This is a genomic window from Pseudoalteromonas caenipelagi (assembly GCF_013140855.1).
GTDB classification, from domain to species: Bacteria; Pseudomonadota; Gammaproteobacteria; order Enterobacterales; family Alteromonadaceae; genus Pseudoalteromonas; species Pseudoalteromonas caenipelagi.
In genome coordinates this window covers 403701-461371 of the sequence record NZ_JABBPG010000002.1, presented here as the reverse complement: position 1 = coordinate 461371, position 57671 = coordinate 403701, and the positions used below count along the sequence as shown (strand labels likewise).

Genomic DNA, 57671 nt, shown 5'->3' with positions numbered 1-57671 from the left:
ATCACTTGATTTAACAGACCGCATTAGTGCAGCGCAAGTAGTCCACCACACATACGCCAGCATCTACAGCCAAATTGGCACCATGCTCAGCCAAATACATATGGAATTTGGCGAACATGTACAAGGCATAGACAACCTACCTCAGTTTGACGATGCCGAATGGCAGTACGTTGATACTGAGCGCGAGCGCCTTTTAGAAAGCTTTAAACTCGATTTAAACAAGGGGGATAAGTAATGCACCCAGCCGTTATTAAGTTTAATAACCTCACTGTTATTGAACAAAAAACCCAATGGCAAAGCGCAGGGGAAAAGGCCCGTAAAATTGCCAACTTACGCGCAACCATTGTTAAACAGCTTCTAACAAGCAGCGACTCTATAGACGTCGCATTGGCCCAACTTCAAAAAATGCTTGATACCGGTGCTATGTCACCCGCCTTAAGCCAAGCCATAACCACTATTGGTAAGTTTCCGTCTCGTGCTACTGCCTACAACTGGTGCAACAGTTATAAAAAGCAGGGTATTGAGGGGTTACTACCTAATCATAAAGGTCGTGTTGCACAAGCGCCTGTCTGGGCGGCACGAGCATTAGCGCTGTATCACACACCTAATTCACCGTCGTTTGCGTTAGTTGCTAAAGATTTACGCGATGAGGGGTTTAACGCGCAAGACTATCAAGTTCGCCGTTTTATAAAAACGATGCCCCACGAACTAGGCCCACAAAGCCCATACCGCATGGGCGCAAAGCTATACCGTGAAAAACACAAAGATTTTAAGCTGCGCACCACTGAAACCATACCAGCCGGCTTTTTGTATAACGCCGATGGCCATTGCATTGATGTGTATTTAGCGCACTTTGTAACGGGTAAAGCTGTGAGATATGAACTAACAGCATTTCAAGATGTGCGTAGCCGCAAGATTGTAGGATGGGACTTAAGCGAGGCAGAAAACTCCCTTGCTACATTACGTGCGCTTACTGACTCGCTTATCAAGTTTAACCACTGCCCAGCCATGTTATACGTTGATAACGGGTCAGGTTATAAATCTCACATGATGACCGACCAATGCTGTGGTGTATACACACAGCTAGACATAGAACCTATTTTTGCCATACCAGGTAATGCTCGTGCTAAATGGATAGAGCGATTTTTTAAACACATGGAAGAGCACGTAGGCAAACGTTTTGACACGTTTTGCGGCCGTGGTCACGACGAGCGCTACAAGCAACTAGTACTAAAAGAGGTAGAGCAGGGCAAACGTAAACTCCCCACGCTCGACGAGTGGATTGAAGAGTTCGAAGCATTTTTAGAAGATTACCACAACAGCGAGCACCCAGAAGAAAAGGGCAAAACCCGCAACCAAGTGTGGGATGAAAACTTTGTTCAAGACAAGCCCATATCACTAGAGTTTGACTACCTAACCAAAGCCAAAGTTAACGTGCGTCGTGGTCAAGTGGTTCTGCACAAGCGTACTTACACAGCCGACTTTTTACACCAGTTCAACGGCCAAGAGCTAATTGCTGGCTACAGCATGAAAAGCGATAAGGCCATAAAACTATACGAGCCTACGGGCGAGTACTTATTGACTGCACGGCTTAAAACCAAAGTGTCGGCAATACCTGAGTCACGCATTGAACAACGCTTGCAAGAGCGCACCCAAAACCGCCTTAAACGCTTGGCTAAACACCAACGCGAAATTGAAGCACAAGCGGCTGAGTCTCGCATTGTTGATGTTGAGGCTGTGCAAGCACTGGCTGCAGACACCAACGTGCTTACCCAAAAACAACCACAAACCTACGACATAGACATAAACGACTTTTCAGTTGACCTAGACGACTACCAACAAGAGCCAGTATTTGTTTTGGAGGACGAATAAATGAAATTTACACCACACTACAACGAGCTACAGCAAAAGCAGGTAGCAATTTTAAACGCCGAGATTGAACTGTTCGACATTAACCCAACGGAATACTGCTTGGGTTGGCCACTAGACCAAGTAAACACCATTTTAAAAGGCGAAAGCCCCATCAACCCTAAAAAGGTGTTGGATAAACTTTGGCAGCATTTTTTTGGCGACTTTGACGCCGAAAACTTTGGTACTGATTCAGCTATCAGCAATACATACTCAGAGGACGACAAACTGGTACTAGCGCGTATTAAAAAGCGCATGCAAGACAAAGAGTTTAGCGGCCAAGGTGTTACAAGCAGTACGTTGTCGAGTCGTTTGCGCAAAAGCCCAGGCATGATCAGCCAATTGTTAAACGGCAAGTACGCTGCCAACCCAAGTAAATATTTACACGAAGTATGGGCAATGCTGGAGCCTGCTGGGCTAGATGAACAAACTGAAGAGCCTAAACAAACCTCTGAAAAGAAACCAATAACAATACGTTATGGTGAAGTGCCATTTGTTCAAACCAGTGTACCTAACCTGATCAGAATGGCCTGTGAGCAAGCACGTGACCGCCGCCGTATTGCTGTTTTTGCGGGCCAAGCTGGGATTGGTAAGAGCAAAGGCATTGAGAGATACCGTGAAGATCACAACGATGTTTTGTCAATTGAAGGAGACGAAGAAACATCGTCAACTCAAATACTTGAAGAACTCGCGAAACAATTAGGTATACCTAAAACTGGCTCAAATTCAGTTCGCCTCAAAAAGATCATTACCGCACTTAAAGACTCTGAGCGTTTGATTATTTTAGATGAGGCCGACAAATGTCGCCCCAACGCCCTTGACCCACTGCGGACCATCTCAGACAGAGCATTTGTTGGTGTTGTGCTAGTTGGCAACATAAGACTGATTGACAAGCTACAAAGCGAAGAGCGCTACGAACTGATTTCAAGCCGCGTATGCTTTTGGCCTAGCACAGTTGGTGAATTGCCTGTCACTGACATTAAAACCCTGTTCTGTGAGTTAACACAAAATACCTTACCCATTGCCGAAGACAGCGACAAATGGTGGCAATGGCTACATAAGCGCGTGGAAGGTAACGCCCGCATGCTCGTTGAAGGGCTATTACCTCACTTACTTACCCATATACGTAAAAACCCAAGCAAGAAGGTGGACAGGCTTATGGTCAATTCCATCTTCGCAACAGTTCTAAACAAACCAACTATTTAAATTGAAACGGACAGGGGGTGCCAAATGGCCACACGGCATCAAGCGTTACACGCGACTTTTGATACACCTCGCTCAAAGAGCGAATTTGACCAGGATACGAATCCTCAACCTCTAACACCAAAGACTCAATTAACGGAGACAACAATGAAACAGCCTCAGACAGAACATGATAGCCGGCTAAGCGAATTTTTAACTGCGGATGAGTTAGCTCAGATAAGGAAGATGCAGAACTCACCACCTCTAGAAATGCATCTACCTCGTGACTGTTGTCAGTGCGCCATGCGCGAAAGTCACTCAAAGTCCAGCCTGCTAACTCAAGACTCAGAGCTTCAACGTCGTCTTCAGAAAAGCTTTGATCAATTGACTGCCGAGCTGCCAAAGCGAACTTCAAGTACTTCCGGTGGTTTGGATAAGTAGTCACTCGTTTACCTTTTAATTAAAAAGCCTTGCTGCAACAAGGCTGATCAACAGGAATACACAAAATGCCATATTCAATAGAAATTAACGAAGGCTTTTTTAGCGCCAAGTTCGTAATTAGCAACAACATTAACAACGCCAGAATGTTGAGCACACTGGGTAAGTACGACCCCAACGGCACAATCCTCGACAGCGTTAACGGTAACACTAAAGCTGCATTCGCAATACTGCTAGGCGCTAAGCTATACGAGTGCAAGCGGTTTGAAAAGGTTAATTCATCGGTAAGTTTTACCAGTGAATTTACCAAACGCTACAGCGATATAGCCGCACTCTACGAGTCTGACTGGAAAGAGTGGGACGCAAAAATTAAAAAGTTCAGCTTACTACCTGATTTTGTTATAGAAGAGGTGGCGTAATGAACTTAATTCAACAAATTAAAGCAGCTCAAAGCTACGCAAACATTAGTGACGACGCACACCGTCAAAACGTATTACAGGTAAGTCAATACAGAGTTTCTACCTGTACCAAACTAACAACTCAGCAGCAGGAACAGCTACTCACTCGCTATCGCCGTATGAACACTAACAAGCAAAAAGCAAAAGCCAAACTACCTGAAGCACTTCGCCACATTTACCGCCTGTGGGGTTTACTCGCTAAAAAGGGGCTGGTCAATGTTGATAGCAAGCAAGCCTGCGAAACGTTTTGCGCAAAATACACCAATGGCCAATCACTTTATAAAGCCCAAAAACATTGGCAAAGACTGATTGAAATACTCAAGAACTGGTTAGAGAGAGGACAGGTGAATGAGCATAATCAGCGAGTTTAATAAGTTTGCGATTAATCCGCATCGAGAGCGATACACCGAAAACGACGGCTACAGGCCCCCAACTAAAAAAGGGTTATACAACTACCAACGTCGCAAAGGTTTAGAAAGCAAACAGGATGAGCGCGCAATCGAACGTGCTCATAGTTTAGAGGGCCTATTCGATGACGACTGAGCCAATAATAGATTTACGCGCACTACCAGCGGGTATTCGGGAGTTTGTGAAGGTGTTGGGATTAGAAAAGACCATTGCTGTTTTAACCGAGCAACAGGGCCAAATGTTCTACATTCCGAAGCACCCTACACCCGAGTGCGAGTTTGTAAAAGTGTTTGGGTTAGATATGTGCAACGCACTTGAGCGCTACGCCGAGCAACAATATCAAATACCTATGTTGCATAAGGTACTGGTGCAAATACGTGACCAAATCATAGTGACTGAAGTAGCCAACGGCACAACAATCCAACAGTTAGTAAAGCGATTTAAACTCACCCGCCAGTGGATCACCAAAATCCTAAAAGAGCAGGGCGAATACAAAGAGCACCAATTGGAGTTTAAGTTATGAAATTAGCGGCAAAGCAATTGATTTATGTCGGTTTGGTAGCACTGGGCTATGTAATGGGTGCAATAGCCCAAAATGACGACAAAGTAAGTGCTATTAACGACTGCCCAGGACGTAATGGAGGGCTGTCTATACCACCAGATATGCCGCGCGATGCGGGGTGATAACTTTGTGTTACTTACCGCTTTGCAACTAAGCGGTGGTAACACACCCAAACCATGGATGTTTAAAACGGGTTTGAAGATTTTAAACAACCACATTAATCAACGAAAAAGCCTCGGCTTACCCTTGTTTGACCTTGAACAAGAGCTAGAAGAGGCTAAGAGAGAAATAGTATGAATACATTTGTAGTGCTGCTTTGGAAAGATGCACGAATTGCTACCAACGAACTGCATGGTGTAGTAGAAATTGACGAGCATGATATAGCTCGGCTTGTGGCTGAAAAATATGAAGATGAATCAGGTAAAAAGGTGAACCATTATGAGTTGAGAGGCATTGTTACAGAAGCTGACGAGCTTTATGCAAACTTACCTCGCTTAGAGTTAGGGTTGGAAAATTTATGACAGACAAAGCAGAAGTGACCAAATTCGATGTAGAAGCACGTTGCCCTCATTGTGACGAAGATTCGTCAGTGTATGAAGATGAGTACAAGGCTGGATATGTAACTTGCCAACATTGTGATGAAGAATTTGAAGTTTAAACCATGTTTAAACCCATTTTAAACGGCTGGTATTGCATACTAGCCGTTTTTAATTTAGCCTAATTTAATCGCCTCAATCCCACCTTTGCAAATTAGTTTACATATCCCTCAGCCTTAAAAACTTAGCCATTATTGCCTCATGAGCAAAGCAAAATCATTGCCTGTATGGGAATTGGCTCAGCGTATTGTTGCTGCAAAAACGCGAGAAGAAAAACAAGCGATTGCTGCGTTATGCGAGCCACGGTATTTACAGCTTTTGCGCAACGCCGTAAAAGCGCTGGTAGCCAAACAACGTGCTGCAAAGCCACCTAAACCTGTGCCTGATTGTTTTGTTCGTATCAAAACCAAACTAAAACAAGCTGCGCAGGTGAACCATGGAAAAACTAGAACAACAAATATATAAACACGAGGGGTACTTACTCACCGTATACGTTTGCACAAGTGGCAAGCAAACTATTGGCTTCGGGCGTAACCTAGAAGACAGAGGGATCTCCTTTGGCGAAGCACTGTATTTACTACGCAACGACTTAAGGTATTTTACAGAGCAAGTAGAAAGCAACATCAACACATCAAAGTGTAACCCAGCCCGCAAAGCAGTATTGGTCAATATGGCTTTCAATCTTGGCATTACTGGCCTACTGAAATTCAAAAACACAATTGCGGCCGTTGAGGCTGGCAAATGGGACACTGCTGCACTTGAAATGCTCAACTCGCGCTGGGCCGTGCAGGTAGGCAGTCGCGCCGACGAACTGGCCGAGCAAATGGCGACAGGGGAGTGGCAGCTATGAGTCCTGAGCAAGAGAATCTGTTGTTCCAATCTATAGGCCAAATTCAAGCAACACAAACCGCGATTTTAAAAGAAGTGACAACAATTAAAAACGACCTCACTAAACGGGTCGATGGTATAGAGCAACGTGTTGAAAAGGTAGAAACACAAGTCACTAAAAATCGAATTAAAATGGCTGGTATCGGCGGCGCAACAAGTCTAGCTGTCGCAATTGCTGTCGAAATTCTAAAAATAAAAACTGGGGGATAACATGGCCCACAGTTTAGATATTAAAAACGCCGTGCGTCATAGCTATGTAAACGAGCTATTGGCGTTATCTGTTGCAGCGATAAAACATAGTGTGGCTGATGGCACTGCAAGACGTTGGAAAGCTGAGGCCAAAGCCGACGGTGACGATTGGGATTTAGCCCGTGCTGCAGCGCGCAAATCTGTAGGGCCAGCAGGGGAATTTACGCAAGATTTCATCGAAGAATTTACCATCCAAATTAATGAAACGTTCAATCTACTCAAGCAACAAAGCGGCGAACTGACGTTAGAACAGCGCCTAAAAGCACTCAACTCATTAAATGACATGATGTATAAGGTGATGAAAAATAGCGGTGGTAACAAACGCTTAGAAAAACGCGCTATTGCGGCCGAGGTAATTAAAAAGCTTGCTCAGTTTGTATCGTCTCATCACCCTGAATTTGCAGAAGCGCTAGTGCAAATCCTACACGCATTCGGCCCACGTTTAGACAAAGAGCTAGACGACTAATGGCAGATATGAACTCCAAAGAGTTTTTACAAGAACTCGAAAACATAGCCGGCACGCTACGCCGTGATATCGAAGCCAAAGAGCGCAATATAGACCCAAGCCCAGAGGCTATTTTAGAGCGCCGAAAACGTGTACTAGGCGGTGATTTTGAGTTTTTTGTTTATACGTATTTTCCGCACCATATGTGGCTTGATGAAGGGCAAGAGGCCAGCGAGTTTCAAGCTTATTTTATGAAGTGGTTCCCTAAAGCGCTTGAACTCGATAATGGTTGGAAAAACTGGTTTGTTGCGCCACGTGGCGAAGGTAAAAGTACATTGGCGGCGAAAATTGCGCCAGTATATGTGTGTATTCAAGCCCTAAGACAAGATGTAGAGCTATGTGAAGAGCTTAACCTAATCCGTCCTAAAGAATTCATTGATAACGTCATTTTGTTTGGTGCTGAAGCAAAAATGCCAGCAAAAACGTTAGAGGTTGTGAAAACTGAATTACTCAACAATAACAACCTAGCATTAGATTTCCCTGAAGTGTGCACTACATCAAATACATGGAAAATTGGCGAGTTTGTTACAGCTCAAGGCGTTCGGTTTGAAAGCCGAGGTGCTGAACAGGGTGTAAGGGGGACATTCCACGGGGCTAGCCGTCCTAAGCTTTTGCTATCTGACGACATTATCACTGACAAAGAAGCTAAGTCACCTACCGAGAGAGACAATCGTTGGGGGTTTTTAGAGGCTGCGGTTCAATACCTTGGTCCACCTGATGGCTCCGTAAAGTTTCTCGGCATTAACACGGTACTTAACAATGATGACCCTATTTCTCGTGCTGAAAACGCGCCTGGTCACATCGTTCATAGATTTAAAGCTATCACGCAATATCCAGATAACATGGAGCTTTGGAAGGAGTGCCGAGAACTCATGCTCTATGAGGATAAAGAGTTTGAGAAACGCGCAGCAAAAAATGGTGAGGCAGTTAGCACCAAAGATAAACCTAGCTTTAAATTCTGGCTTAAGAACAAGCGCGCAATGAGTAAGGGAGCGAAAACAAGTTGGCCCAGCGTTCGCTCTTTATATAAAACAATGGAAATGTGGGCATCAAACAAGCGCGAATTTAACCGAGAAATGCAAGGCATTGCAAAATCGGATGAAGAACAAATTTTTTATCAGTTTGAGACGTGGGTTAACCGACTAAACCTATGGAAGCCATACGGCGCTTGTGACCCGTCAATGGGTAAAACCCAAAAAGCTGACCCTAGTGCACTGCTGGTTGGGTTTTATGCCCCAGAACTTGGCAAGCTTCATGTAGAAGCAGAAAGTCGAAAAGTACGCGGTACAAGTAAGTTATTGAACGACCTAATCAGATTTCAACGTGAGTTTAATTGCATCGTATGGGGCTTTGAAAACAATACCGCATTTGAATACATGCGTCATGACTACATAAAGCGCGGGCTAGACCAGCAAATCGCCTTGCCATTAAGAGGGGTCACTGCAACGGTTAGCCAAGAGGAACGCATAGAAGCACTTGAACCATACGTGACTAATGAACCTGCCCAAATCGCTTTTCACTCAAAATGCACATTGCTTATAGATGAGCTAGAGAACTGGCCCAGTAAACAAAGCACCCATCACTATGACCTAAGTAGTGCTCTATCTATCTTATGGATGATTGCCAGCACGGGCGCTGGCGGTATGCCCAAAGTACGCAGTAGAAAAGTTACAAAATCAATAGGGGGCTACCATGTCTAAGCCGCATTTAAGTTATAAGGGTTATCGCGCATTACAAAAGATGTTCAACATGAACCAAAGCGACCCAAATACATGGGCGATGATGCGCGAGCTACCAAACCCCGACCAGATTTTGCGTAAGGCGGGCAAATCAGCGCTTGTTTACGATGAGATTTCTCGTGATGCCCATGTGATTGGTGAGCTACGTTCACTGCGTTCGGGTATGTTTGCATTCAATGCCGAGCTGGTACCAGGTGGCGATGACGCTGCGAGCAAAAAAAGCTATGAACTCGCCAAGTCACTCATGGCTCGCAAACCCGCCATCAACACCGAATGGATGGATATTGATTGGCACAATTACAGCGCAATTTTACGCGGGTTCTCGGTTACGCACCTAGGCGCATTTGAAAAGTCAGACAACAGTTGGCTACCCAGCAAAATTGAAATGTGGCCATCAAAGCGGTTTGTGTTCACCCCTGATCACGAACTGTTATTACGCACTAAAGAAAACCCACAAGGCGAACCATTATCAGATCAGCGCTGGACGTGCGTTAGGCATATGCCAGAGGCCGATAACCCTTACGGTATTGCGCTATTGAGTAGCTGCTTTTGGCCTTGGATGTTTAAGCATGGCGGCTTTAAATTCTTCGTGCAATTGTGCGAGCGTTTTGGTGTTCCGTTTCCTGTCGGTAAATACCAAAAAGGCGCTACCGATAAAGAGATAAGTGAGCTGATTGAAGGCTTAGCCAAGCTGATCACTGATGGTATTGCGGTGATTGAGAACGATGCATCCATTGAGATCATTGAAAGCAAACTGAGCGGCGAGCCAGTACAAAAGCAGCTAATAGACCTTTGTAACGCCGAAATGAGTAAGGCTATCACCTCTCAAACATTGGCGACTGAGCAAAAGTCAGGTGGTGCACGCGCTGCAAGCGAAACCCACGCTAAACGTGCGGGTGAAAACCAACGTGCAGATAGGGCGCTTGTTTCAAGTTACCGAAACCAAATATTAGAAACCATTCACAACGTTAATTTTGAGGGTGGCGAGCCGCCCAAATACATCTGGCGTGACAAAAAAGACATCAATTTAGATACGGTAAGCTACATTCGTGAAGCTGGAAAGCTCATATCTGTCACCGAAGACTATGCCTATAAAACACTGGGTGTTCCAAAGCCTCAAGACGGCCAAAAATTACTGGAAATAAAAGACGACGGCGCTGGAATTGCCACCGCTGCAAAACAGGACTTTGTAGCTAAGGACCACAACCACACAGATGTAACCCACTTCGACGAATTTGACCAAGCAACACACACAGAAATTACCAAAATTTTTGAGTTTGCAAAAGGCTCAGAGTCGCTCGATGAACTAAAACAAAAAATCATTTCTGAATTCCCAAATATCAGCTCAAGCGCGCTGGCCGATGTGGCAAGCAAAGCTTTTGAGCTTGAGTTTTTGCAAGGGATGGATGAAGCCAACACTGCGGAGATAAACAATGACTGATATACCAGACGGTTACATGAAAGACGGCAAAGGTAACTTAGTTGCGCTTGAAAACATTAAACAAACCGACCTAATTAAGGATGAATTTGTTAGAAAAGCCGTGGTATTGGCTGAAAAGCAGCAAGCGGAACTGGCTGAGTTCAAACGTCAACAAATGGAAGAGGCTGATAATTTCATGGAGCTACTGGCTCAAGAGTATGATGTAAATCTAGGTGGCAAAAAGGGCAATGTCACGCTGCGTTCCTTCGATAATAAGCTGGCGGTAAAAATACAGTCGCAAGAGCGTATAGAACTTGGCCCAGAGCTGCAACTAGCCAAAGAACTTATAGACCAATGCTTAGACGAATGGACTGAGGGCGGTAATCAGAACATTCGAGCCATCGTAAATAAGGTGTTTTCCACAGACAAGCAAGGAACTATAAACCCGCAACGCATATTAAGCTTACGCAGGCTTGAAATCTCAGATGATACGGGCAAGTGGCAGCGAGCTATGGACATTCTTGCCGAGTCTGTAACAGCAATAGACAGTTGTCGTTTTATTCGCTTTTACAAACAAGATGAACACGGCAACGACAACGTCGTTTCTCTTGATATAGCAAAGCTGTGAGGTGATGTATGGACCCTATAACAATTGCACTTGGTATAGCGAAGCTCACAGGTTTAGACGACAAAATAGGTCGTTGGATTGGTGGCGACAATGGTGCTGCTGTCGCGTCTAAAGTCGTTGATATGGCGCAAACCCTAACTGGCCAAACTGACCCCGCGCAAGCATTAGATAGGATCAGCAAAAATGATGAGTTAAAAACCCAATTTAGACTTGCGGTATTAAATAAAGAAGAGAATTTAGCTGAGATTGCATTCAAGAATGTAGATAGTGCGAGAAAAATGCAAAGCAATGCACTTGATCAAGATGACAAAGTTGCAAAGCGCTTTGTGTATCAATATGCATGGTTTTTAACTGTATCGACTTTCATATATATAGGCTGTATTACCTTTATAGATATTGCACCGCCAGCAACACGTTATGCAGATACTGTTTTGGGCTTTTTACTTGGTACCACACTTGGCGCAATACTGCAGTTTTTCTATGGTTCAAGCCAAGGCTCAAAAGACAAAACCAATAGCTTGTTAAACAAGTTTAAGTAGGGCGCTTATGCCTAGTTTTTCTCCCCAGTATGGCCGACTCACTAAGTTTGATGAGGCCATTTCACACCTAAAGCAAAAAATCCAAATCCCAACAGAATCATACAAGGATCTACTGGGCCATATTCATGCTCGGGCGTTTACAGTAGCAGGTGCAACCAAAACACAGCTTTTAGATGACTTATATAAGTCAGTGGTAGCGTCTATTGAACAAGGCGAGACGCTCACGTCTTTTAGAAAACGCTTTGATGAAGTAGTAGCAAAGCATGGGTGGTCGTACAATGGTAAACGAGGTTGGCGCACTCAAGTTATCTATCAAAACAATAAAAATACAGCACGTGCAGCGGGCCGCTGGCAACAGCAAGAACGTATAAAGCACCGCAGGCCATATTTACTGTATTTAACAGCAGGTGATCAACGAGTAAGGCCAAAGCACCAACAGTGGCACTATATATTACTACCGTTGGATCATAAGTTTTGGGACTCACATTATCCGCCAAATGGCTGGATGTGCCGCTGTAAAGTAGTGAGCTTAAGCGATGCAGATATCGAGCGTATGGGCCTAACGGTTACACCTGATCACGTAGTCGAGCCATTGCTAAGACCATTCAAAGTTGCAGACCCTGAAACAGGCGAAGAATTAGAGAAGCTACCAGGCATTGACCTTGGTTGGAATTACAACCCAGGCAAAGCATGGTTAGGTGCCGACAAATCAACGGGGGAAATGTTAGGGCGCTTAGATAAGAATTTACGAGAAGTAGCAACCCCCATTTTTAACGAGATCATAAACCAAGGCGAAAGCTATTTTAAAGAGCAATTGGCAACGGCTGCTGCAAAACAAGCCCTAAGCAAAACAGATTCTGGTACCGTGTTTGTTTTAGGCCATATGCAAAGCGATGTATTCGAGAAAGTCATAGCTAAGTCTCCAAAAACAAAAAGCACGTTAATCGTCATAGAACACCACGCAATGATGAGCGCTATAAATGTATTAGGTTATGAAAAAGCAACCGAGCTAATGACCATTGTTCAAGCTGGTACATATGTATCGTTCAATACAAGCGTGGTTAAGCTAGAACTAAACGGTGTGGTCATCACCGTGCAAATACACGGTGATTTTAATCGTGTGGTAGCAATCCAAAAGATTTAAACCGTGTTTAATGTGCGTTTAAAGGCTATTTAAACTCAATTTAAAACGGCGAATTTCGATCTAATTCTTAACGTCAAATGAGCAGGAATGATCGCAGAATGAGTCAAAATGGGTAGGTTTTGTCTAAAAACAAACGTAATTTGATTTTGAGGATTTTTAAGGCTAGGATATTCGAAGTCCTTAGTTAATAGGGGCTTCAAAGCAATCAAATCTTAAAATTCTAATCTCACTCAAATCTAGAAATGAACAACCCCTTACAGTTACACACTATATAAAGCCACATCACAGAATGTAAAGCTTATTTAAGAACAAGAGGTCATTTTGAGTTCTCATCATATGAGTACAAGCATTTATGCCTCCCAACACAATTTAACATAACGTAAATTATGGGCCGTTGAATATCTTTATGTGTAGCAACCGCGATTTTAATACCCCAGTAACTTTAAAGTCCAATACTAGACAGTATCGGACTTTAAAGAAACGTTAAGCTTGACCATATTATTGCACATCCTATAATTATCATTATTCAGAATCTGCCTATGGATGTTTCTTGTTGTACAAAGCTGCTTCGTTATTGGTTTTCTACTGTTGTATGATAATGAGTACATTGAGTATGGCGTCATCTAATTCAGATGCTGAATATGAAATCTCTCGTGCACAGTATTTTATGCGTTCAGATCCCGAACAATCTTTAGCTATCCTCAATAAAATTCCTCACGTTGAAAAGCTACCTGATGAGCAGCAAGTCGCATTCTACATATTGAAATTACGAACTTCACTGACATTAAACTATCTTGATGACATCGATCCTATATTGGAGACCTTGTTTAAATTGGACGATAAACCTGCTTTTGCCAACAAAATAGTGACAATATTGAGTGGTACGGGTATCTGGCTGAGAAAGACTAACTATTTTGACGCCGCGCAGCATGTTTTTTCATGCGCTTTAAAACATGCAGATAAGTCGAGCCAACGGGTTTCCTTACTGATAAGTAGTGCTATCGTCGCCAGATATAAAAAAGACTATGCTCTTGCTAAGTCTATTTATATAGAGGCAGGCAACATTGCTATGAGACTTGATGACGTGCGGGCTATGGCAACAATTAAAAACAACCTTGGGACTATTGCAATGGACCAAGGCAATATAAAAGAAGCCGAAACACGCTTTCGAGAAGCATTGTCGGCATTTCAATTAGCAAACAATCACTCTGGGCATATAAACTCTGGTATGAATTTGCTGTTTACTTTTGTTTTGCTTAATAAAAATATTGATTTCTTACGATTACATCCACATATTTCTGAGCTTTCTAACGAATACCCTGACGAGTCTAAAAAAGCCTATTTGTTTTGGATCTATTCTGCGTATCAATATGCGCAGGGCATTAAACTGACTGAAAAGCAGAGTAAAGAATTACTTAGTGAGTTTGATAAGCTCGCGGGGCCCCAACTTAAAACGCTCATAAAAATTCACTTAGCATCGCTCATTGGTATCGATGTCCCCACTGTAGCGCATATTGCGACCAAAAAATTTGAAAATAAAAGTTGGTTTAACAAGGTACTAAGTTGTAATTGGTAACTCACCTCAGCAATAGAGAAGCTATTTTGCCAATAAATCAGTCAATACGATATTATTGTTATTGTCTCTGCTATTACGGATAATTTCATCATGGTTAAAGGTTAGGCCGGATTTCAGCAGCCTATCGTAAAGAACAACATTCACCGTAGCTGCTAGATTCATGCAGCCTTGAGTAGGTACATAAATAACATCTTGGCACAGCTTCAGAGTCTCCTTATCAAGGGAGCCGTCTTCTGGTCCAAACAAATAGAATGCACTTTTAGGATGCACATATTCGGTAAGTGGTTTTGCGCCCTCTATTAGCTCTATCGCTACAGGTGTAGCGCCTAATGGTATAACGTCTCCTAAAGACTTTGCACCTATAAGAGGTATATTTTGATAGACCTTTTTAGTGTCGGTAGTGAATTTTCTCGCATTTTCAAATCGCTTACCTGTATAAAACACAGAATTGACACCATAACACCCCGCTGCTCTCATTACTGCACCGACATTACTTGGGCTTTTAGGGTTAGTTAATCCAATACAGGCAAATCCACTATCAAACATCATTTTTCACTCTTTTATAAATGCCACGGGAATCTACAACAATAACGGCATTACGTCTATAGAGGTGCGCTTGTTTTACAAGCTATGGTAAGATCTCGCCTTATTAAAAATGAAAAGTTTTATAGATGAACATTGATACTTTCTGGCAAATCATTTCTACAGTGCGAAGCCAAGATGATGTAAACCTAGCATTGAGAACATCCCTATCTACGCTAGATAAGCATGAGATAGCTGAATTTGACGAGCTTTATACCCAACAACTACGTAAATTATGGCATTGGGATAATTGGGCATTTGCCTATGTCATGTGTGGTTGTAATAGCGAGTATGACTTCTTGGATTTTTGTAATTGGTTAATATTACAAGGGGATGAAATATTAGCACAAATATTGAGTAACCCAGATAGATTAGCCGATTATGAACATGTGCCGATGATTGATGACCTACCAGCCCCCTACTGTGACGAGCTCGACTTGGTTGCAGGTTTACTATATGAAGATGTTACGGGAGAAGAGCTCCCCTACCACAACGTTGTCAACTTTCAGCCGCAAGGCAAAAAGTTCAAAAATAAGCCTAAGTTACTGAAGGAACAATTTCCAAAATTATTTAGCAAATATTGGCAGCAAAAATAAAAGGCGCTTAATGCGCCTTTTATTTTTTATGTTCAGTCTAAGATAATTCGCAACATGCGGCGTAGCGGCTCTGCCGCGCCCCAAAGCAGTTGGTCCCCTACTGTAAACGCACTGATATATTCAGGACCCATACTGAGTTTTCTAATACGACCAACAGGAATATCAAGAGTTCCCGTTACATTTACTGGTGTAAGTTGCTGTGCAGTCATATCGCGATCATTTGGAATAACTTTAACCCAGTCATTATGAGAGGCCAAAATACGTTCGATTTCATCGACAGGTAAATCTTTTCTCAGTTTGATGGTCATTGCTTGCGAGTGGCAACGCATCGCACCAATTCGTACACATAAGCCATCAATAGGGATCGGAGATTTAGAAGAGCCTAAAATTTTATTAGCCTCAACTTGCGCCTTCCACTCCTCTTTTGACTGTCCAGACTCCATAGGAACATCAATCCAAGGAATTAAACTGCCAGCTAATGGCACGCCAAACTGATCTGTAGGCAAATCATCTGACTTAATTTTATCCGCGACTAGTTTATCGATTTCTAAAATAGCAGAACCAGGGTCGTTCAATAACTCGGCGACTGATGCATGAATATCGCCCATTTGTGTAATTAATTCGCGCATATTACGTGCGCCAGCACCCGATGCGGCTTGATATGTCATGGGGCTTACCCATTCAACTAAGTCTTTTTCAAATAGACCACCAAGCGCTAACAACATTAAAGACACTGTACAGTTTCCGCCAACAAAGGTTTTCACGCCTTGTTCTAAACCTTGCTTTATTACGTCACTGTTTACTGGGTCTAGTACGATGATACTGTCAGATGACATACGCAGTGCTGATGCAGCATCAATCCAATACCCTTCCCATCCAGATTCACGCAATGCAGGATAAACTGACTTGGTGTAGTCACCACCTTGGCATGAAATGATAATATCCATTTCCGACAAGGCTTTTACGTCGTTAGCATTTTGTAGAGGTTTGGCAGTACCTGCAAAATCGGGACCTAAAAGCCCAGTTTGTGAGGTAGTAAAAAAGTGCGCATCAATATGTGCAAAATCATTCTCTTCCATCATTCTGTGCATAAGCACTGAACCAACCATACCACGCCAACCAACGAGTCCTACTTTATTCATGTTATTTTTACCTTCATTTAAAATTAATAGACATTGCGTGAGTCTAGACGTCCAAAATAACAAATATGAAAGACTTCGACTAGCCAAAATTAAATATTATTTACTCGAAGTTAGTGACGTTTTGTAGGCTACATAGGATAGGTTAGAAACTGGGTAAGACTAATTCATTACAAGAGCGACAGCGTATGGCGCAAAACTTAGGCCGATTAACCGAATATCGAGCACTTGAAAGTTTAAAAGCAAACCCAGCGCCTTGTTAACTTAATAACGCTAATAACAAAATATAATTATTATTATCATAAAGTTAAGATTGCTTACGCAAATAAAAAACCCCGCAAAGCGGGGTTTGGATACAACATGTAAAGGTTGTCCTAATCTGATGTTCACGACATCAATTCAGAACTCGGTTCGAGGTTCTTTTATAATTATTAATTATAACCTTTAAGATGGGGTGCACTTTAAAGCATAAAGATGACAAATTTATTAACGTGCTGAGCTTTATACTTAAATTATCTTGTTCAGTACAGGTTCACTTAACTGATAGCGTATATTCTACGTTACATGTCATATTTTCGCAATCAAATCTAATTATTTTTTATGAGGTAAAAAAAAGCCAAGGTTATCACCTTGGCTTAGTACTTTAGTTGGTATTAGCAATTTTTGCTTAGTACTTAAAATTCGTAGCTGTAGTTTACGCTTACGGTTGTACCAACTTCTTTTTGCCTAACAATAAGATCCGACTGTGTTACTTCTTGGTCTTCATTTAGCAAGTTTTTCACTTTGAATTTAACCTTAGAGTTAAAGTCTGGGTACCATGTATATACCAAATCAAGTGAATGGAACGGTTGCTCAAATGCATCTTGACGACCGCCTATACCTGACGCCAAAATACGCTCACCAAACACGTTGTATACCAATGACCCACTGTGCTGACCATCAGCAGAATCGAAGCCCATTTGTAGGTTAACTACGTATTTAGAATGACCGGTCATACGCTTAGTTGGGTTCGTCAAGTTACCTGCAAAAGCTGGATCGATTGATACTTCAGAATCACTTAAGGTGATATTACCTGAAGTAAACACGCCGCTCATTGCATACGATAAATCGTGCAACCATTCGGCTTCTACGCCATACACTTCACCATCAATACCATTTACAAACGACGCGCTATAGTCCTCATCACCAACTCGCAAAACAGTTTCTATTGGATTAGTTATGTCTTTGTAAAATGCACCAACAGAGAAGTTATCGCCGTTGTCCATATAGTACTCAAAGCGCGCATCGTAGTTTTTCAAATCACTACTTTTAAGGCCTGGTGTACCAAATGTTTTAATGTCAGTTAAGGGGTCATAATAAGCTACAGATACGAGTTCACGTAAATCTGGACGAACAGTTGTTTCACCATAACTAAAGCGAACTTGATAGTTGTCCTGAGCTAAGTAAGTCAACGCCAATGAACTAAATACATCGTCTTGATTAACCGTACCTTCTTTGATTCTCTCTTCAGAGTAATAAATTCCCTGAGTGATCTTGTCAAAGATCAAGCTAGACGTACCAATTGTCACTTGTTTGAAATCTTCATAGCGCAGACCACCACTCACTCGCCACGCATTGTTGAAGAACACATCAAATTCAAAGTAACCCGCATCGATTTTTTGTGCCGCTGTATAGTCATCGGCACTCGGTGCTGTTGGCTCATTAAATGATAAGAAAAAGTCGTTATCATTAACGAACGTATCTGTTAGATATGTTGACAAACCTAACACATTATTTGCTTCGCTGTTAATTGGAATCGGTATCCCCGTATCGTTATTGATAGCAAAGCTTGATGTGTTGTAAACGCGTGCACGGTCTAAGAAGTCATAACCTGCTTTTAGGGTTACTTCCACGCCGTCGAAACTCAATGGCAGCGTCATGTTGCCACCGTAAGACTTAACGTTGTCAACCATATCGGTGAATGAATAAGTCGCTCGGTTGTCATCGCCCGTTACGATTGATGTGTTATACACGCCATTAGTAAATGTATCGATAAACTTATAATCAATATTGGTGGGTATTCGCGTTTCAGCTTTTGACTCAGTATATTGCCAATCTGCACCAATTCCCCAATAATCAAGGAATGTATGTTGACCAATAAACTGGTCAACATCTAGCGTGCGTTCTTCATAATTAAAGCTATGTGATCTCTGTGCTTGGCCAGTCCCAGCAATCGTTCTTACCGTACTGCCATTAGGGCTTTGTAAAACTGAAAGATTTACTTCGTCTTCGTTATCTTGAAGATAAATCTTTGAATAGCTAACACTGTGCTGATCAAGCTTATAGCCTAGGTTGAATACACCGCTAATTCTCTCATTCTCGGTGGTCACTTTTGAATCTTTGACTGTGATATAACAGTTGTTCTTGGCATCTTCTGTTGTAACTAGAGATGTTGTGCAGCCATCTGCTGGATCATCATCAGTAACCGCTGTTTTTCGCTCTGAGTAAGACCAGTCTTTATCATAAGACCCTGCTAGCATAAAGCCAATTGTCCCGCCGAGGTAATCTTCATCGAAGCTATTGCCAATGTTGGCTTTAATATCATAGTTCGGATCAAGTGACTCTTTGGTGACCTTTAAATCTCTTGGTAAAGCAAGAATAAGAGATTTGTTTATTTGCGCCGCTTGTTCAGCTCTAGTTTGTGTTTCAGTGCTTTCGATAAAATCTCTATCTACGATAGAGCTCAAACTAAAATCACCTTTATATCGCAGTACAGCACTATGCAGAGAATCTGGTTGCCCCGAATCAGGGCGATTATATGTATACCCTTCATCTGAATTGGAGTTCATTCCCACACCAACTTCAATACCTGCGGTAAATTCGCTAGGTACTGATTTAGTACGAATGTCGATATTACCACCACCAAAGGCTGCCGGCATTGAGGGAGAGTATGCTTTTTGTACGGCTAAGCTTTCTATGATACTTGAAGGGAAAATATCCAGCGGTACTACGTTACGTGTTAAATCAGGGCTTGGCACAGAAGCACCATTGAGTCGCGCACTGGAATAACGCTCACCAAGACCACGTACATAAACAAATTTTCCGTCAACAAGTGTTAAACCTGTTACACGGCGCAGTGCCGAAGCCGCGTCGCTATCACCAGTACGCGATAGTTGCTCTGCCCCCATAATGTCCGCAACAAATGCCTGGTTCTTACGCTCTTCAATGACTGCTGCTGCACTACCTTGTAAGCGCGTACCTACGGCAACCACTTCCTCTATCGCCTGATCTTCTGCTGCGATGCTTGGCATTGATACCCCAACCACCATCGCTGAACTTACTGCCAAAGCAATCTTTTTTAATTTCATTTGAGTATTCATTTGCAATCCTGCCAAAAATCGTAAAAAAGGCGCAATAGCTGCGCCTACTTCGTGATAAACAATTTAAGCCACGAATGATTACTTAATAGCTGCCAATGATTTCTCTACCCATTTGTACCAAGTGCTGCTTGAATCTTTATCAGATACTGCACCAATGTAATCAACTTGGTCAAAGAAGCTTAAGTCCAAACCGCTTAGGTCATTTGCTTGGATTGTCACTTCGGTTGATGCTGTGTTAGTTGCAAAACCATTTGCAGCAAGTACGCCTTGTGCACTATTGAGGATTAAGCTAGAACCACTGTTTGCAAACCACTCAGCTTTAGAACCGCCGCTTGCGAATGTTTCGCCACCTTTAAAGTGATTAACACACGCCATTACAGAGTTGTTGAACATAAGTTTGCCTGCAACTGCTTTTTCTTCAGCACTTTCTTTTTTGAACTCTAAACAGTCAGTGCCATTTGCGCCTTCAGCTTTAACGAATAGTGCGTTGTAGTACTTACCTTCAATTGCGTCATCAAATTTAGCCGCTTGAGAAGCGCTATTATCACGAATTGATTTACCGTCAGTAGTTACAACTGTCACGTTAGCAATCGTTGGGTTTGATGCTGGTACTTCTGAGTAATCGTCGCCTTTACCTTTTTGACCATCCGTCTCAAAGCCGTTATTACCCATATAACCTACAGACCCAGCAGGAATTGTCTTCTGCTCACCTTCGTCTGAATAAGTCACATCTTTCTTTGTTGTTACTGTACCGTGCTGAACATAGATAAATTGTGCATTACCTTGCCAACCTGCATCGATATCAATTGCATCGTCTTGCGTGTCTGTGACAACAATGTGCTTGATATTTGCGGCACCACCGAAGAACTCGATACCATCGTCGAAGCCTTGGTGAATATGAAGATAATCAAAAGTAGAACCTGAACCTACAGCATTTAGAGTAAGTGAGTTTAAGTCATCACCGTCACCGCCTTCACGTGGGCCAGAACCTGCATACCAAATATTGGCAAATTTGATATTACCGCTGCTATCAGCATTGTTTTTACCACCAAAGTGACTCGTGATACCTTCTGACGTAGCGTTACATGTATTTGCCGCACGCTCTGCATTAGTACACTGGTTAGTTAAACCAAAACCGTTGATGATGATACCGCCCCAGTCAGCAAACTGAGGACCTGTTTCAGCGATATCAAATGCAGGGAAAACGTTCGCAGAAGTAAATGTAATTGGTGCGTCAGCAGTACCGATAGCGTTTATTTTTGCGCCACGGCCGATACGGATAATTGCTTCGCCAGATTTGAATGCTAAAGTTGCACCCGCTTCAACGTTAAGCGTTGGGCCATTCTTTTCAACTGTACAACCTAAAGTAGTGTTACAATCTTTACCCATTTGAATAGCGCCATCAAATACGTGAGCACCGCCATTTGCAAGCGCTTTGAATGTGATGTCTTCTTCAATTTCTAATGTTTTACCAGCGAAGTCTGTTCCGTACACGCAGTGTGGCGCTTCAAACGCTCCTTGCACTTCGTTGCCTGCAACAGTACGTGCTGTACATGGGTTTTCAACTTGATCTTTACCGTCATCGCCATTATCAACAACAGGACCGCCTGTATTATTAGTTGTGTTGTTTGAGTTGGTAACGCTGCTGTCGTTAACCGTTGGTGTTACTTTAATATCACCACCACAACCAGCTAAAACTAATGCAGAAGCAACAAGGCTAACTTTGAATAACCCAGAAATTTTCATTTTTATCTCCAAAAAATATAATAATTATAAGCGCATAAAAAGCTTGGATATAAAGTAACTTGACTGTATTACAAATGGGTTACACTTTATAGAAACAATAATGACAATTTATATTTTTGGAATAAAAAAACCGCCCGAAGGCGGCTTTGGTGTTGCGATTATAATGCTATAACAATACTTGTTTTAAAGTCTCATTATGCAGCTTTTCTCTTTTTACATATTTAATCCACTGCTTTGCTAAATTAGCAGATTTCTTGTGTTTTTCTGCTTGCTCGAATGCCAATATAGAAGCGTCGAAGTTCTGCAAATTATATTGAGCCATACCTAATGCTACATAGGCATTTGACTCAAAGGTTAATTGACCTTTATCTAGTGCTGCACGAGCAGCGTCTGCAGCTTCATCAAACATTTCTAAGTTGATATATATCTCTGCAAGTCTTTGATCATAATTGCCATGTTCAACTAGCTTGCTGGCTTGAGCAAAATACTGTATTGCCTTATTATCTTCTTTAGCTTGCACTAAAGACTCGGCTATAAACGCTTGGTTTTTGGCATTATTTTCTATAGTACCTTGTGACAAGCCTCGTTCCATTAGCTTTGCGGCTTTATATGCTAAGCCGTTATACATATATACTTGTGCAAGCTGTTTGATTTCTGAGCGAGACTTTACAAAACCTTGCTGATCGGCTGCTTCAAATATAGCTAATTGCTGTTTCTCATCACCGATTTCACCGTACATGCCAGCTAGCTGGATCCAATAGTTAGGTTTATTATAAAGCTTAACCATTTTTTCGAGCACTTCTGTTACTTTTTTAGGCTGGTTAAGTGAGTAATAAAGCGCGCGCTGCAAAACTAGCCAATTTTCATTTGGCACATCACCTTTGGATTCACTTAAACCAATCGCCGTATTAATGTATTTAACTGCTTCTTGATAATCTTTTAACTGATAGTTAGCTTGAGCACGAAGCACATAATAATTATCAGGTGTCACACCTTTATTAATTGACTCCCAACTATCTAAATATTTAATTACTTTATTATACTCAGAGTTAGCCATTGCTAATTGAGCCAAACTAAATGTGGTAGATAATCTTAATGACTCTGGGATCCCCTCTTCAGCAACAACGTTTTCAAAAGACGCGATAGCTTTGTCTAGTTGGTTCTCGTTGTAGTAAATAAACCCATAAAAATTGTACATCATTGCAATTTCATATGAGTTCATGCTTGAAGAGCGTTCTTTAATGCTATCAAGTGCTTCTAAGCCAGCTTTAACATCACCATCATCAGCTAATTTTTGCGCTCGAGCTAATTGACTGTAAACCTTTTCTCTAAGCGCAGGAACACGCTTGGTTTTAGTTTCAGCATAAGCTGTATTGATATCTACCGACGGCACTACCGACACCAAAGAAGGCGCAGCAGAGCCTGCAATAAATAACGCGCTATAAATTGCTAGTTGTTTAATATTTTTCATAATCGCACCTCGAAAACCTCATTACCCATTAATTTGGAATGAAATCTTATTTTGTACACCCGCAACTTCTACTGCTTCACCATTAACTACTCGCGGCTTATATTTAAATTTTAATGCAGCATCGAGCGCTGCTCGGTCAAAAATTGACTCAGGCTCAGCCGAAACAACCTTCGGATCTCTAACCGTCCCCTGCTTTGTCACAACAAATTCAACTATTACATAGCCTTCAATGCCACGAGATAGCGCTCGGCGAGGATACACTGGTGCAACCTTAACAATAGGTAGATATTCACCATCACTTGACTCAAGTGCCAAACCACCAGCAAGGTCTACATCTGCTTCAACGTTTGCGCTAAAGTCAAAGTCAGCACCCGCTGCATCGAGATCATTGCTCTGCATTTGTGGGGCATCCATTGGGGGTGGCGGCTCTTTTGGCGTCGGCGGTTTTTGTGGCTTACGCTCTTTCTTCTGTACCGTTTCTTCTTTTTTTAAACGGACAAAGTCAAGCACATTCCCTTTTACAGGCTCAGTCATTGCGCCTTCCCCGCCTTGGATAAGCGCTTGCATACCCAAGAACAAGAAGAACGTAATAACACCTGCTATTATCAGTGCTATTAAATAACGCATAATTGTTACCTATGACTCTTGTGCAGCAATCGACACATCAAACGCACCAGCAGCACGAGACGCATCCATTACTTTGATTAACATTTCTGTTGTCGCTTTTTTATCAGCCTGAATAACCACACTACCTTGTGGATTCTCTGCTTTTAAACGCTCGATATTTGCCTGAACTGCACGCACATCCACTTGACGTTTGTTGATCCAGATCTCACCTTTGTCAGAAATAGCAACTAAGATGTTTGCACGCTGCTTTTTAACGGCTGTCGCAGCCTCTGGACGGTTAACATCAATCCCCGCTTCTTTAACGAAAGAAGCCGTTACGATGAAGAAGATCAGCATGATAAATACAACGTCTAGCATAGGCGTCATGTTAATTTCTTCAGCTTCTTCTTCTTGAAACACTTTAGCTAATGGAGCTCTCATAAAATTTTCCTCTGGCTACTCGATTTAATGATCAAGTAGCATTTTGTCTTCTAACAGTTCTACTTCACGTTTTGCTTTGCGCTGTAGATATGTTGATGCAAATACGCCTGAAAGTGCACCGACCATACCCGCCATCGTCGGGATAGTGGCTTTTGATACACCTGATGCCATGGAACGCGCACTGCCGGTGCCTGTAATAGCCATCACATCAAAAACTTCGATCATCCCAGTTACTGTGCCTAGTAAGCCTAATAATGGGCACAAAGCCACCATCACGTTGATATAAGGCAAATTTGCATTCAATCGAATTCCCGCTCGTGAAATTTGTGCTTGGCGAATTTGCTCTGCGTTCCAGCTGTTTCTCTCACTGCGCGATTTCCACGCGCTAAGCAGTTCATTTTTGTATGTTCTGTAACGTCCAAATACAAACATAAAGCGTTCTAAAATCAGCAACCACATGGCAAAGATAATTAGGCCGATGACCAGGAGAACCTGGCCACCTGTATCTAAAAACTCTCGTAGCGCATTGATTGCTTCAACCAATAGGACCACGATTACGCTCCTTTTTCGCTTCGCTCTGCAATGATCCCCGCACTTTGCTCTTGAAGGATAAGTAGCAAGTTACGAGAGCGTGTATTGAGTAATGTGTACAAGAATACTGTTGGAATCGCGACTACCAGACCAAGTACCGTAGTTACGAGCGCTTGCGAAATACCACCAGCCATCAGCTTAGGATCACCGGTACCGAATAATGTAATTGCTTGGAAGGTGTTAATCATACCCGTTACTGTACCAAGTAGACCTAACAGCGGTGCCACCACTGAGATAATCTTAATCAGTGTTAGGTTACGAGTGATTTTTGGCATTTCACGTAAAATCGCTTCACTTAATTTAAGCTCTAACGTGTCGTACGCTACATCAGGGTACTGATCTTTCACTTTCATTACTCGACCAAGCGGATTGTCATCACGAGCGGTGCTATCTTTAAGTTGACGGTTAATTTTGGCACCCATTAACATAAGCGAGATAAAACGCTCTAGCGCGATGATGAGTGCGAGAACACCAACACCAAGGATCACATAACCCACAGCACCACCTTGATGAACCTGCTCTTCGGTATTAGGTGCTTGAACCAGTAGACCAAGGATAGAACCACCTGTTGGGTCCAGTGCAAATTCAACAACACCTGATTTAGCCGCTTGTAAATCTGCAGCCGTTTCTGTGAAGCGAGCTACCGGTTGACGAGTTAGTTCTGATATTGTGTTGGTTGCTGGGTTATAAGTTAAGTACTTACCATCGGCGATAAGGTTAAAGGCACCAACTCGTACCACTTCTTTGGTCTCTTTCGCACCACCAGCAACGATAACTTCGTTGTTAAAGCGAGTGATTTTTCCTTGCTCAGTCATTTCACGTTGCAATTCAAACCAAACTTTTTCGATATCTTCAATTGAAGCCAAACGAGATGTTGAACCCATTTTCTTCGCCATCTCATCCATAAATTCGCTACGACCAGGAATTTGTGCTGAAACAACCGACGTTTGGAATTTGTTACTTGAATCACCAGCGACTTGTTGCAACACGCCAAATAGTTCTTTTAAAGAACCCATTCGCTTTGACAACGTATCCGTTAAGTTTTGTAACTTAATTTCGTTTTCTTCGAACTGTGTTTCTAATCGCTCTGAACGCGCAAGCTCAGCATTACGTTTTTGCGTTAACTGGTTAAGCATCGCAACTTGTTGGTCTTGCTTTGCTTTAAACTCTGCTTCACGCGCTTGGTTTTGTTGACTTTGAGCTACCTGACCTTGCTCTAGCGTTTTAAGTAACGAGTCTAAATTCAACGCTTGCTCTGCAAATGCAGAAGTTGAAAGCGCTAGAGTTGCTGCCAGAACAGCGTGTTTGCTAAATTGCTTGATAAATTTCATGATGAACCTCTTATTCCGACGCGTGCACTGGAAGCGATAACATATCTGGGGCTAGTTGCTTACGCGCAATGCGTATGCCTTTTTTGATTTGGCTGATGCTTGTATCTTCTAGCGCTACAAACTTTTTAGACGCCTGATCCCAGCTGCCAGCAATAGAACCATCTTTTGTTACATAAAGTAGCTCCATACGACCGATCCGTAAGAAGTCAACTTCGCGCTCTTGGCCATCAACATTTAGCAATGCTGTATAAGCTTCAATGGTACGGCCATAATCAACTTCTACTTGATATGCTTCAAGTACGCGACGGAACTTCTCACTTGATGTTACGTCGGCTCTGTCCATCATTGCTCTAAGCTTAGATAAACGTTCAGCGCGTTCCTTTGGTAAAAAAGGTACATCTAGTTGAACGAACTGTTCTAAGCCAGTTATCATGCGAAGCATCAAAGGTGTAATTTGACGCTCGATTACCGATACCTGATCCATCGATGCATTAATCGCGTTCATTTCATCAAGTTGGTTTTTGATTTGTTTGTCTAATTGCGCGTTATAAACATTTAGTCCATCAATCTCTTTATTGAGCGTTTTGAACTTTTGCAAACGCGATTGCATTGAGTCTGCAATTGAATCTATCTTGGTTTGAGTCTTTTGTGCAGATTCATTAATTGCACTACTTTTTTCGACGACTTGGTTTAAGTCACTCGCTTGAACGCTTGACGCAGTTGCAAGCAATCCTGCCAACAACAGGGGGTTAACGCACTTCATCGCATACACCTTAAGTTTTGCTAGTAATTAAATTGGGTGCAGTTTAAGGGGGCTTAATGACAGTAGTGTTGCGCAAACAATACAGAAAAATGACAAACGAAATAAAAGGTACACAATACTGCGCGCAACCCTTTTATTTCCTGGTCTGCAATAATAATCAGGAATTAAAGACAAAAAAAGGCCTGCGTTAAATATGGCTGGCCTCTATGAAATTTAGACAATCATTTTAAACTTTAAACTTCATCACCATTTTTTCTAACTCATCAAACTGGGCTTGAAGCTGTCTACATTCGCCAAGTGTCGCATTTAAGTTCTCAGAACCCTGTACAGAAAGATCGCTAATATGATGAATATCGCTGTCTAAAGATTGGATCACCGTATTTTGTTCGTGTGTGGCACTTGCAACAGCATGGTTTACACCATCAATTGAGTCTATCGCATTACTCACTTCATGCATTTTTTCACCGGCTTGAGTGGCTTGCGAGGCGCTCTTAGCTGAATCTTCAAGCGACGACTTCATCACAGCAACAGCTGACGCCGATCCCTGTTGCAGTTCTATTATAGTGGCTTCGATTTCTTGCGTAGACTCTTGGGTACGCTGTGCTAACTGCCTCACTTCATCTGCGACCACAGCAAAACCTCGTCCGGCTTCACCTGCCCTTGCCGCTTCGATGGCAGCATTAAGCGCTAATAAGTTAGTTTGTTCACTCACCCCTTTGATCACTTCAAGTACTTGCCCAATACTTGCCGAGTGCTTGTCTAAGCTATCGACTGTTGATTGCGCTTGTGCCATTTTATCACTTAATGAAGCTATCTCTGAGATGTTTGCATTCAATGCGGTTTGACTATCAACGCTCAGTCGATTTGCCTCCGTTGCCAGTTCAGATGCATGGTTGGCATTATTTGATATCTCTACAGCACTTGACGAAAGCTCATTGATTGCAGTGGCAACATTGTCTGTTCGCTTGGTTTGGTCACTGTACATGCTCAAAGTAGATTGAGTTTGCGCAATTAGGCTCTCTACAGAGTGTTCAAGGGTAACCGTTGTATCTCTTACTTGAGCAATAGAGTCGTGTATTTTCTCTATAAACAGATTGAAGTAATTAGACAGCTCACCGAATTCATCTTCACTTTCTACATGTAAGCGTCTAGTTAAATCCCCCTCACCTTGTGCAATATCTTTAATCGCATAATTTAATTGCTCTACAGGCTTCATCAGGTACTTTAACAATAACTTCAGCATAAACACGATGACGATAACGCCCAGTAACATATATATGGCTGCCATATTTCTAAATGACGACACCGATGAATACGCTATCTCTTTATTAATTACAACACCTAAATACCAGTCAACATTTTTTATCCCTTGCATTTTAACAAAAGAGATCAAACGTTCAGTGCCATCAATTTCTTCTTCTACAAACTCACTTTGCAACTGTAAACGCTTCCCAAACAGCTCAGACATAGGTTTATCATTGAGCTTGGTGTTAGGGTGAGACAAGATGCGGCCTTCAGAGTCTAGTAAAAAGCCATAACCGAAGCCCAGAAAATCTATTTCATTGATAATATCAGTGATGGTTGCCATATCTATATCGCCACCCGCTACACCGAGAAGTTCACTACCGCTGGTTATTGGCACAACTGCTGAAATCGTCAACTCATTGGTGGTGACATCAACATATGGATTAGTAAAGGCTGTGCCGTTTTTTTCTTGAGCTAACTTATACCATGGTCGGGTTGTAGCATCGTAATCCGGTGGTAATACAATACTCGGATCATCAAGTATAAAATCACCTTCACGCATACCGATATACACATTTTTAAAATCCCCTGCAGCATCAGCAGTGGCCAAGCGCCTGAGGATTTGCTGTTTAGAATCTGATGCGCGATGCCCAAGCGCAACAGAGCCAACAATATCAAGCCTATCATTTAGCCAGTTAGCGATATTTTGAGACACGGATTCAGAAATCTCCTGAAGCACTAGGGTAAGTTGCTCTTGGGTTTGACTTCGCATCACAATAAAATTGTTGATGGTAAATAATCCTAACACCAGCACTAATACCACAGAGGCAGCAATGGTGACTTTGGTAGTGAACTTAAACGATTTAAACATTATGAGCCTATTATTATAAATTTTACGCTGAAACCCGTTGCCATAAGTTGCACACAACGTCTGATCAAATCAGGCTTTTATCCATATGTAACAAAATTAAACTGGTTTGTCTTATCGTATCGGTCAGTATCTGAGATTTTTTAGCAAAATTAGATAAATCATTTCTATTCGAACAAAAAGCGGACGATTCATTGCCTAATTTTCGATAACATCAAAAAGTATAGATTGAAAAATTTAATAAAGGCCAACCTCTGAAGTGGATTGTTAAACCTATATTCGCTTTGTTATGTACTTTGCACGATAAAAGGTAACAATTGGAACGTTCCTAATATTTTTAGTCATATCAGCGATGAATACGTATTCAGTCAAAGTAAAATTGCCAGTATGAAGAAACAAGAAAGGCAAGCGAATGCTTGCCTCAAGAAATTTGACGGTAAAAAGTAAACACGTTTACTTAGTTATGTTATGCCAACGATTAGCCCAGTTTACGACATTTAGACCATACCAAGCGATGTATAGGTAACAAACTAAAGGCACTATAAAGCTCACTTGGATATTGAGGCTGTCCGCGCACAAACCTTGGATTAACGGCACGATTGCGCCGCCTACAATAGCTAAGCATAGCCACCCTGATCCTTTACTGGTCAAAGACCCTAATCCTTCAATGGCTACTGAGAAAATAGTAGGAAACATAATAGAATTAAAAAGACCAATCGCTAACACCGCCCACATCGCCACATTACCACTAGATGACATTGTTAACGTCAGCAGTGCAACAATACAAAGCGCGTTAAATGTCAGTGCCTTTGACGGTGCGACTTTTTGTAACAACGCCGAACCAATAAAACGACCAACCATAGCACCGCCCCAGTAATAACTGATTAACTTAGCAGCAGCGTGCTCTTCAAGGCCTGCTATATTAGGCTGTGCAAAATAGTTAACTAAAAAGCTACCAATTGCTACTTCTGCGCCTACATAACAAAAAATGGCCCCAACCCCCATAACCAAGTGCGGCGCTGTCAATAAACTATGCCCTTTAGCCTTACAGTCTTGCTCTTCGCTATGTGACTCAATGGTTGGTAACTTTAAAAATGCAAAAACAACTGCAATTGTGAGTAACGCCCCTGCAAGCATTAAATATGGAACTTTTACCGACTCTGCCCCCGCTTCAGCTGCCATTGCGCCTGCAGTTCCAAAAAATAACAATCCCCCAACATATGGACCTACAGTCGTTCCTAGTGAGTTTAATGCCTGAGCCAAATTCAAACGACTCGATGCGGTTTTAGCAGGACCGAGTGCAGCTACATAAGGGTTTGCAGACACTTGTAGCACAGTAATACCAGAAGCCAGCACAAATAAGGCTCCTAAAAATAGCCAATACTCATGTACAACAACAGCAGGATAAAACAGCATACAGCCAATTGACGCTACAACTAAGCCAGTCAGCACACCATTTTTGTATCCAAGCTTTTTAACCAACGCACCAGCTGGTAAAGAAACAATAAAATAAGCACTGAAAAAGCAAAATTGAATCATCATTGCTTCGGTGTAGTTGAGGTCAAATACCCCCTTTAGTCTGGGGATCAATACATCGTTGAGGACCGTTATAAATCCCCAAAGAAAAAATAATGTGGTCATTGCACTGAGCGGTAACAAATAGTTTTTGTTTTCGTCATTACCTTGTGCAACGTAACTCTGATTTGTGTTTATATCACTCACAAGAAAAACTCCAATTAAAAGGATAAATTAGAGTTTACACGCAGTAACAATAAAGTCACACGTGCGAAGTTGGAACGTTCCACATTTGCGCGTGTACTATTTACCCATTTAATCCACGCTTTCTATGGGTTCTATAATTGACTCTGGTGGCACAATTTCATTTGCTCAATCAAAGCATGAGCAAGTGGCGATGGGGTATTATTCTTTGATGTTATTAATACAACGGGAATTTTATACGAATAACGATCTGGCAAAATAGCTTTGATTAAGCCCTTTTCTACCCAATAGCTGGCATAATGATCTGGTAAGTAACCAATGAATTGGCCTGATAAGATTAGATGGGCTATCCCCTCGTCGTGATATGCCACGGCCGTATTTTGGTAATTTAAGCCATCGTTGCGTGTTTCTTTGTCACGCATATAGTTACTGCTTACAACCTCCGCTTGCTGCAATAAGTTCTCAACGTTACTGGGTTCGCAAGCAAACAAAGGGTGAGAGATACCACAATATAAATAGTTATTCTCATTATAAAGTGGAAAATAATCGAGCCCACGCAAGTGATGGCGGCTCACACCTAAGCCGACTAAAGAGCGCCCATTTACAACGGATGTTTCAACTTCTCGAGCTTCACACACATTAATGTCAAATTGGATGTTATTACTTTTTTGCTTTAAAGCAGCTATCGCTCCTGCAACCCCACAACGTGGATCGCTGACCATGGTATCAATGACTGAGATTGTTGCACGTCCCGATAGCTCGTTTTTAGAACTTGCTACGGTTGTTGCAAATGCCTCACACTGTTGCATCAGCTCTAAAGAGGCTTGATACGTTATCCGCCCAGGTTCAGTAAGCTCAAAACCGCTGCGCCCACGTTTACACAGCTTTAACCCTAATCGCACCTCTAAGTCCGATAGATGGGAACTTATAGTGGAACGGCCAATATTTAACCGCGATTCAGCGGCTGATAAACCACCACATTCAACGATGGCAACAAATATTCTTAGTAAACGTAAATCAACGTCTTGAACCTGCATATGATGACCTTTATAAACAGTCAAACTTTTAGTTCGATATTATCGGAATGAATTACGATTATTATGCATTTATAAAACATCAGGCACAAGTTAGCATATCTGAATAATAGCGAAACATACGTCGCAACAAGATGATATTTGGGAGAATAATATGACGTTTAGATATGGTGTTGACCGTCTAAATCTAGATATTGTAAATGGTATTGCAAATGGCAGTATCAAAGCAGAACTTTGCCAAGAAGCACTAGATAAAATTAATAAAAGCCGTCGCAATGTTGAAAAAATGGCAGCATCAGACAAAGCCATATACGGTATTAACACAGGGTTTGGTCCATTGTGTGATACGCAAATTTCTCCTGAAGAAACGCATTTGCTGCAAAGAAACTTGCTGATCACACACGCAGTTGGTGTAGGTGAGCCAATTGCAAAACCAATTTCAAAGCTCATGTTGATCACAAAAGTACATGCGTTAAGTCAAGGCTTTTCAGGCATCCGTCTAGAAGTAGTTGAGCGCATGTTAAAGTTTATCGAGCTAGATTTAATTCCTGTAGTACCAGAGCAAGGCTCAGTGGGTGCATCGGGAGATTTGGCGCCACTTTCTCATCTGTTTTTACCCTTACTTGGTGAAGGGGAGTTCTGGCAAGGCGACAGCATGATACCAGCTGCACACGCACTGAAAGAGCATGGTTTAGAGCCACTAGAGCTACATGCTAAAGAAGGTTTGGCACTGATCAATGGCACACAATTTATCTTATCTCATGCTATTACAGCACTCACTAAAATGCGTTATTTGCTTGATTTAGCGGATCTTGCAGGTGCAATGAGCATAGAAGGTATGCAAGGTAGTCAATCTCCATTTAGAGAAGAGCTACACCAAATTCGAGCGTTTGCGGGCAATATTAAAGTAGCCGCTCGAATGCGTCGATTCTTTAAAGACTCGCAAAATATGGCTGCACATACCGATTGTGACCGTGTACAAGACCCCTATTCACTGCGCTGTATTCCACAGGTGCATGGTGCATCTCGCAATGCCTATAATCACCTAAAAGAACTTGCTGAAATCGAGATGAATTCAGTCACCGACAACCCAATTGTGATCAGCGAAGAAGAAGCTATCTCAGGCGGTAGTTTCCACGGCCAACCTTTGGCAATGGTATTGGATTATGCATCTATCGCAGCGGCGGAATTAGGTAATATTTCTGACAGACGTTGTTACTTACTACTTGAAGGCTTACACGGCTTACCGCGCTTATTGACGACATCGGGTGGTTTGAATTCGGGCATGATGATCCCACAATACACCACAGCAGCACTAGTGACTGAAAACAAATCACTGTGTTTCCCGCCGTCGGCAGACAGCGTACCTACGTCAATGGGCCAAGAAGATCATGTATCAATGGGCAGCATCTCAGGGCGTAAGCTTAATCAAATTTTAGGCAACCTTGAAAAAATCTTTGCCATTGAGTTGATGTATGCGGCGCAAGCAATTGAGTTTCGACGCCCGAATACTTGCTCAGACTTTATTGAGGAAAACGTTAAAGTGATCCGTGCTAAGGTTGCCAAACTAGAAGAAGACAGATTATTAAAGCCTGATATTGATGCCATGATTGCGTTAGTCAAGTCTCAAGCATTTACTGTGAATTAAGGGAGAGTTGTGATGAATTTTCAAGAACAAATTAAACAAGGGATCCCAAGCGTTTTACCTGCGCCTAAGCCTTACCCTGCAGATGCCAACCGTGCGCCCAAGCGCAAAGACATTTTAAGCGCGGATGAAAAACAATTAGCAATTCGTAATGCGCTGCGTTATTTCCCAAAAGAATGGCATCAAGAGTTAGCCTCTGAATTTGCACAAGAGCTACAAGATTTTGGCCGCATTTACATGTACCGCTTCAAGCCAAATTACGAGTTAAAAGCACGTGCTATTTCAGACTATCCAGCCAAATGCGAGCAAGCTGCAGCTATCATGTTGATGATTGATAACAACCTCGACCCTGCAGTAGCACAGCACCCAGAAGAGCTTATTACTTACGGTGGAAATGGCGCCGTATTCCAAAACTGGGCACAATATTTGTTGGCAATGAAATACCTAAGCGAAATGGAAGAAGACCAAACGCTGCACATGTACTCAGGTCATCCTATGGGCTTGTTCCCTTCTTCAAAAGAAGCACCACGTGTAGTTGTCACTAACGGTATGATGATCCCCAACTATTCAAAGCCAGACGATTGGGAACGTTTTAATGCATTAGGCGTGACTCAATACGGACAAATGACAGCAGGTTCATTTATGTACATTGGTCCGCAAGGTATTGTGCATGGCACAACTATTACTGTCATGAACGCGTTTCGTAAAGTATTAAATAAAGGTGAAAGCCCTAAAGGCAAGATCTTCCTAACCGCAGGCCTTGGTGGCATGAGTGGCGCGCAACCTAAAGCAGGTAACATTGCAAACTGTATTACAGTATGTGCGGAAGTTAACCCTAAAGCGGCCACCAAGCGACATCAGCAGGGCTGGGTTGATGAACTTATCGACAATATGGATGCTTTGCTTGCGCGTGTTAAACAAGCACAAGCCAACGAAGAAGTCGTGTCAATTGCTTACATTGGTAACATCGTTGATGTTTGGGAAGCTTTCTATGAACACGATATATTTGTTCATTTAGGTTCAGATCAAACCTCACTGCATAACCCTTGGTCGGGCGGTTACTATCCGGTAGATATTAGCTACGAAGAATCAAACCGTTTAATTCGCGAAGAACCAGAGTTATTCAAAGAAAAAGTACAAGCAACTTTAAAACGTCATGCTGATGCTGTTAACAAGCACACGGCAAAAGGCACCTATTTCTTTGACTATGGTAATGCTTTCTTACTTGAAGCATCACGCGCAGGCGGTGATGTGATGGCTGAAAATGGCATCGACTTTAAATACCCATCTTACGTGCAAGATATTCTTGGTCCGATGTGCTTTGACTATGGCTTTGGCCCATTCCGCTGGGTATGTACCTCAGGCAAACCTGAAGACTTAGACAAAACCGACGCCATTGCCGCAGAGGTGCTAAACAAGATAATGGCAGAGTCTCCTGAAGAAATTCAGCAACAAATGCAAGACAACATCACTTGGATCAAAGACGCCAAACAAAACAAACTGGTTGTTGGTTCTCAAGCCCGTATCTTATATGCCGACGCACAAGGTAGAGCAGACATTGCCACAGCCTTCAATGATGCTATCGCGCGCGGTGAAATTGGCCCTGTGGTATTAGGTCGTGACCACCACGATGTGAGTGGCACAGATTCTCCATTTCGTGAGACCTCAAACATCTATGACGGCAGTCGCTTTACCGCAGATATGGCGATTCACAATGTAATTGGTGATAGCTTCCGTGGTGCTACCTGGGTGTCAATCCACAATGGTGGCGGTGTTGGTTGGGGCGAAGTGATCAATGGCGGTTTTGGTATGCTATTAGATGGTACGCCTGAGGCAGAAGGTCGCCTAAAATCGATGCTATTATTTGATGTAAACAACGGTATTGCACGTCGTAGCTGGGCCCGTAATGAAGAAGCTAACTTTGCCATAAAGCGCGAAATGGCTCGTACACCCAAGTTAAAAGTAACGCTCGCGAATAACGTTGATGATGAAATTTTAAATAACTTATCACTTTAAGCGGTAAATCACAGAGTTATTCCATAGCTATGGGATAACTCTGACTTAAAGAGGTTTTTATTAGTGTTTACGAGCGTTTTGAAAACAAAAAGCTTAACCAACGATCTTAATCACAATCGTACGTTGGCCAGCTAGCCACATAATCTTCAAACTCATTTTCCAAGTCAACCGTATTATCTTTAGTCACACGCCCTTTTACGCTAATGCCAGCTGCGTGCATTTTGTCTTTACTGCCATTGTTTAAAAGTGGATGCCAGCTAGCAAGCCCTCTGCCTTCATGTAAGCGACGGTAACTGCAACTTTGTGGCATAAAGAAAATGTCTTTCAAATTCTCTTTGGTCAATTTAACGCATGATGGCACCAGTTGCTGTCGTTCACTGTACCTTGTACAGCCGCAGGTGTTGTCGTCGATATATTGGCAAACTAAGCTGGTATAAATAAGTGTTTCACCTTCTCGCAAAAAATCGGTGCTCGCGAAGTCTTCGTCTTCCTCATGCTCACTATCTATAAAGCTATTAAGGCAACATTTACCGCAGCCGTCACAAATGGCTTCCCATTCTTGTTGATTCATTTGTTCAAGGTTTTTTATTTGCCAAAACGGTGCGTCTGTCATGCTACTTAAACCACTTTTATATTAAACGCTGGAGTTTACTTAAATATAAACAGCGACGCAAAGATCACACAACATCATAGGCAAAACTTTTTGGTAAGCTCAGTTCGACACTGATCCCGCCAAGTAAGCTGTTGTTTGAGGTAATTTCGCCATGATGAGCCTGAATAATCTTTTTACATACGGCTAATCCCATTCCTTTACCGCCTAGTAAAGTATTTCGAGAAGGCTCTTGTCTAAACAGTGGTTCAAACAGCATTTGATGCGCTTCGTAAGATAACGGGCTACCTGAATTCTCGACTCGGATGACCATGTTGTCTTCGTTTTCTATAAAGCTCAACATGATTTCTACACGACTACCACCAAACTTAACGGCGTTACAGACAACCTCCTCCACTACTTGAGTAATGGCTTTTTTGTCGATAAACAACGACTCTAATTCTCTTATTTGACAGTTAAGGCTCAATTGTTGATTTTTTAGATCCAATTTCTGTAAACACAAGTGGTGTACTTCATTGATAAAAGGTCTAATTTTCGTAGCTTGAATATTCAGCCCGTAGTGCAAGTCTTTTGAGTCGCTGACTAACATTAGGGTGTTGATAAATTCATTCAATTCATCAATTTTGTCATGTAACTTGCGATAGGAATCATGCACATTGTCGACGATATTATGTTGCAAAGACTCAACCTGAATCTTCATAACCGTCAGTGGCGTTCTCAGTTCATGAGATAAATCGGTAAATAATCGCTGCTCTTGCTTTTTCACTTGCTCTGATTGTTGCTTTGAAAAACGTTGTTCCTGTAATACCGATTGATTTAGCGCGTTTACTTGATTTTGCAAATGATAAACGAGTTGGTATTGAACAGACTTATGTTGCACCGCCATCGCAACCGTGAACAAGCACACCTCGATTGAGTAGCCAATTTTAATATACGTTGAAATTTCAAACACTGAGAAAACGTTGCCAAAGCTTGCACCCAGTATAGTTAAAACGTTAACGAATAAAACGTGATTAAACAGGCTGATAGCGAATATTTTTATACCAGGTGCGCGCTGTTTAAAACACCAATAACAGGTATACAGAAACACCAAAATAATAAGCGAACTGGCAAGTAAATTGTAAAATACACTCTGCAAAAGCAGCGCTAAAGGTACCAATATAAGATAAATTAAAATACACCCTATATAGATCTTATCGAGAAAGGCATGATAGTGCTCTAACTGCAGAAAGCTTCGTACAAAAAGTAAGTGAAATATCGGCACCAAGACCATTAACAAAATTGAAAACGTATTGGCAAACGCCCCTAAGTTTGGCCAAAAATATTGGTAGGTGAACCCAGCCATATCCGTCACGATAAGCAAAAACATGCACGTCCAAATGGCATAAAATACATTAGTTAAATTGCGATTAAAGTATAAATTAACTATAACAATCAACAAAATAGCCATAACAATACCCGCTATCACAGCGTTATTAAGTATGCTCAGTTGTGCGGTTTGATTAAAGTGCTCTGGCGAGTGAATGACTATTTTGGCAGGTGCGTTTGCAAACGTTTGATACTTTACAAATAATGTTTTTCTTTGATTGGCTTGTAACTTGATAGGCACATACATTTGTGGATGTTTTAGGGGTCGATCAAAAAAAGTGCTTTTTTCATCTAGCTTAATAATTGTTGCGGACTCTTCAAGCCAATACATTTCTAATATCGGTAAACGCGCAAAACCAAACGAGACATACCAATCCTCTTCATCGGTAGTGTTAAACAATTCTACTTTAGCCCATTTCCAATATGGTTTTATATGTGGCTTTTGTGTCGAGTAAGGTTTTAGAATTCCAGTTAGAGACTGCAACTGCGAGACAGATGTGATTTGTTTATCATAGTCATGAAAATATAAGGCGGATTTCTTTAGCTCGTATACGCTTTGTTTATCTGATAGTTCAATAGCGTTTGCCTGAACAAAACTGCTCAAGACCCAACCTAAAAGTAATGTAAAAAGACGTGTTAGTTTCATGTGCCTACACAAGCCAATCTCGGTGCAGACAATTTTATAAGTTAAAAGTGTAGTAATTGTGGAGAAAACACCGCTAATTATGTGTTTTCCCCACTCAAAATAATACTAAATAATTACTTTTATAACATTTGAGGAATAGCTGCTAGGTATCCCTCTTCACTGTAATTAGTCAAAGCTCACAGTGGCTGTATCTGATGGCATAATTGCTTGAGAGCCATCATCATCAACGACTGTTGCAGTTACATTATTTACATGTGGTGAGCTAGTTACTATAGCGGTAAATTCACAGCTATAGCTATCACCAGCTTGTGTTGCTGGCTGAATTACCTGTGGTACTGAACAGGTTGTCGATTGAATATTGCCAGCTACAACTGTGATATCACCAAACATGTCGTCTGCCAATTGAGTAATAGTTAACGACTCGGCATCAGAATCATTAGAGACTGAAACTTGATAAGTCGCGATTACTTGTGTGGCCGTTTTAACTAACGTTGCCGCAGGCGGTGTGTTTTGTATATTGACCGTCGCATCGTCAAAACCACTGACCACTTCACCATCATCATCTAAACCAGATACACTCACAACATTAGTGACTGAGGTGTTGCCATTACCAGCAACATAAGTTGTGATTGTACAGGTATATGAACCACTTGGTGTAATTACCTGTGGTAACTGACAGCTGCCTTGACCATTAATTGAACCGAGCTTGTCATCGTCTGCAACATCTATCGTTACCGCATCAACACTTGATGTGTTGTTGATAGTATAGGTATAAGTCACAGAACCACCAGGCTCATCTATAACCAACGGAGATGCTGTTTTGATAACTTCAATGCTAGAAGGAGCATTGAGAATAGCAACGGTTGCTGAGTCACTCGCACTGACTGGATTGCCCTCATCGTCTGCACCAAGCGCAGTAATTGTGTCTGTTTCGGAATCACCAGCATTGCCAACTACATTCACTTGAAAAGAACACGAATAACTGGCACCAACATTAATCAGTTGAGGGATAACACAATCACCTTGGCCGTTGAGGTTACCATGAATGTTGTCTACTAAAGATGTAATAGTCACAGGGTCAGAGCTTGCAGGGCTTGTGTTGTTAATCACCACCGAGAAAGTAACTAAACCACCTGGCTCTAACATTGAAGTTGGATTGGCTGTTTTATCTAATGAAATACTTGGCAAAGAGTCAATTAGCGTAACCTGTGCCGTATCTTCGCCACTTAAAGAATTACCATTGTCATCAATGCCCGATGCTGTAACGATATCCGTTTCAACATCACCTGCATTACCTAAGATATTGGTAGTAAATTGACAAGTATATGTATCTACACCACCAACATTGCGGTCATCCGCGGGGATCACTTGAGGCACACTACACGTTGTACTTAGAATTCCATCGTGACCCGATGTGGTAATATCGCCATAAATGCTGTCACTCAAAGTATTTAAAGTGACGTTGTTATTTGGGTCAATACCAACGTTAGTGACTGTTACAGTAAAGGTTGCGTTGCCACCGGGCTCAACCAAAGTGGTAGGATTTACAGATTTGCTTACAAGTAGCTCAGCAGGTGGTACTGCAATTGGAATATTGAACGTATCATCACACTTACATTTCGAAGGGGAACCTGGGAACGCATCACTTGGATTAACGCACAGCTCATTGGCACCCGACTGTCTCCAGCTTGTGCAATAAGGTATATTTAATTGGCCGTCGTTATCAGGGTCAACACATGTTGCAGTTAACGTAAATGTTGGAGAAAGCGGATTAAAATCAGGCTTACTAATGTCTCCACATTCATCTTGAACACCTGACGGCGTGTTTGTACCTGGCAATGGATCATCGATACCATCTAAATCTAGCCAAGGTGGAGATGGCTGGAATGGTAACGTAGAAATACTACATTGGCCGCTTACGGCACCATCTTTATTGGGGTCACCATCGGTTACAAAATAGATACCCACGTCATGGCGCTCTTTTGACGTTGTTTCAATATCAAATGTAGCTGTAAACTCAACTGTGTCGCCTTGATATGCACACCCATCATCTAGTATTTGTAACTTTGGAGTACCATCGGGATTACTCGCAACTCCAGCAATTCTTACATCATTTGCAGTACACTGAACGGCAAAACCAGCGGTTTCCTCCATACATCCAGCAAACTCAGTACCAGTTGCATATGCACCTAGACTAAGAGATGTACTTGCAAGCGTTATTAGCCCCACCGCAAGGCCTCTTAGCTTTGTTCTCATACTCGTATTAAACATTTATATACTCCTTCATAACCATTTAAATATTCGAAATTTACCTACAGAAACATGCTCACTTTTGGATAAACACTTACTTTGGGTTACAGAAATTAAAAACCATACTTTTAGGCTATCTCTTCCTCCTCTCTCCTTTTCGATAAAAATATCTGAAAGTGACAGATTCAATAAAATTCGATTAAGCCAGCATTCATCTTTTAAGATGATAGATTAAAGCTCACCTTTACATTAAATAAACCAATAATTAACTAAATATTGATCTTGCTTGAATTTTAAGCAGAAACAGTAGGGTTAATCTTGTGTTTACTGGTTAACAATCCCGAACATTGCAACAATTAACTGGTCGACATACGCCTGTTTTACTTGAATAATTCATTCCGATACGCAAAATAGTTTATGCAATAAATATCAACTTTTAGATTTATAATTCCAAAAAACTAACAGATTGGGGACAATGAACAAAATTACTCTTTTTTACTAGAACCCAGAAAAATACGAATAAAGAATTACTTTCCCGCTTATCCTAAATTTATTTCGTTTAAAAAAACGCCACTGTCGTTCATGCGAGACTAACAAAATCTCTAAACTGAAATATTTCTGTAATAAACTGATGTTGTAATTCGCGCTCCTGAAATAAAAACGTCATCAAATTGTCATTTTTGGTGAGTAGTAAAAGAGAAGTATTATGCGTAGTTCCGCAAACTCTGGCCTTTATAAATTTTTAAATTGGGCTGCGATCGCCCTACTGGTTTATTTAGTTTTAGTCGCTGTCAGCACAGTCAGTGGGGGTTTTAAAATCGCTTCTGGAGGTAGTGAAGGTGCAAAAGAAATTTTTGCGTTTGCAACTAATCCGTTTGTCGCTTTATTGTTGGGCGCATTGGCAACCGCGCTAGTGCAATCCTCATCAACTGTAACGTCTGTTATTGTTGGCCTTGTTGCAGGAGGATTACCTATTCATATTGCGATCCCTATGGTAATGGGTGCAAACATAGGTACAACTATAACCAATACACTGGTTTCTATTGGTCATATTCGTAATAAAGAAGAGTTTCAAAGGGCATTTGCAGCGTCAACGGTACATGACTTTTTTAACCTAATTGCGGTTGCTATTTTCTTACCTCTAGAGATCATGTTTGGGATACTGCAAAAGCTTGCGGCTAGCTTATCTCACATTTTTGTTGGCGATGCGGACCTATCATTAAAAAGCTATAACTTTATTAAACCATTGGTAAAACCGGCCGTAGGTTTAGTCAAAGATGCTTTAGGCTTTTTGGACGGCAAAGCACTTGGTATTGCGATGGTAGTAGCAGGAATAGGCCTAATTCTATTTGCAGTGACCGCTTTAGGTAAATTACTTAAAAAAGCATTGGTTGGTACTGCAAAAGATATTTTGCACAGCGCTATTGGTCGAGGCCCTATCGCCGGTATAGGCTCAGGCGCAGCGGTTACAATTATGGTACAGTCATCTTCTACAACGACAAGCCTAATGATCCCATTAGCAGGCAGTGGTGTATTCAACACCCGTCAAATTTATCCATTCACACTGGGCGCAAACATTGGCACAACCATTACCGCTCTGCTAGCGGCCACTTCGATTACCGGTCCTGCAGCGGAAGTTGCACTCACTATCGCATTGGTACACGTGATGTTTAACGTATTCGCGGTAGCACTAATATATGGTGTTCCTGTATTGCGAGAGCTGCCAATCACCCTTGCTGAAAAGCTTGCTCACATTGGTGCTAACAACAAATCAGCGGCATTAGGTTATGTATTAGGCTCATTTTTTATCCTGCCAGGTATTATTATGATGGCGGTAAGGTAAACGGCGCATACTTGAAAAACCACATGCTTTAGGTTTGGAGATTCTGAAACAAGTTCAGAATGACGAAACAAGTTCAGGATCTCTTAAACCAACATATTAACGCCCAACTGTGGCGTTTTTTGTTCCTGTCAGTTCACTTTTAACTCAAACCTCTACATAAAGCACAAAATTCGTGTTATTTTTGCCGCCCTAATATGGAAACACCTAATCATCAATAAGGATAAAAGAATGATTAACAACAGCGGGAGTTTGCTCAAAGCAGCATGCGCATCTTTTTTTATAAGTAGTGCAGTAAACGCAGCGAGCATCGAACAACAATACCCAGTCACCGAGCAAGTGTTATTAAGTGATGGCACCGCCGTGAGTATGCCATTTCGTATATCTGGCAATCTAACCAGCGCATTTTTATCAATTATTAAAACCAACCAAGCTAAAAAGTTTATTGCTCACGGTGAGTTTGAACCAATAGAAATAGTATGTAATGGTACTGGCACTAATCAAAGTATTGGCGTGTTGTACTTTCAAGATATAACTCAAAGCCCAGTAGGCGCGTATGCTGAGACGGTTAACACGATTGCTGTAAAACGAAAATCAGCCCAAGCTCTACCTCTTCCCTGCCTACCAAAACACGCCAGTAAACAGCAGCAAATGCAATATCTACTCGCTGCACAGCAAATTATGGCGCAAGCCAATGAGCAAAATATACAACAAGGCGTGCCATCAGATTATGCCATGTATAATCAAGATCTTGAGCTAAACAACACGCTTGCAATCAAAGCAGGTTTAGAAATTTGGGGATACCCAAAGTCGTTAGCAGAGATAAATTATTGGATTGGCAATCATTATGTTGACCTACAGGTAGCCGACATTCCCGATTATACGCCTATTGTAGAGCTAAGCTATTTAAGAAACATTGGCACTCAAACCCCGCTGTATAGCGCAGGAGATAACGTTTTACCTCAGCACCTTACACCAAGCGAGGATAAAGCAGCTCAACTAAAAGGTATCTTAGAGTCGAAATCTGGTTGGGTGCAGCCATTTATTGGCTACTTTTGGGTTGGGCCATCGCGCAGTAACACAGCAATCGCATTGAAAAAAACGGGGTTTTACCCTGTCGCTATTGTTGAATATACGAATGTGTCAGGCGCAGCGCTAGCCCTTTACGGCCAATAAGGTTATTAAAATAGCAGTTAACGTTTAACTGCTATTTTTTCTGCTTTGCTCCATTAAAAGCTGCATGACCTTCTTATGTGCCCTTCAATAACATTCATATTCCTACCGTATCACCACGCATGAAAGTGATTTAAGGTGACTTTGCAGGAGTACAAAGTCTTTATCACCAGACTCATATAGAATAACTATGCAACCTGACTCTACCTTGTATTAATACCAATCAAACTACTGCAAAATAAACTGCAAAGATAAGCAGGCCCTAGCGCGTATTGTTTCGCAAATCCATGTTCTCACAGCACGCTAATAAATAGCGCTTGATCTGAATCAATTACGTCTATATATTAAAGTTTCAATAATTACTGAAACTTTAGAACAATGAATTTATCTCCTAAAATTGAGAACTTTGTACTGCACTGCGGTGAAATGGGGAGTCGCTGGGGCTTTAACAGAACCATAGGGCAAATGGTCGCTCTATTAGTGATCCACGAACAACCTCTGACCGCCAACGAAATTGCAGAGTCACTTAAAATCAGCCGAGGCAATGTCAGTATGGGGATTAAAGAGTTGCAATCTTGGCAGCTTGTTAAAGTGACCCATATTCCTGGTGATAGAAAAGAATACTACGCCCCCAATGGCAGCATTTGGGACTTAGCCAACCGTGTTTTTGAAGAACGCAGAAAGCGCGAAATAGACCCAACCCTTTCTTTGCTTCGAGATCAAATACTTGAAGGAAGTGAAAGCCCTGAAGAGGAATACGCTCAAAATCAAATTCAAACTATCCACGATTTACTAGAGACCATTACTAAATGGTCTGCAGAGTTACAACGTTTATCCCCTGAGCAATTACAAACGCTGATGAAGTTAGGCTCTTCTGTAAGTAAAGTGATTGATTTAAAGGATAAATTGCTTAAAAAATCTTAATCGCCGAGGTGCGTCATGCTTGATACCTTGCTGTTGTCGCGAATACAATTTGCCGCCAATATTAGCTTTCACATTCTATTTCCTACTATCACCATTGCATTAGCGTGGTTTTTAGTTTTCTTTAAAGTTAGATACGATCGAACACAGCACCCTGTTTGGCTAAGGGCCTATCGTTTTTGGGTGAAAATATTTGCACTCACCTTTGCCTTGGGTGTCGTCAGCGGTATTACCATGTCGTTTCAATTTGGCACAAATTGGCCCGGTTTTATGGAAAAAGTTGGCAATATTGCAGGCCCTTTACTGGGCTATGAAGTGTTAACTGCATTTTTTATGGAAGCCACGTTTTTGGGCGTGATGCTTTTTGGCATGAAACGTGTGTCACCAAGAGTACACACTTTAGCAACCATTATTGTGGCTGTTGGTACTAGCCTATCAGCATTTTGGATATTGTCGCTCAACTCCTGGATGCAAACTCCAACAGGGTTTGAAGTCAGAGATGGAGTGGTGTTTCCAACCGATTGGTTTGCGGTTATCTTTAATCCGTCCTTTCCCTACCGACTTGCCCATATGCTATTAGCTAGTGGCTTAACCGCCTCATTTCTAATCGCAGGGGTTAGCAGCTATAGACTATTAAAAGGCGACGATAAAAAAGCCCCACAACTGACTTTAAAAGTATCATTAACTGTCGCCACTTTATTGGCACCTCTACAAATGTTTGTCGGTGATTTACATGGCTTAAACACTTTCGAACATCAACCACAAAAAGTGGCTGCAATGGAAGGGGTTTGGGAATCAGAAAAAGGCGCCCCACTGCTACTTTTTGCCATTCCCAATGAGAAAACCAAATCAAATGATTTTGAAATTGCGATTCCCAATATGGCGAGCATTATTTTGACCCATGAAAAAGATGGTGAGATCAAAGGGCTAAACGAATTTCCAAATGCTACACCTCCTGTAAAGCCCGTCTTTTTTGGCTTTAGGATCATGGTGGGTATGGGCCTATTGATGATAGTAGTTGCTGTGTACTTTCGATATACGCTTTGGCGCAACAACACACTTGCACCATGGCAACTTAAAACGCTCGTGGCCATGAGCTTTTCCGGTTGGCTAGCCACTTTAGCTGGCTGGTACGTAACTGAAATTGGCCGCCAACCATTCTTGGTAACTGGTGTGTTGCGTGTTGAAGATGCCGTCACTGCAGTTGCCAGCGACAATGTTTTGATATCGCTGGTTGCCTATTTAACGATCTACACACTACTACTTATCGCTTACATCAGAACGCTTTTTTACACGGCTGACAAATCAGTAGAGGTTGAAGAATATCAACGACCCTCAATAGAGGAGAATAATTATGCTTGATGCACACGCACTGTCTTTTGTCTACGCGTCGCTTATGGCGCTGGCAATATTACTTTATGCGATTTTAGATGGGTATGACCTTGGAGTCGGCATCTTATTACCAACCGATAACGAAGCACATGCCGATACGATGATTGCCTCAATCGGCCCATTTTGGGATGCAAACGAAACATGGCTAGTATTGGCGGTTGGATTAGCGCTCATCGCTTTCCCGCTGGCTCACAGCATGATTTTACAAGCGCTTTATCTACCTGTGACAGTCATGCTGATTGGTTTAATCATTCGCGGCGTTGCTTTCGATTTTAGAGCCAAAGCTAAAACAAAACGCAAATCGATGTGGAACAAGCTCTTTAAAGTTGGTTCTATCATCAGCGCATTTATGCAAGGCTATATGTTGGGTTTGTACGTTATGTCCTTCGAAACCAATGCGTTGGCTATGACATTTGCACTATTAAGCGGTGTGGGAGTCGTTGCTGCATATGCACTCATTGGTGCTGCTTGGTTAATTCTAAAAACCCAAGGACAGTTACAACTCGATGCAATTAGCTGGTGCCAAGTGTCAACACGTATGGCATTTTTTGGTGTCATTGCTGTATCGGCGGTAAACCCGATTATTAACCACAGTGTATATGAGCGCTGGTTTACCTCAGACATATTTTTACTGATTTTACCTATTCCCATTATTTGTCTTGCGTTATTTGTATTATTAGACCGTATTTTAGTGCAATTAAAGTCACAGCCCAATGTAGGGGCATGGTTACCCTTTTTGATCTCAAGCGTTATTTTTGTGCTGTGCTTTTTTGGCATTTTGTACAGCTTTTACCCATACGTCGTGCCGGGTAAACTCACCATCTTTGAGGCCTTAGCTGCACCTGAATCACTTAACTTTTTACTATATGGCGTGGTAGTTGTAGTACCGACAATTCTTGCATATACCGCATTTTCGTACCGTGTGTTTTGGGGAAAAGTGCAGCCACTTTCATATTATTGACATTAAACATATGTAAAACAAAGTAAAAGTTCATTACACACTTGTAGGCATTTAAGCCACACCAAAAAGGTAGCATGTTGGAGTGCTACCTTTTTTATTTGCCTCTAAACATTCAGTTTGTGCAATTAAAGTGACCAAGCAACTCATAGATCGCTTTGTAATTATTCTATACAGTTCGTTACCTATGTACTCTGTATGACTCTCAAAAAGTTAACGCTAAGGGTAGTAAATTATTCAGTCAAATTTGAGCGCCTAAAAACATTGTTGCTATTTATTCATATTACTGTTTTTTATTCGAATTTTCTTCAAATCCTTGTTGTTGACAGCGTTGATATTCGTTGCTAATTTTGCGACGACATCACTTGCTATAGCATTAAACATATCAAGTGATGAACAGTCCCTAATGGGAGTTTTATACGCTAATGCAAATGGCTTACAGCAAGTAACCATTTAACAAGGACGAATATTTGTGAACTCAATTACTGTCGCTATCTTCGATGTTAACAAAGCAGGCATCTTAGCGGGGACACAGAATAAATCGGCTCGAATTCTTCACACTCTTCTGCAGAATCAGCGCAATATAAAAACAATCATCGTCACCGGTAAAATGATACGACAGAACAAACTAAAAGACGTTGATGTTTTTGTTGTTCCTGGCGGTGGTGTCGTTTTGTATCAGCAATGGGTCCTTGGCTTGTATGGCAGAAAAATTATTCGCGACTTCGTACGCAATGGAGGCGGATACTTTGGCATTTGTTCTGGAGCATTTCTTGCGACAAATGCTCGTTTTGGCTGGCTTTCGTTAGTAGATGTAAAACTGCATGATATGAAACACCAAAATCGCGGTGGTGGCCTTATCAATGTAAAACTCAATACCGACCGTGCACGGGCTGTCTTTTCCCCAAAGTGGACTCAACGTGTTACGCATCCGGTGCTCTACTGGCAGGGCCCACTGATGCTTATACCTGAAAATGATGAGCTAACACAGGCTAAACACAAACAAGGCTTTGGTACTATAAATGAGATAGCTTCGTTTGGTACAGTTATAAAAGCCGAAGACGCAGAAGATGAAAATATTCGCTTTCCTGAATACTTTAGCGATGAGCATATGACTAATCACACAGCTTGTATTAGCACAACCTTTGGCAAAGGCCGTGTTTTTTTATCTAGTCCACACCTAGAACACTCAAGCGAAACTCAAGGCATGATCCCCGAAATTATACGCTGGACAGCACGAGAAAAGGCGCTTCACGTTCAATCAGAATTAAGGGTGACGATGGGCGTGATCATTCAGTAAACTCTTGCAAGCTAGCGCTAAATAAGCGTCTTTAAACTTTTTCAGTATCTTTAACTACCTTGATAAATCGAACTTACATAGAGTGTCTAGATAAGCAATACAAACAAAAAAAGCCATGGCAACTTGTACAAACATACGAGTTATCATGGCCTCAACTAAATTCTAACTAGTGCAAGCGCTTAGATTTTTGGATATCCGATTCTGTCAGATAGGTAGCCTACACTTGTTGCAAAATAATACGAACGATTCCAATGCATCAGCGCCTTGTAGTTATCATACGCTAAATACATACGGCCATTGATATCATCGGGCATAACCAACGCGGCTGTAACATTCACCTTAGGTAAGTCGCTACCATCAGTACGACGCAAACCAAGTGCTTGCCAGTCCTCTAATGAGCGTTCAGAGTCTTTCCAATACTCTAGCCACTGTTTACGTGTTTTTGTGCCACGCTTTAACACATATTTGTGGTCAAAGTTTTGCGGTAACTTAACTTGGCGTCCCCAAGTTAAGTTGTCGTTCCAACCTGCTTGTTTTAGGTAGTTTGCTATGGAGGCAAAAGCATCCACCTGAGTGGTCCAAATGTCTTTGCGACCGTCTTTGTTGTAGTCAACAGCATAAGAGTTAAACGATGTTGGCATAAATTGCGTTTGACCCATCGCGCCAGCCCAAGACCCTTTAAAATCTTCAAGCGTGATATGGCCCTCTTTTAAGATATCGAGCGCCGCCCATAGTTGGCGTTTATACATATCCTCTCGACGACCATCAAAGGCCAAAGTTACTAGCGCGCTAATAACAGGGTAACCACCTTGAATACGACCAAAATTACTTTCTAAGCCCCACAATGCAACGATAAAGCGTGCTTGTACGCCATATTCTTTGGCTATTTTTTCTAAAATCGTTTGATGCTCTTTATAGAGCTTGCGCGCTTGGTTTATTTTCCATTGCGGCACGCGTTTTGGTAAATAAGTTTCAAGTGTTTCGACTATTTCTGGTTGGTTTTTATCATTGGTAATGACTTTTTTCTTAAACTTAGCAGTTGAAAACGCTTTCTCAATCAACGCTTGGTCATACCCTTTGGCCTGCGCTTCCACTTTTAGTTCTGCAACGTACTTTTCAAACTTCTCTTGTGTGTTAGCCCAAACGGAGCTAGATAAGCATAGCGCGCTTACTAGCACAGTTAATTTTTTAATCACTGGACGCTCCATTTTGTTTTTTAAATTGGTCTAGAAGATTATCTTCCGGTGGCGGAAGCTGTAAGTAAAACCCATCACTGCTTAATTTTTCCTTAACTTGTGCAATATCGGCCATCCCCAGTCTGTTGCGTTTTGATAAATCGAACATCATAACGTACTTGGGGCGTCCAAACATGGCCATTAATGGCTCAGGTATTTTAGAAAAATCATCTCTTTTTTCTATATAAAGGTAGGTATCCGCTTTTTTTAAGCTTTTATATACAGCAGTGAGCATTATAACCCTATAAATTCTTGCTTATGTCTAATCGGCACTATACCATGACAGTCATTGTATTTGGAAAGTTTTACGACTTACAAACGTTTAAAATACGGGGCCAAAACAACAATTATGCTCATGAATATGTCTATGAATATGTCCATGAAATACGCCCTTGCTTACCTGAGTATTCTTTTTTATAAAAATACAGCTTTGGGTTTGCTTAAGTATAAAGTCTGCATTTTATAGAGCGCTTATGTCAGAACAAACATTTGAGTTAAAAGGAAATCTTTTTACCTTGTCTGTATTGCACTTGTTCTCAGTTGACATCACCCAACTAAGAAAAGAGCTAGACGAGAAAATTTCCCAAGCACCTAAGTTTTTTATAGGAGCCCCCATCGTTATCAATTTAGCAAAACTACATGACACCAATGTCGACTTTGCAACGCTAAAACAAACACTCATTGACTTGCAATTGAACCCTGTAGGTATTTGCAATGGCACTGAGCAACAAAATGAAGCGGCAAAGGCAGTTAAGCTATCAGTATTAAACTACAGTAAAGATAACGCGAAACCAGTTCAACCTAAGCAGAACAACACTGAAGTGGTTGAAGTTGAAAAAGAAGTTTATCTACCGCCACAAATCGTTCAGACCACGGTCAGATCGGGTCAGCAAATCTATGCCAAAAACAGAGATTTAATTGTTTTAGGTGCCGTTAGCCACGGTGCAGAAGTTATTGCTGATGGTAATATTCATATTTATGGTACTTTGAGAGGCCGAGCGATTGCCGGGGCTCAAGGATACGACGAAGCAGCAATTTATTGCCAGCGTCTTGAAGCCGAATTGGTTTCTATTAACGGCAGCTACTGGATCAGCGACTCTTTACAAGGGGAACTGTGGGGTAAAGCTGCACAAGTAAAACAAAAAAATGATTCTTTAGAAATAACAGCTTTGGTCAAAGGATAAATCACATGGCAAAAATTATTGTCGTAACTTCAGGTAAAGGCGGTGTAGGCAAAACTACGTCTAGCGCAGCTATTGGTACAGGCCTTGCACTTAAAGGCTACAAAACAGCCATCATCGATTTTGATATTGGCCTTCGTAATTTAGATTTAATCATGGGCTGTGAACGCCGTGTGGTCTACGATTTTGTTAACGTCATCAATGGCGAAGCAAATCTTAATCAAGCATTAATCAAAGACAAGCGAGTAGAGAAATTATTTATACTTCCCGCTTCTCAAACGCGAGATAAAGACGCCCTCACCCGTGAAGGCGTTGAACGCGTTCTGAATGAACTCAAAGACAAATTTGACTTCATTATTTGTGACTCCCCTGCGGGGATAGAAGCAGGTGCCATGATGGCGTTGTATTTTGCCGATGAAGCAATCGTTACAACTAACCCAGAAGTCTCTTCAGTACGTGACTCAGATAGAATCCTAGGCATTTTGCAAAGTAAGTCAAAACGCGCTGAAGACGGCCTAGAGCCAGTAAAAGAGCACCTGTTACTCACTCGCTACAACCCAAGTCGTGTTGCTGCAGGCGAAATGTTATCTGTGGAAGATGTACAAGAAATTTTAGCTATCGACTTACTAGGTGTTATCCCTGAGTCAACAGCCGTGCTTAATGCTTCAAACTCAGGTCAGCCGGTGGTGTTAGACGGTGAATCAGATGCAGGCCAAGCCTATAATGATGCTATTAACCGTTTACTTGGTGAAATTGTTGATTTCCGTTTTCTTAATGTAGAGAAAAAGGGCATTCTAAAACGGATTTTTGGAGGTTAACGTGTCGTTACTTGACTATTTTCGCTCAGAGAAAAAAAGCAGCGCATCGCTTGCAAAAGAGCGCTTGCAGATAATTGTTGCGCATGAACGCTCAAAACGCGGCACACCCGATTATTTGCCACAACTTAAGCAAGATATTTTGGATGTGATCCGTAAATATGTAAAAGTAGACTCAGATGCAGTCAATGTGCAATTTGAGCAAAACGAAGACGATTTAGCAGTATTAGAGTTGAATGTCACGCTTCCTGACGATGACAGAGAGTCTAAATAGCTAGATGAAATCCAATAAAGTCTACCTACTGAGCATGCTTGGCATGATAATCAGTAGGTAGAAATTATTTAAAAACGCAACGAACCAACGCTTTTCTAGCATAACCAAACATACAAATATCGTCTTTAGCTAATTACTAAACATCCCACTCTTGTAGCGTATCTTTAACCAGTTCATAACGCCAAGGTTGAAGTAAATCAGGTTTAAGTAAAGACGCGCGCTCCTCAGCGGTTTTTTTCCAATTCCAACTTATCAATTGATTTATTTGCTTTTTCGATGCCAATACATCGGCTGGAATGCCATTGTCTTGCGCTATTTGCTTAATGTACGATGTAAGTTGCTTTGCCGCTTTTTTATACTCAGGGTAATCAATCAGCCTCAAGAGTTTTTTCGGGCATTGTGGTTCGCCAACAGCATTACCCTTTTCTACGCAGGCAAGGATCTCTTTTCCAGAGCGGTTCACTTCCATCGCTTCAATGCCCGGCACATTACGCAGGCTATTTAATGATGTAGGTCTGCGTTTTGCTACTTCGACCATATTATGTTCTTTGAGAATAAAGCTTAACGCGAGATTTTTCTTGTGTGCTTTGGCGCGTCGCCAAGCTGCGAGCTCTTTTAACACCGCTAAGTCTCGAGGTTTTAGCTGCCATGCATTTTTTATATCTAAATACACTTGTTCATCTGGCACGACAAAGGCGCGTTTAGCAGCTATCAGCTCGCTTTCGCTGATGACGATATCAACCAAGTTGCGTTCTTTGATTAGCGTAAAAATGTGTTCAAAGCACGGCATTAAATAGAAAACATCAGAGGCAGCGTAGTCCAATTGCTTTTGCGTTAATGGTCTTTGAAGCCAATTTGTTCTTGACTCACTTTTGTCTATTTCAACTGCTAATATGGTTTTTACCATGTTAGCAAACCCCACACAGTTACCCTCTCCGAGTACCTGCAAAGCAAACTGAGTATCGAACATTGGACTGGGTACAAAGCCTGCAAACTTTTGAAATACTTCAATATCTTCGGAAGGAGAATGCAGCACTTTGAGTACTTTAGGATCTTGTAAAACAGCCCAAAACGGTGCCAAGTCTAGCTCCAAAAGTGGGTCAATCAAAGCTAGATGATTTGCTGCAAACACTTGGATCAATGCAACTTCAGGGTACAAGGTACGACGACGCATAAATTCGGTGTCTAACGCCACCACCTGCGCATCTGATATCTTTGCTACAAATTCATTAAGCTCGTTTTGGGATTGAATAACTTGGTACTGCACTGCGTCTCCTAGACATATTCTTGCTAAAAAAAAGCCGGCTAATGCCGGCGATTCTTTATTCTTTTAAGGCTCTGCGTAAGATTTTCCCTACGTTGGTTTTTGGCAGCTCATCTCTGAACTCAACCAATTTGGGGACCTTATAATTAGTCAGATTATCACGACAATGCTTGATTATATCCTTTTCCGTTAAAGAAGGGTCTTTTTTAACGACAAATACTTTAACTTGTTCACCACTTACTTCGTGAGGTACACCTACAGCTGCTACTTCAAGTACACCTTCATGCATTGCAACAACTTCCTCTACTTCGTTCGGGAACACATTAAAGCCAGATACAATAATCATATCTTTTTTACGGTCAACGATATAAAAGAAGCCTTCATCGTCGTATGTGGCAATGTCACCTGTCGCAAACCAGCCATCTTTTAAACACTCGGCAGTAGCATCAGGACGGTTGTAGTAACCAGCCATAACCTGTGGACCTTTCACACACAATTCGCCAGCTTCACCCTTTGGTGCTTCTTCACCGTTTTCTAAAATAATTTTTAGATCGGTACTTGGTGCTGGTAAACCTATAGAGCCATTATAACCGTCTAAGTCATAAGGACAAATGGTTACTAGTGGAGCACATTCAGTAAGCCCATAGCCTTCCATTAGCTTGCTCCTAGTGACTTTTTGCCAGCGCTCTGCAACAGGACGCTGTACTGCCATACCACCACCTAGAGACATTTTTAAGTGAGAAAAGTCTAGTTCAGCGAACCCAGACGTATTTAACAGGCCGTTAAATAGCGTATTTACCCCTGTAATAGCCGTAAATGGATATTTAGATAACTCTTTTACAAACGCAGGCATATCACGTGGATTAGTGATCAAAATATTATGACCACCATACTTCATAAAGGTTAAGCAGTTCGCGGTTAATGCAAAAATATGGTACAGCGGCAACGCAGTAATGACGATCTCTTGGCCTTTGTCTAACACTTTATCCAAACAACCCGATACTTGCTCTAAGTTGCCAACCATATTGCCGTGAGTCAGCATGGCACCTTTTGATACACCCGTTGTACCTCCAGTGTATTGCAAGAACGCTAAATCACTTAAATTTACATCTGGTGCAACATAGTCATTGGGGTTTGCACCAACCACCTTTTTAAAGGCGATTGGGTTAGGCAATGAAAAGGCCGGCACCATTTTTTTGATATGCTTCACTACCAGATTAACTAGGTGTTTTTTAACGCCCCCCATCATGTCACCGATTTCAGTCAACACAATGTGTTTAACCTGAGTTTTCGGCAATGCTTTTTGTAGTGTTTGTGCAAAGTTAGCTAAGATGAAAATTGCTTTAGTTTCAGAGTCATTAAGCTGATGCTCAAGCTCTCTAACTGTATAAAGTGGGTTCACATTGACCACAATACACCCTGCACGCAAAATACCTAAAATTGCTAATGGTGTTTGCAATAAATTAGGCATCATAACGGCTACTTTATCACCCTTGCCAAGCTTCAGGGTATTTTGAAGATAGCTTGCAATGGCTTTGGTTTTTTCATCAACTTGTTTATAAGTTAAGGTCTTTCCCATATTTGTGTAAGCAGGAAGAGACGCATATTCAGTAAAACTTTTGTCAAACAATTCAAGCAACGAGTTGTAATGTTCTGGATCAATCGTTTCAGGCATACCTTCTGGGTAGCGCTTTAGCCAGATTTTTTCCACTCTTAGCTCCTGTGTTTTAGTTATTTTTTTGATACTTAACCTTAATAGATATAAGGCGCTTTAACAATTGAGCAAATACTCTAATCCGAGGATATTCCCATATTTATTGGAAATATACAATTAGGTTAGGGTATTTCTATTCATGTGTTGTTCAATCAATGTAATGCATTGCTGCGGGTTATCCATATGACAATGATGACCTCCCGAGATTTCCTTTACCTCTAAGTTATTGAAGTTATTTTTAAATATTGAAAGGTTTTGCTTAACAAAATCATACCCCTTTGTACCTATTACCAGCAAACTGTGTACATCAATATCATTTAATACTGCCAACGCCTGAGCCTGAGAAAACCGAAAGCCAGATTGCGTTTTTAGCCTAGGATCGGTAGTTAGGTAAAAACCGCCCTCTACTTTTTGAGTGTTTCTGCTCATTAGCAAAGCAGCATCTTCTTTTGTGATATCCCCAACTTGACTTCTTGCCGTGCTAAGCGCATCAAAGCTGGAATACAGCCGTTTTTTAAATTTATCTGTTGTTTTTCTTTGCTCAAAGGCGGCTTTCATTTGCTGATGTATATCATCAGGCTCAGTACAAACCAGCCCAATGCCTTCAATCATGACTAAGCTATTAACACGCTCAGGATATAAAGCACTGAACAAACCACATACCATCGCACCAAGTGAATGCCCAACTAAATGACAGCTGGGCACCTGCAATTGGTCAATAATATTTAATAAATCGTATACGTAATCTACAAAATAATAGTGAGCGTCAGCTGAGCGCCATTGCGATTGACCATGACCCATTAAATCTATAGCAATATAAGTATATTTCGCGTCAATGCTAGATAACATAGGTTTAAAGCTATTGCTGTTATCAAGCCAGCCGTGAACACAGATGACAACTTCTTTTCCATCGCCAAATGTTTGAGTGGCTATTCCTTGCTTTTTCAGGGCATCTATCGCGTTTTTCATTGTAGTCACATAAATCTCATAGGTTATTATTGATAATTATTTTATTATCCTACGTTATCATAAGAGTAATTATAAGCTCGATTATATACCCTTTAATATCAAGGCAAGCGTTACTGCCACTGACTGCAACTGGGTTGTAGTCTTAACAGACTTTCAGGTTTGTTTACGATAAGTAGTATTTTGCAAAAAAACACATGGGAAATCTAAGGACATAAATAATGAATAAACCTCTTAGTTTACTGAAGAAAAACGTTTTATTCACAAAAACTTTGGTTGCAAGCACTCTTGCAGCCTGCATTTTTAGCGCTCACGCGACAGCTGAGCCTACACCAAAAAACGTGATTTATATGATTGGTGATGGAATGGGTCCAGCTTATACAACCGCCTATCGTTATTTTATGGATAATAAAGACACAAAAGTGGTTGAAGCAACCGTATTTGATTCTATTTTAGTTGGCATGGCGCATACCTACCCTGATGACGATACGGTAGTCACCGACAGTGCTGCTGGCGCTACAGCCCTGAGCACTGGCACCAAAAGTTACAATGGCGCAATTGCAGTAGATACACATAAAAAACCACTAAAAACCATGCTTGAAATAGCTAAGCAAAAAGGCATGACGACTGCATTGATTGCCACATCACAAATCAATCATGCTACACCTGCAAGCTTTGCTGCACACAACGAGTCACGTCGCAATTACGATGAAATTGCTAATGACTATATTGATAACAAAATCTCCGGAAAATTGCCCGTTGATTTAATGCTCGGTGGTGGTACCAAATACTTTGTTCGAGAAGATAGAAATATCGTCGACGAGTTTAAGAGCGCAGGCTATAGCTATAGTGATAACTTAAATACCATGGACACACTCACTTCATTGCCAGCCCTCGGGTTGTTTGCGCCTGTAGGTTTACCGTTTGCCATAGATGAGAACCCTAACCGTTTAGAAAAAATGACTAAAAAAGCATTGTCTCTTTTGGATAAAGAAAACGACAAAGGCTTTTTCGTGATGATTGAAGGCAGTCAAATTGACTGGTGTGGCCATGCTAACGACATCGCCTGTGCGATGGCTGAAATGAACGACTTTGCCAACTCTATCAAAGTTGCCAAGCAATATATTGACAATAACCCTGATACAATACTGGTGATCACAGCAGATCACTCCACCGGTGGACTTACTCTTGGTTCCAACGGCCAATATCGCTGGGAAAGAGACGTTGTAAAAGGGATAAAAGCATCTGTACAAAGCATGACTTTGAAAATGCTCGAGTCAGATAACTTAGAAGAGGTTTGGACCAAATCAACGGCTTTACCGTTTGATAAACAAACTAAATTACTACTCGAACAGGCTAAATCTCAAGGTGATAAAGCACTGGCAAAGGCGATTAGATCAATAATAAGTGATGCGAGCTTTACAGGTTGGACAACAGGCGGACACACTGCTGTTGATGTACAAGTATTTGCTTACGGTAAAGGCGCTGAGCAGTTTATTGGTTCACAAAACAACACCGCAATTGCAGACAAGTTAATTTCATTTATCAAAAAGTAACTACAACACATAACTACATTGATATTGAGCAGTCTTCAGACTGCTCAATATTTTTTTCTAATAATTCTATTGCCGCTTCAATTGGCATTGCCTTATGATACAAAAAGCCTTGTACACAGTGAATGTTAGCTGATTTGACCACCTTTTCATCCGCTTCAGTTTCTATACCTTCTGCTACTGTGTTAAAACCAAGCTGAGTACATAGCTGTGCAAGGTGACGATATAAAGTTTCCGATTTACTGTTTGATGAGTCTGGTAGCAAACTACGATCTAGCTTAATGGTATCAATATTGAGTTTAGATAAAACAGACAAGCATGAATAACCCGTACCAAAATCATCCATTGCACAGCGTATGTGACTGCGCTTAAGCAGGTTTACTACCTCTATCGTTGCAGCGAAATCCTCAATGTAACTTGATTCTAACAGTTCAACTTCTACTTGATCTTCAAACCGTGCAAATGCTTTGACCACCCTTTTGTAGCCACCGTTTAATAAGTTATCTGGCGAAATGTTAAAACTCACCTTTGGACTAAGACCAGCCTGAGCAAATTTATCTAAGTCAACTTCAAGTTGATCAATCACAAAATTATCTATCACATCAAGCAGCTTGTGCTTAGCCAATGTCTCTAAAAACCAAGGCCCTTCGACTTTGCCTGCTGCCCTTTTTAATCTTAGTAGGGCTTCAAACCCAATCACAGCACCAGTTTTTAGGTCCATTTTTGGTTGATAGTATAAAGTTAATGAGCCTTGATTTAGCGCATCAGTTACTTCTTTTAAACAATGGTGTTCGAGCTGCTGTTCACTATGATGTATAG

At 41.6% G+C, this 57671-nt stretch carries 57 protein-coding genes (2 of these 57 cut by a window edge); 34 read left to right on the top strand and 23 right to left on the bottom strand.

The features are described 5' to 3' along the window. The 3 genes in view from HG263_RS06775 to HG263_RS06765 are tightly spaced (each overlapping or abutting the next) and all read left to right on the top strand, a layout consistent with a single transcriptional unit that may run on beyond the window. Positions 1 to 235: the 3' portion of a hypothetical protein gene (locus HG263_RS06775; RefSeq protein ID WP_171625314.1), read on the top strand. It extends 671 nt beyond the left edge of the window; the window shows 235 of its 906 coding nt (coding positions 672–906); its start codon lies beyond the left edge, outside the window; it ends in the stop codon at positions 233 to 235. Next, the gene (locus tag HG263_RS06770; protein WP_171625313.1) at positions 235 to 1872 is read left to right on the top strand and encodes a Mu transposase C-terminal domain-containing protein; all 1638 of its coding nucleotides are present in this window, start codon (positions 235 to 237) and stop codon (positions 1870 to 1872) included. The genes HG263_RS06775 and HG263_RS06770 overlap by 1 nt, the downstream gene beginning before the upstream one ends. Continuing rightward, a complete protein-coding gene (locus tag HG263_RS06765; protein WP_171625312.1) occupies positions 1873 to 3114 on the top strand; it encodes an AAA family ATPase in 1242 nt (413 codons plus the stop codon). Here the strand turns inward: HG263_RS06765 and HG263_RS06760 are convergent. After that, a complete protein-coding gene (locus HG263_RS06760) occupies positions 3107 to 3535 on the bottom strand; it encodes a hypothetical protein (protein ID WP_171625311.1) in 429 nt (142 codons plus the stop codon). The genes HG263_RS06765 and HG263_RS06760 overlap by 8 nt on opposite strands. Before the next feature lie 61 nt (positions 3536 to 3596). Here HG263_RS06760 and HG263_RS06755 point away from each other — a divergent pair, with 61 nt between their 5' ends. The 18 genes from HG263_RS06755 to HG263_RS06670 all read left to right on the top strand — a co-directional run bounded on the left by HG263_RS06755 (position 3597) and on the right by HG263_RS06670 (position 14240). Continuing rightward, entirely contained in the window at positions 3597 to 3947 is a 351-nt protein-coding gene (locus HG263_RS06755; RefSeq protein ID WP_171625310.1) for a hypothetical protein, read from the top strand. After that, entirely contained in the window at positions 3947 to 4357 is a 411-nt protein-coding gene (locus HG263_RS06750; RefSeq protein WP_171625309.1) for a phage protein GemA/Gp16 family protein, read from the top strand. The genes HG263_RS06755 and HG263_RS06750 overlap by 1 nt, the downstream gene beginning before the upstream one ends. Next, complete coding sequence (locus tag HG263_RS06745) at positions 4335 to 4529, top strand: hypothetical protein (RefSeq protein ID WP_171625308.1); 195 nt, start codon at positions 4335 to 4337, stop codon at positions 4527 to 4529. Before HG263_RS06750 ends, HG263_RS06745 begins: the two co-directional genes overlap by 23 nt. Next, positions 4519 to 4917: a Mor transcription activator family protein gene (locus tag HG263_RS06740; protein ID WP_171625307.1), complete on the top strand. Its 399-nt coding sequence runs from the start codon at positions 4519 to 4521 to the stop codon at positions 4915 to 4917. The genes HG263_RS06745 and HG263_RS06740 overlap by 11 nt, the downstream gene beginning before the upstream one ends. Further along, positions 4914 to 5078 carry a hypothetical protein gene (locus HG263_RS06735; RefSeq protein WP_171625306.1) on the top strand — a complete coding sequence of 55 codons (165 nt, stop codon included), beginning with the start codon at positions 4914 to 4916 and terminating at the stop codon, positions 5076 to 5078. The genes HG263_RS06740 and HG263_RS06735 overlap by 4 nt, the downstream gene beginning before the upstream one ends. Then, positions 5068 to 5253: a hypothetical protein gene (locus tag HG263_RS06730; protein WP_171625305.1), complete on the top strand. Its 186-nt coding sequence runs from the start codon at positions 5068 to 5070 to the stop codon at positions 5251 to 5253. Before HG263_RS06735 ends, HG263_RS06730 begins: the two co-directional genes overlap by 11 nt. Further along, on the top strand, positions 5250 to 5477 hold the full coding sequence (locus HG263_RS06725) for a hypothetical protein (RefSeq protein ID WP_171625304.1): 228 nt from the start codon (positions 5250 to 5252) through the stop codon (positions 5475 to 5477). The genes HG263_RS06730 and HG263_RS06725 overlap by 4 nt, the downstream gene beginning before the upstream one ends. Next, positions 5474 to 5614 carry a hypothetical protein gene (locus HG263_RS06720; RefSeq protein WP_170829116.1) on the top strand — a complete coding sequence of 47 codons (141 nt, stop codon included), beginning with the start codon at positions 5474 to 5476 and terminating at the stop codon, positions 5612 to 5614. The genes HG263_RS06725 and HG263_RS06720 overlap by 4 nt, the downstream gene beginning before the upstream one ends. Positions 5615 to 5753: 139 nt before the next feature. Then, complete coding sequence (locus tag HG263_RS06715) at positions 5754 to 6017, top strand: hypothetical protein (RefSeq protein ID WP_171625303.1); 264 nt, start codon at positions 5754 to 5756, stop codon at positions 6015 to 6017. Continuing rightward, positions 5989 to 6402, top strand: a complete 414-nt coding sequence (locus tag HG263_RS06710; RefSeq protein ID WP_171625302.1) for a glycoside hydrolase family protein — start codon at positions 5989 to 5991, stop codon at positions 6400 to 6402. Before HG263_RS06715 ends, HG263_RS06710 begins: the two co-directional genes overlap by 29 nt. Further along, positions 6399 to 6650 (top strand): hypothetical protein, encoded by a 252-nt coding sequence (locus HG263_RS06705; protein WP_070984077.1) that lies wholly within the window; start codon positions 6399 to 6401, stop codon positions 6648 to 6650. Before HG263_RS06710 ends, HG263_RS06705 begins: the two co-directional genes overlap by 4 nt. A 1-nt stretch (position 6651) precedes the next feature. Then, on the top strand, positions 6652 to 7155 hold the full coding sequence (locus HG263_RS06700) for a DUF1804 family protein (RefSeq protein ID WP_171625301.1): 504 nt from the start codon (positions 6652 to 6654) through the stop codon (positions 7153 to 7155). After that, the gene (locus HG263_RS06695) at positions 7155 to 8894 is read left to right on the top strand and encodes a hypothetical protein (protein WP_171625300.1); all 1740 of its coding nucleotides are present in this window, start codon (positions 7155 to 7157) and stop codon (positions 8892 to 8894) included. Before HG263_RS06700 ends, HG263_RS06695 begins: the two co-directional genes overlap by 1 nt. Then, positions 8887 to 10374: a phage portal protein family protein gene (locus tag HG263_RS06690; protein ID WP_171625299.1), complete on the top strand. Its 1488-nt coding sequence runs from the start codon at positions 8887 to 8889 to the stop codon at positions 10372 to 10374. Before HG263_RS06695 ends, HG263_RS06690 begins: the two co-directional genes overlap by 8 nt. Beyond that, complete coding sequence (locus tag HG263_RS06685; RefSeq protein WP_171625298.1) at positions 10367 to 10981, top strand: DUF3164 family protein; 615 nt, start codon at positions 10367 to 10369, stop codon at positions 10979 to 10981. Before HG263_RS06690 ends, HG263_RS06685 begins: the two co-directional genes overlap by 8 nt. An 8-nt stretch (positions 10982 to 10989) precedes the next feature. Beyond that, on the top strand, positions 10990 to 11520 hold the full coding sequence (locus tag HG263_RS06680; protein ID WP_171625297.1) for a hypothetical protein: 531 nt from the start codon (positions 10990 to 10992) through the stop codon (positions 11518 to 11520). A 7-nt stretch (positions 11521 to 11527) separates the two neighbouring features. Then, positions 11528 to 12664 (top strand): phage head morphogenesis protein, encoded by a 1137-nt coding sequence (locus HG263_RS06675; RefSeq protein WP_171625296.1) that lies wholly within the window; start codon positions 11528 to 11530, stop codon positions 12662 to 12664. 613 nt (positions 12665 to 13277) lie between these two features. Then, entirely contained in the window at positions 13278 to 14240 is a 963-nt protein-coding gene (locus HG263_RS06670; RefSeq protein ID WP_171625295.1) for a tetratricopeptide repeat protein, read from the top strand. Between the two features lie 21 nt (positions 14241 to 14261). Here the strand turns inward: HG263_RS06670 and HG263_RS06665 are convergent, their stop codons facing one another. Continuing rightward, positions 14262 to 14789, bottom strand: a complete 528-nt coding sequence (locus HG263_RS06665; protein ID WP_216628379.1) for an RNA methyltransferase — start codon at positions 14787 to 14789, stop codon at positions 14262 to 14264. Positions 14790 to 14911: 122 nt separating this feature from the next. Between HG263_RS06665 and HG263_RS06660 the strand changes: the two genes are divergently transcribed. Beyond that, a complete protein-coding gene (locus tag HG263_RS06660; RefSeq protein ID WP_171625294.1) occupies positions 14912 to 15418 on the top strand; it encodes a DUF4240 domain-containing protein in 507 nt (168 codons plus the stop codon). Between the two features lie 32 nt (positions 15419 to 15450). On the opposite strand, the gene asd is transcribed toward HG263_RS06660, so the two are convergent. The 12 genes from asd to HG263_RS06600 form a co-directional block, all read right to left on the bottom strand. Further along, positions 15451 to 16560: an aspartate-semialdehyde dehydrogenase gene (gene asd, locus HG263_RS06655; protein ID WP_171625293.1), complete on the bottom strand. Its 1110-nt coding sequence runs from the start codon at positions 16558 to 16560 to the stop codon at positions 15451 to 15453. Between the two features lie 671 nt (positions 16561 to 17231). Further along, complete coding sequence (locus HG263_RS06650) at positions 17232 to 19916, bottom strand: TonB-dependent receptor domain-containing protein (protein WP_171625292.1); 2685 nt, start codon at positions 19914 to 19916, stop codon at positions 17232 to 17234. Positions 19917 to 19994: 78 nt separating this feature from the next. Then, entirely contained in the window at positions 19995 to 21662 is a 1668-nt protein-coding gene (locus tag HG263_RS06645) for a beta-helix domain-containing protein (protein ID WP_171625291.1), read from the bottom strand. Between the two features lie 166 nt (positions 21663 to 21828). Further along, positions 21829 to 23133 (bottom strand): tetratricopeptide repeat protein, encoded by a 1305-nt coding sequence (locus HG263_RS06640; protein WP_171625290.1) that lies wholly within the window; start codon positions 23131 to 23133, stop codon positions 21829 to 21831. Between the two features lie 21 nt (positions 23134 to 23154). Continuing rightward, positions 23155 to 23760 (bottom strand): energy transducer TonB, encoded by a 606-nt coding sequence (locus tag HG263_RS06635; protein ID WP_171625289.1) that lies wholly within the window; start codon positions 23758 to 23760, stop codon positions 23155 to 23157. Between the two features lie 9 nt (positions 23761 to 23769). Beyond that, a complete protein-coding gene (locus HG263_RS06630) occupies positions 23770 to 24180 on the bottom strand; it encodes an ExbD/TolR family protein (RefSeq protein WP_070982912.1) in 411 nt (136 codons plus the stop codon). Positions 24181 to 24204: 24 nt separating this feature from the next. Next, on the bottom strand, positions 24205 to 24732 hold the full coding sequence (locus HG263_RS06625; protein WP_171625288.1) for a MotA/TolQ/ExbB proton channel family protein: 528 nt from the start codon (positions 24730 to 24732) through the stop codon (positions 24205 to 24207). A 2-nt stretch (positions 24733 to 24734) separates the two neighbouring features. Beyond that, positions 24735 to 26102, bottom strand: coding sequence for a MotA/TolQ/ExbB proton channel family protein (locus HG263_RS06620; RefSeq protein WP_171625287.1), 1368 nt, complete (start codon positions 26100 to 26102; stop codon positions 24735 to 24737). Between the two features lie 10 nt (positions 26103 to 26112). After that, positions 26113 to 26865 carry a DUF3450 domain-containing protein gene (locus HG263_RS06615; RefSeq protein WP_171625286.1) on the bottom strand — a complete coding sequence of 251 codons (753 nt, stop codon included), beginning with the start codon at positions 26863 to 26865 and terminating at the stop codon, positions 26113 to 26115. A 226-nt stretch (positions 26866 to 27091) separates the two neighbouring features. Next, on the bottom strand, positions 27092 to 28981 hold the full coding sequence (locus HG263_RS06610) for a methyl-accepting chemotaxis protein (RefSeq protein WP_171625285.1): 1890 nt from the start codon (positions 28979 to 28981) through the stop codon (positions 27092 to 27094). Between the two features lie 450 nt (positions 28982 to 29431). Continuing rightward, on the bottom strand, positions 29432 to 30700 hold the full coding sequence (locus HG263_RS06605; protein ID WP_171625284.1) for a glucose/galactose MFS transporter: 1269 nt from the start codon (positions 30698 to 30700) through the stop codon (positions 29432 to 29434). Positions 30701 to 30831: 131 nt separating this feature from the next. Further along, entirely contained in the window at positions 30832 to 31734 is a 903-nt protein-coding gene (locus HG263_RS06600; protein ID WP_171625283.1) for a LysR family transcriptional regulator, read from the bottom strand. A gap of 151 nt (positions 31735 to 31885) precedes the next feature. Between HG263_RS06600 and hutH the strand changes: the two genes are divergently transcribed. Next, on the top strand, positions 31886 to 33379 hold the full coding sequence (gene hutH / locus HG263_RS06595) for a histidine ammonia-lyase (RefSeq protein WP_171625282.1): 1494 nt from the start codon (positions 31886 to 31888) through the stop codon (positions 33377 to 33379). A gap of 12 nt (positions 33380 to 33391) precedes the next feature. Next, entirely contained in the window at positions 33392 to 35392 is a 2001-nt protein-coding gene (gene hutU, locus HG263_RS06590) for a urocanate hydratase (protein ID WP_171625281.1), read from the top strand. Positions 35393 to 35498: 106 nt separating this feature from the next. Here the strand turns inward: hutU and HG263_RS06585 are convergent, their stop codons facing one another. The 3 genes from HG263_RS06585 to HG263_RS06575 form a co-directional block, all read right to left on the bottom strand. Next, positions 35499 to 36005 (bottom strand): YcgN family cysteine cluster protein, encoded by a 507-nt coding sequence (locus HG263_RS06585; protein WP_171625280.1) that lies wholly within the window; start codon positions 36003 to 36005, stop codon positions 35499 to 35501. Between the two features lie 64 nt (positions 36006 to 36069). Then, positions 36070 to 38016 (bottom strand): sensor histidine kinase, encoded by a 1947-nt coding sequence (locus HG263_RS06580; protein ID WP_171625279.1) that lies wholly within the window; start codon positions 38014 to 38016, stop codon positions 36070 to 36072. 165 nt (positions 38017 to 38181) lie between these two features. Then, positions 38182 to 40287, bottom strand: a complete 2106-nt coding sequence (locus HG263_RS06575; RefSeq protein ID WP_171625278.1) for a CLIPPER-2 domain-containing protein — start codon at positions 40285 to 40287, stop codon at positions 38182 to 38184. Between the two features lie 685 nt (positions 40288 to 40972). Here HG263_RS06575 and HG263_RS06570 point away from each other — a divergent pair. The 6 genes from HG263_RS06570 (at position 40973) to HG263_RS06545 (ending at position 47850) form a co-directional block, all read left to right on the top strand. Beyond that, positions 40973 to 42109, top strand: a complete 1137-nt coding sequence (locus HG263_RS06570) for a Na/Pi symporter (protein WP_171625277.1) — start codon at positions 40973 to 40975, stop codon at positions 42107 to 42109. A 228-nt stretch (positions 42110 to 42337) separates the two neighbouring features. After that, positions 42338 to 43282: a hypothetical protein gene (locus HG263_RS06565; RefSeq protein ID WP_171625276.1), complete on the top strand. Its 945-nt coding sequence runs from the start codon at positions 42338 to 42340 to the stop codon at positions 43280 to 43282. A gap of 375 nt (positions 43283 to 43657) precedes the next feature. After that, positions 43658 to 44203: a GbsR/MarR family transcriptional regulator gene (locus HG263_RS06560; protein WP_171625275.1), complete on the top strand. Its 546-nt coding sequence runs from the start codon at positions 43658 to 43660 to the stop codon at positions 44201 to 44203. A gap of 15 nt (positions 44204 to 44218) precedes the next feature. Further along, positions 44219 to 45562 carry a cytochrome ubiquinol oxidase subunit I gene (locus HG263_RS06555; protein WP_171625274.1) on the top strand — a complete coding sequence of 448 codons (1344 nt, stop codon included), beginning with the start codon at positions 44219 to 44221 and terminating at the stop codon, positions 45560 to 45562. Further along, positions 45555 to 46553, top strand: coding sequence for a cytochrome d ubiquinol oxidase subunit II (locus HG263_RS06550; protein ID WP_171625273.1), 999 nt, complete (start codon positions 45555 to 45557; stop codon positions 46551 to 46553). The genes HG263_RS06555 and HG263_RS06550 overlap by 8 nt, the downstream gene beginning before the upstream one ends. A gap of 469 nt (positions 46554 to 47022) precedes the next feature. Beyond that, positions 47023 to 47850, top strand: coding sequence for a BPL-N domain-containing protein (locus tag HG263_RS06545; RefSeq protein ID WP_171625272.1), 828 nt, complete (start codon positions 47023 to 47025; stop codon positions 47848 to 47850). A 179-nt stretch (positions 47851 to 48029) separates the two neighbouring features. Here HG263_RS06545 and HG263_RS06540 read toward each other — a convergent pair whose 3' ends face one another. Both HG263_RS06540 and HG263_RS06535 read right to left on the bottom strand, forming a co-directional pair. Beyond that, positions 48030 to 49046, bottom strand: a complete 1017-nt coding sequence (locus HG263_RS06540; protein WP_171625271.1) for a lytic murein transglycosylase — start codon at positions 49044 to 49046, stop codon at positions 48030 to 48032. Continuing rightward, positions 49039 to 49320, bottom strand: coding sequence for a YcgL domain-containing protein (locus HG263_RS06535; protein ID WP_171625270.1), 282 nt, complete (start codon positions 49318 to 49320; stop codon positions 49039 to 49041). The genes HG263_RS06540 and HG263_RS06535 overlap by 8 nt, the downstream gene beginning before the upstream one ends. 238 nt (positions 49321 to 49558) lie before the next feature. Here HG263_RS06535 and minC point away from each other — a divergent pair, with 238 nt between their 5' ends. Genes minC through minE form a run of 3 tightly spaced genes read left to right on the top strand, consistent with a single transcriptional unit; the run spans position 49559 to position 51355 of the window. Beyond that, a complete protein-coding gene (gene minC, locus HG263_RS06530; protein ID WP_171625269.1) occupies positions 49559 to 50269 on the top strand; it encodes a septum site-determining protein MinC in 711 nt (236 codons plus the stop codon). Between the two features lie 5 nt (positions 50270 to 50274). Then, entirely contained in the window at positions 50275 to 51084 is an 810-nt protein-coding gene (gene minD / locus HG263_RS06525; protein ID WP_171625268.1) for a septum site-determining protein MinD, read from the top strand. Position 51085: 1 nt separating this feature from the next. Then, positions 51086 to 51355 (top strand): cell division topological specificity factor MinE, encoded by a 270-nt coding sequence (gene minE / locus HG263_RS06520; RefSeq protein WP_171625267.1) that lies wholly within the window; start codon positions 51086 to 51088, stop codon positions 51353 to 51355. Positions 51356 to 51491: 136 nt separating this feature from the next. On the opposite strand, the gene rnd is transcribed toward minE, so the two are convergent. The 3 genes from rnd to HG263_RS06505 all read right to left on the bottom strand — a co-directional run bounded on the left by rnd (position 51492) and on the right by HG263_RS06505 (position 55302). Beyond that, positions 51492 to 52622 (bottom strand): ribonuclease D, encoded by a 1131-nt coding sequence (rnd, locus tag HG263_RS06515; RefSeq protein ID WP_171625266.1) that lies wholly within the window; start codon positions 52620 to 52622, stop codon positions 51492 to 51494. Positions 52623 to 52677: 55 nt separating this feature from the next. Beyond that, entirely contained in the window at positions 52678 to 54330 is a 1653-nt protein-coding gene (gene fadD, locus HG263_RS06510; protein WP_171625265.1) for a long-chain-fatty-acid--CoA ligase FadD, read from the bottom strand. 120 nt (positions 54331 to 54450) lie between these two features. Then, positions 54451 to 55302 carry an alpha/beta fold hydrolase gene (locus HG263_RS06505; protein WP_171625264.1) on the bottom strand — a complete coding sequence of 284 codons (852 nt, stop codon included), beginning with the start codon at positions 55300 to 55302 and terminating at the stop codon, positions 54451 to 54453. A 218-nt stretch (positions 55303 to 55520) separates the two neighbouring features. Between HG263_RS06505 and HG263_RS06500 the strand changes: the two genes are divergently transcribed. Beyond that, complete coding sequence (locus HG263_RS06500; RefSeq protein WP_171625263.1) at positions 55521 to 56855, top strand: alkaline phosphatase; 1335 nt, start codon at positions 55521 to 55523, stop codon at positions 56853 to 56855. A gap of 13 nt (positions 56856 to 56868) precedes the next feature. Here HG263_RS06500 and HG263_RS06495 read toward each other — a convergent pair whose 3' ends face one another. After that, a protein-coding gene (locus HG263_RS06495; protein ID WP_216628376.1) for an EAL domain-containing protein crosses the window boundary here: on the bottom strand, positions 56869 to 57671 show its 3' end. It continues 1246 nt past the right edge of the window; 803 of the gene's 2049 nt are visible here — the last part of the coding sequence; its start codon lies beyond the right edge, outside the window; the stop codon is at positions 56869 to 56871.

Coding starts and splice junctions, on each gene's coding strand:
- HG263_RS06580 (WP_171625279.1), bottom strand. CDS start 38,016: ATGAAACTAACACGTCTTTTTACATTACTTTTAGGTTGGGTCTTGAGC.
- HG263_RS06600 (WP_171625283.1), bottom strand. CDS start 31,734: ATGCAGGTTCAAGACGTTGATTTACGTTTACTAAGAATATTTGTTGCC.
- HG263_RS06645 (WP_171625291.1), bottom strand. CDS start 21,662: ATGAAAATTTCTGGGTTATTCAAAGTTAGCCTTGTTGCTTCTGCATTA.
- HG263_RS06750 (WP_171625309.1), top strand. CDS start 3,947: ATGAACTTAATTCAACAAATTAAAGCAGCTCAAAGCTACGCAAACATT.
- HG263_RS06565 (WP_171625276.1), top strand. CDS start 42,338: ATGATTAACAACAGCGGGAGTTTGCTCAAAGCAGCATGCGCATCTTTT.
- HG263_RS06550 (WP_171625273.1), top strand. CDS start 45,555: ATGCTTGATGCACACGCACTGTCTTTTGTCTACGCGTCGCTTATGGCG.
- HG263_RS06685 (WP_171625298.1), top strand. CDS start 10,367: ATGACTGATATACCAGACGGTTACATGAAAGACGGCAAAGGTAACTTA.
- HG263_RS06585 (WP_171625280.1), bottom strand. CDS start 36,005: ATGACAGACGCACCGTTTTGGCAAATAAAAAACCTTGAACAAATGAAT.
- HG263_RS06610 (WP_171625285.1), bottom strand. CDS start 28,981: ATGTTTAAATCGTTTAAGTTCACTACCAAAGTCACCATTGCTGCCTCT.
- HG263_RS06700 (WP_171625301.1), top strand. CDS start 6,652: ATGGCCCACAGTTTAGATATTAAAAACGCCGTGCGTCATAGCTATGTA.
- hutH (WP_171625282.1), top strand. CDS start 31,886: ATGACGTTTAGATATGGTGTTGACCGTCTAAATCTAGATATTGTAAAT.
- HG263_RS06650 (WP_171625292.1), bottom strand. CDS start 19,916: ATGAATACTCAAATGAAATTAAAAAAGATTGCTTTGGCAGTAAGTTCA.
- minD (WP_171625268.1), top strand. CDS start 50,275: ATGGCAAAAATTATTGTCGTAACTTCAGGTAAAGGCGGTGTAGGCAAA.
- HG263_RS06615 (WP_171625286.1), bottom strand. CDS start 26,865: ATGAAGTGCGTTAACCCCCTGTTGTTGGCAGGATTGCTTGCAACTGCG.
- HG263_RS06555 (WP_171625274.1), top strand. CDS start 44,219: ATGCTTGATACCTTGCTGTTGTCGCGAATACAATTTGCCGCCAATATT.
- HG263_RS06620 (WP_171625287.1), bottom strand. CDS start 26,102: ATGAAATTTATCAAGCAATTTAGCAAACACGCTGTTCTGGCAGCAACT.
- HG263_RS06570 (WP_171625277.1), top strand. CDS start 40,973: ATGCGTAGTTCCGCAAACTCTGGCCTTTATAAATTTTTAAATTGGGCT.
- HG263_RS06745 (WP_171625308.1), top strand. CDS start 4,335: ATGAGCATAATCAGCGAGTTTAATAAGTTTGCGATTAATCCGCATCGA.
- HG263_RS06535 (WP_171625270.1), bottom strand. CDS start 49,320: ATGCTCACTGCTGTATATAAAAGCTTAAAAAAAGCGGATACCTACCTT.
- HG263_RS06630 (WP_070982912.1), bottom strand. CDS start 24,180: ATGAGAGCTCCATTAGCTAAAGTGTTTCAAGAAGAAGAAGCTGAAGAA.
- HG263_RS06635 (WP_171625289.1), bottom strand. CDS start 23,760: ATGCGTTATTTAATAGCACTGATAATAGCAGGTGTTATTACGTTCTTC.
- HG263_RS06715 (WP_171625303.1), top strand. CDS start 5,754: ATGAGCAAAGCAAAATCATTGCCTGTATGGGAATTGGCTCAGCGTATT.
- HG263_RS06680 (WP_171625297.1), top strand. CDS start 10,990: ATGGACCCTATAACAATTGCACTTGGTATAGCGAAGCTCACAGGTTTA.
- HG263_RS06755 (WP_171625310.1), top strand. CDS start 3,597: ATGCCATATTCAATAGAAATTAACGAAGGCTTTTTTAGCGCCAAGTTC.
- HG263_RS06675 (WP_171625296.1), top strand. CDS start 11,528: ATGCCTAGTTTTTCTCCCCAGTATGGCCGACTCACTAAGTTTGATGAG.
- HG263_RS06695 (WP_171625300.1), top strand. CDS start 7,155: ATGGCAGATATGAACTCCAAAGAGTTTTTACAAGAACTCGAAAACATA.
- HG263_RS06705 (WP_070984077.1), top strand. CDS start 6,399: ATGAGTCCTGAGCAAGAGAATCTGTTGTTCCAATCTATAGGCCAAATT.
- HG263_RS06505 (WP_171625264.1), bottom strand. CDS start 55,302: ATGAAAAACGCGATAGATGCCCTGAAAAAGCAAGGAATAGCCACTCAA.
- HG263_RS06690 (WP_171625299.1), top strand. CDS start 8,887: ATGTCTAAGCCGCATTTAAGTTATAAGGGTTATCGCGCATTACAAAAG.
- HG263_RS06670 (WP_171625295.1), top strand. CDS start 13,278: ATGGCGTCATCTAATTCAGATGCTGAATATGAAATCTCTCGTGCACAG.
- HG263_RS06660 (WP_171625294.1), top strand. CDS start 14,912: ATGAACATTGATACTTTCTGGCAAATCATTTCTACAGTGCGAAGCCAA.
- HG263_RS06735 (WP_171625306.1), top strand. CDS start 4,914: ATGAAATTAGCGGCAAAGCAATTGATTTATGTCGGTTTGGTAGCACTG.
- minC (WP_171625269.1), top strand. CDS start 49,559: ATGTCAGAACAAACATTTGAGTTAAAAGGAAATCTTTTTACCTTGTCT.
- HG263_RS06665 (WP_216628379.1), bottom strand. CDS start 14,789: ATGATGTTTGATAGTGGATTTGCCTGTATTGGATTAACTAACCCTAAA.
- HG263_RS06640 (WP_171625290.1), bottom strand. CDS start 23,133: ATGAAAAATATTAAACAACTAGCAATTTATAGCGCGTTATTTATTGCA.
- HG263_RS06740 (WP_171625307.1), top strand. CDS start 4,519: ATGACGACTGAGCCAATAATAGATTTACGCGCACTACCAGCGGGTATT.
- asd (WP_171625293.1), bottom strand. CDS start 16,560: ATGAATAAAGTAGGACTCGTTGGTTGGCGTGGTATGGTTGGTTCAGTG.
- HG263_RS06730 (WP_171625305.1), top strand. CDS start 5,068: ATGCGGGGTGATAACTTTGTGTTACTTACCGCTTTGCAACTAAGCGGT.
- HG263_RS06710 (WP_171625302.1), top strand. CDS start 5,989: ATGGAAAAACTAGAACAACAAATATATAAACACGAGGGGTACTTACTC.
- HG263_RS06765 (WP_171625312.1), top strand. CDS start 1,873: ATGAAATTTACACCACACTACAACGAGCTACAGCAAAAGCAGGTAGCA.
- HG263_RS06575 (WP_171625278.1), bottom strand. CDS start 40,287: ATGTTTAATACGAGTATGAGAACAAAGCTAAGAGGCCTTGCGGTGGGG.
- HG263_RS06720 (WP_170829116.1), top strand. CDS start 5,474: ATGACAGACAAAGCAGAAGTGACCAAATTCGATGTAGAAGCACGTTGC.
- HG263_RS06560 (WP_171625275.1), top strand. CDS start 43,658: ATGAATTTATCTCCTAAAATTGAGAACTTTGTACTGCACTGCGGTGAA.
- hutU (WP_171625281.1), top strand. CDS start 33,392: ATGAATTTTCAAGAACAAATTAAACAAGGGATCCCAAGCGTTTTACCT.
- HG263_RS06725 (WP_171625304.1), top strand. CDS start 5,250: ATGAATACATTTGTAGTGCTGCTTTGGAAAGATGCACGAATTGCTACC.
- HG263_RS06500 (WP_171625263.1), top strand. CDS start 55,521: ATGAATAAACCTCTTAGTTTACTGAAGAAAAACGTTTTATTCACAAAA.
- HG263_RS06770 (WP_171625313.1), top strand. CDS start 235: ATGCACCCAGCCGTTATTAAGTTTAATAACCTCACTGTTATTGAACAA.